The organism is Neobacillus cucumis, from assembly GCF_023715505.1.
The window spans coordinates 461,372-518,301 of record NZ_JAMBOH010000001.1 but is presented as its reverse complement, the minus strand read 5'-3'; the positions used below and the strand labels follow the sequence as shown (position 1 = coordinate 518,301).

62 protein-coding genes, 3 pseudogenes and 1 riboswitch are annotated in these 56,930 nt (G+C 37.2%); of the genes and pseudogenes, 50 read left to right on the top strand and 15 right to left on the bottom strand.

The window, feature by feature from the left end; genetic code table 11:
- Positions 1 to 260 precede the first annotated feature (260 nt).
- From M3226_RS02750 to M3226_RS02665, 18 genes are all read left to right on the top strand, one after another.
- On the top strand, positions 261 to 593 hold the full coding sequence (locus tag M3226_RS02750; protein WP_251562309.1) for a hypothetical protein: 333 nt from the start codon (positions 261 to 263) through the stop codon (positions 591 to 593).
- A 110-nt stretch (positions 594 to 703) separates the two neighbouring features.
- Positions 704 to 1,102 carry a hypothetical protein gene (locus M3226_RS02745; RefSeq protein ID WP_251562307.1) on the top strand — a complete coding sequence of 133 codons (399 nt, stop codon included), beginning with the start codon at positions 704 to 706 and terminating at the stop codon, positions 1,100 to 1,102.
- Positions 1,103 to 1,279: 177 nt separating this feature from the next.
- On the top strand, positions 1,280 to 1,798 hold the full coding sequence (locus M3226_RS02740; RefSeq protein ID WP_251562306.1) for an SMI1/KNR4 family protein: 519 nt from the start codon (positions 1,280 to 1,282) through the stop codon (positions 1,796 to 1,798).
- A gap of 157 nt (positions 1,799 to 1,955) precedes the next feature.
- Complete coding sequence (locus M3226_RS02735) at positions 1,956 to 2,381, top strand: MarR family winged helix-turn-helix transcriptional regulator (protein WP_251562304.1); 426 nt, start codon at positions 1,956 to 1,958, stop codon at positions 2,379 to 2,381.
- A 124-nt stretch (positions 2,382 to 2,505) separates the two neighbouring features.
- Positions 2,506 to 3,054, top strand: coding sequence for an NADPH-dependent FMN reductase (locus M3226_RS02730; RefSeq protein WP_251562302.1), 549 nt, complete (start codon positions 2,506 to 2,508; stop codon positions 3,052 to 3,054).
- A 194-nt stretch (positions 3,055 to 3,248) separates the two neighbouring features.
- Complete coding sequence (locus M3226_RS02725) at positions 3,249 to 4,709, top strand: DHA2 family efflux MFS transporter permease subunit (RefSeq protein ID WP_374110531.1); 1,461 nt, start codon at positions 3,249 to 3,251, stop codon at positions 4,707 to 4,709.
- Positions 4,710 to 5,057: 348 nt separating this feature from the next.
- Positions 5,058 to 5,699: a hypothetical protein gene (locus M3226_RS02720; protein WP_251562298.1), complete on the top strand. Its 642-nt coding sequence runs from the start codon at positions 5,058 to 5,060 to the stop codon at positions 5,697 to 5,699.
- Positions 5,700 to 5,836: 137 nt separating this feature from the next.
- Entirely contained in the window at positions 5,837 to 6,238 is a 402-nt protein-coding gene (locus M3226_RS02715; RefSeq protein WP_251562296.1) for a hypothetical protein, read from the top strand.
- A 165-nt stretch (positions 6,239 to 6,403) separates the two neighbouring features.
- A complete protein-coding gene (locus M3226_RS02710) occupies positions 6,404 to 6,793 on the top strand; it encodes a hypothetical protein (protein WP_251562294.1) in 390 nt (129 codons plus the stop codon).
- A gap of 172 nt (positions 6,794 to 6,965) precedes the next feature.
- On the top strand, positions 6,966 to 7,448 hold the full coding sequence (locus M3226_RS02705) for a hypothetical protein (protein ID WP_251562292.1): 483 nt from the start codon (positions 6,966 to 6,968) through the stop codon (positions 7,446 to 7,448).
- Between the two features lie 283 nt (positions 7,449 to 7,731).
- Entirely contained in the window at positions 7,732 to 8,382 is a 651-nt protein-coding gene (locus M3226_RS02700) for a hypothetical protein (RefSeq protein WP_251562290.1), read from the top strand.
- A gap of 209 nt (positions 8,383 to 8,591) precedes the next feature.
- Positions 8,592 to 9,149, top strand: coding sequence for a recombinase family protein (locus M3226_RS02695; RefSeq protein ID WP_251562371.1), 558 nt, complete (start codon positions 8,592 to 8,594; stop codon positions 9,147 to 9,149).
- Positions 9,150 to 9,417: 268 nt separating this feature from the next.
- Positions 9,418 to 9,786 (top strand): hypothetical protein, encoded by a 369-nt coding sequence (locus tag M3226_RS02690; protein WP_251562288.1) that lies wholly within the window; start codon positions 9,418 to 9,420, stop codon positions 9,784 to 9,786.
- A gap of 105 nt (positions 9,787 to 9,891) precedes the next feature.
- On the top strand, positions 9,892 to 10,326 hold the full coding sequence (locus tag M3226_RS02685) for a hypothetical protein (RefSeq protein ID WP_251562286.1): 435 nt from the start codon (positions 9,892 to 9,894) through the stop codon (positions 10,324 to 10,326).
- Between the two features lie 243 nt (positions 10,327 to 10,569).
- Positions 10,570 to 11,238: a J domain-containing protein gene (locus tag M3226_RS02680; protein WP_251562284.1), complete on the top strand. Its 669-nt coding sequence runs from the start codon at positions 10,570 to 10,572 to the stop codon at positions 11,236 to 11,238.
- 39 nt (positions 11,239 to 11,277) lie between these two features.
- Positions 11,278 to 11,532 carry a hypothetical protein gene (locus M3226_RS02675; RefSeq protein WP_251562282.1) on the top strand — a complete coding sequence of 85 codons (255 nt, stop codon included), beginning with the start codon at positions 11,278 to 11,280 and terminating at the stop codon, positions 11,530 to 11,532.
- The gene (locus M3226_RS02670; protein WP_251562280.1) at positions 11,516 to 12,496 is read left to right on the top strand and encodes a hypothetical protein; all 981 of its coding nucleotides are present in this window, start codon (positions 11,516 to 11,518) and stop codon (positions 12,494 to 12,496) included. Before M3226_RS02675 ends, M3226_RS02670 begins: the two co-directional genes overlap by 17 nt.
- A gap of 170 nt (positions 12,497 to 12,666) precedes the next feature.
- Positions 12,667 to 13,809 carry a GTPase gene (locus tag M3226_RS02665; protein ID WP_251562278.1) on the top strand — a complete coding sequence of 381 codons (1,143 nt, stop codon included), beginning with the start codon at positions 12,667 to 12,669 and terminating at the stop codon, positions 13,807 to 13,809.
- 124 nt (positions 13,810 to 13,933) lie between these two features.
- On the opposite strand, the gene M3226_RS02660 is transcribed toward M3226_RS02665, so the two are convergent.
- The 6 genes from M3226_RS02660 to M3226_RS02635 form a co-directional block, all read right to left on the bottom strand.
- Positions 13,934 to 14,329, bottom strand: coding sequence for an ATP-dependent DNA ligase (locus M3226_RS02660; RefSeq protein WP_251562277.1), 396 nt, complete (start codon positions 14,327 to 14,329; stop codon positions 13,934 to 13,936).
- Between the two features lie 247 nt (positions 14,330 to 14,576).
- Positions 14,577 to 15,218 carry a hypothetical protein gene (locus tag M3226_RS02655; RefSeq protein WP_251562275.1) on the bottom strand — a complete coding sequence of 214 codons (642 nt, stop codon included), beginning with the start codon at positions 15,216 to 15,218 and terminating at the stop codon, positions 14,577 to 14,579.
- 83 nt (positions 15,219 to 15,301) lie between these two features.
- On the bottom strand, positions 15,302 to 15,484 hold the full coding sequence (locus M3226_RS02650) for a hypothetical protein (protein WP_251562273.1): 183 nt from the start codon (positions 15,482 to 15,484) through the stop codon (positions 15,302 to 15,304).
- Positions 15,485 to 15,694, bottom strand: a complete 210-nt coding sequence (locus tag M3226_RS02645; protein WP_251562271.1) for a hypothetical protein — start codon at positions 15,692 to 15,694, stop codon at positions 15,485 to 15,487.
- Positions 15,695 to 15,915: 221 nt separating this feature from the next.
- Positions 15,916 to 16,917 carry a DNA/RNA non-specific endonuclease gene (locus tag M3226_RS02640; RefSeq protein WP_251562269.1) on the bottom strand — a complete coding sequence of 334 codons (1,002 nt, stop codon included), beginning with the start codon at positions 16,915 to 16,917 and terminating at the stop codon, positions 15,916 to 15,918.
- A 221-nt stretch (positions 16,918 to 17,138) separates the two neighbouring features.
- A complete protein-coding gene (locus tag M3226_RS02635; RefSeq protein ID WP_251562267.1) occupies positions 17,139 to 17,876 on the bottom strand; it encodes a DUF4230 domain-containing protein in 738 nt (245 codons plus the stop codon).
- Between the two features lie 271 nt (positions 17,877 to 18,147).
- On the opposite strand from M3226_RS02635, the gene M3226_RS02630 reads away from it, so the two are divergent.
- The gene (locus M3226_RS02630) at positions 18,148 to 18,453 is read left to right on the top strand and encodes a hypothetical protein (protein WP_251562265.1); all 306 of its coding nucleotides are present in this window, start codon (positions 18,148 to 18,150) and stop codon (positions 18,451 to 18,453) included.
- Positions 18,454 to 18,559: 106 nt separating this feature from the next.
- Positions 18,560 to 18,898, top strand: coding sequence for a YolD-like family protein (locus tag M3226_RS02625; protein ID WP_251562263.1), 339 nt, complete (start codon positions 18,560 to 18,562; stop codon positions 18,896 to 18,898).
- 420 nt (positions 18,899 to 19,318) lie between these two features.
- Here the strand turns inward: M3226_RS02625 and M3226_RS02620 are convergent, their stop codons facing one another.
- Positions 19,319 to 19,525, bottom strand: a complete 207-nt coding sequence (locus M3226_RS02620) for a helix-turn-helix domain-containing protein (RefSeq protein WP_251562261.1) — start codon at positions 19,523 to 19,525, stop codon at positions 19,319 to 19,321.
- Between the two features lie 163 nt (positions 19,526 to 19,688).
- Between M3226_RS02620 and M3226_RS02615 the strand changes: the two genes are divergently transcribed.
- Together M3226_RS02615 and M3226_RS02610 are read left to right on the top strand one after the other, a co-directional pair.
- A complete protein-coding gene (locus tag M3226_RS02615) occupies positions 19,689 to 19,922 on the top strand; it encodes a hypothetical protein (RefSeq protein ID WP_251562259.1) in 234 nt (77 codons plus the stop codon).
- Between the two features lie 84 nt (positions 19,923 to 20,006).
- A complete protein-coding gene (locus M3226_RS02610; RefSeq protein WP_251562257.1) occupies positions 20,007 to 20,282 on the top strand; it encodes a hypothetical protein in 276 nt (91 codons plus the stop codon).
- A 625-nt stretch (positions 20,283 to 20,907) separates the two neighbouring features.
- Here the strand turns inward: M3226_RS02610 and M3226_RS02605 are convergent.
- Positions 20,908 to 21,507: a restriction endonuclease gene (locus M3226_RS02605; protein WP_251562255.1), complete on the bottom strand. Its 600-nt coding sequence runs from the start codon at positions 21,505 to 21,507 to the stop codon at positions 20,908 to 20,910.
- Between the two features lie 251 nt (positions 21,508 to 21,758).
- On the opposite strand from M3226_RS02605, the gene M3226_RS02600 reads away from it, so the two are divergent.
- The 14 genes and pseudogenes from M3226_RS02600 to M3226_RS02535 all read left to right on the top strand — a co-directional run bounded on the left by M3226_RS02600 (position 21,759) and on the right by M3226_RS02535 (position 35,279).
- Complete coding sequence (locus M3226_RS02600; RefSeq protein WP_251562252.1) at positions 21,759 to 25,550, top strand: ATP-binding protein; 3,792 nt, start codon at positions 21,759 to 21,761, stop codon at positions 25,548 to 25,550.
- A gap of 679 nt (positions 25,551 to 26,229) precedes the next feature.
- Complete coding sequence (locus M3226_RS02595; RefSeq protein ID WP_251562251.1) at positions 26,230 to 26,802, top strand: recombinase family protein; 573 nt, start codon at positions 26,230 to 26,232, stop codon at positions 26,800 to 26,802.
- Between the two features lie 1,259 nt (positions 26,803 to 28,061).
- Complete coding sequence (locus M3226_RS02590) at positions 28,062 to 29,036, top strand: trypsin-like serine peptidase (protein ID WP_251562249.1); 975 nt, start codon at positions 28,062 to 28,064, stop codon at positions 29,034 to 29,036.
- Between the two features lie 20 nt (positions 29,037 to 29,056).
- Positions 29,057 to 29,260 carry a hypothetical protein gene (locus tag M3226_RS02585; RefSeq protein ID WP_251562247.1) on the top strand — a complete coding sequence of 68 codons (204 nt, stop codon included), beginning with the start codon at positions 29,057 to 29,059 and terminating at the stop codon, positions 29,258 to 29,260.
- Positions 29,261 to 29,357: 97 nt separating this feature from the next.
- The gene (locus tag M3226_RS02580) at positions 29,358 to 29,570 is read left to right on the top strand and encodes a hypothetical protein (RefSeq protein ID WP_251562246.1); all 213 of its coding nucleotides are present in this window, start codon (positions 29,358 to 29,360) and stop codon (positions 29,568 to 29,570) included.
- 395 nt (positions 29,571 to 29,965) lie between these two features.
- A pseudogene (locus M3226_RS02575) lies at positions 29,966 to 30,175 on the top strand (recombinase family protein); the annotation flags it as partial.
- 267 nt (positions 30,176 to 30,442) lie between these two features.
- Positions 30,443 to 31,273 (top strand): hypothetical protein, encoded by an 831-nt coding sequence (locus M3226_RS02570; protein WP_251562244.1) that lies wholly within the window; start codon positions 30,443 to 30,445, stop codon positions 31,271 to 31,273.
- A gap of 71 nt (positions 31,274 to 31,344) precedes the next feature.
- Positions 31,345 to 31,551: a helix-turn-helix domain-containing protein gene (locus M3226_RS02565; RefSeq protein ID WP_251562242.1), complete on the top strand. Its 207-nt coding sequence runs from the start codon at positions 31,345 to 31,347 to the stop codon at positions 31,549 to 31,551.
- Between the two features lie 68 nt (positions 31,552 to 31,619).
- Entirely contained in the window at positions 31,620 to 31,940 is a 321-nt protein-coding gene (locus M3226_RS02560) for a hypothetical protein (protein ID WP_251562240.1), read from the top strand.
- Positions 31,922 to 33,031, top strand: coding sequence for a hypothetical protein (locus M3226_RS02555; protein ID WP_251562238.1), 1,110 nt, complete (start codon positions 31,922 to 31,924; stop codon positions 33,029 to 33,031). The genes M3226_RS02560 and M3226_RS02555 overlap by 19 nt, the downstream gene beginning before the upstream one ends.
- Complete coding sequence (locus tag M3226_RS02550) at positions 32,992 to 34,491, top strand: DNA primase family protein (RefSeq protein ID WP_251562236.1); 1,500 nt, start codon at positions 32,992 to 32,994, stop codon at positions 34,489 to 34,491. Before M3226_RS02555 ends, M3226_RS02550 begins: the two co-directional genes overlap by 40 nt.
- On the top strand, positions 34,488 to 34,907 hold the full coding sequence (locus M3226_RS02545) for a hypothetical protein (RefSeq protein WP_251562233.1): 420 nt from the start codon (positions 34,488 to 34,490) through the stop codon (positions 34,905 to 34,907). The genes M3226_RS02550 and M3226_RS02545 overlap by 4 nt, the downstream gene beginning before the upstream one ends.
- Positions 34,885 to 35,142: a hypothetical protein gene (locus M3226_RS02540; RefSeq protein WP_251562231.1), complete on the top strand. Its 258-nt coding sequence runs from the start codon at positions 34,885 to 34,887 to the stop codon at positions 35,140 to 35,142. The genes M3226_RS02545 and M3226_RS02540 overlap by 23 nt, the downstream gene beginning before the upstream one ends.
- The gene (locus tag M3226_RS02535) at positions 35,142 to 35,279 is read left to right on the top strand and encodes a hypothetical protein (protein ID WP_251562229.1); all 138 of its coding nucleotides are present in this window, start codon (positions 35,142 to 35,144) and stop codon (positions 35,277 to 35,279) included. The genes M3226_RS02540 and M3226_RS02535 overlap by 1 nt, the downstream gene beginning before the upstream one ends.
- A gap of 13 nt (positions 35,280 to 35,292) precedes the next feature.
- Here the strand turns inward: M3226_RS02535 and M3226_RS02530 are convergent, their stop codons facing one another.
- From M3226_RS02530 to M3226_RS02515, 4 genes are all read right to left on the bottom strand, one after another.
- On the bottom strand, positions 35,293 to 36,687 hold the full coding sequence (locus tag M3226_RS02530) for a recombinase family protein (protein WP_251562226.1): 1,395 nt from the start codon (positions 36,685 to 36,687) through the stop codon (positions 35,293 to 35,295).
- A 46-nt stretch (positions 36,688 to 36,733) separates the two neighbouring features.
- Positions 36,734 to 37,213, bottom strand: a complete 480-nt coding sequence (locus tag M3226_RS02525; protein WP_308211923.1) for an ATPase, T2SS/T4P/T4SS family — start codon at positions 37,211 to 37,213, stop codon at positions 36,734 to 36,736.
- 166 nt (positions 37,214 to 37,379) lie between these two features.
- Positions 37,380 to 38,171 carry a YqhG family protein gene (locus M3226_RS02520; protein ID WP_251562224.1) on the bottom strand — a complete coding sequence of 264 codons (792 nt, stop codon included), beginning with the start codon at positions 38,169 to 38,171 and terminating at the stop codon, positions 37,380 to 37,382.
- Positions 38,149 to 39,837 carry a DEAD/DEAH box helicase gene (locus M3226_RS02515; RefSeq protein ID WP_251562369.1) on the bottom strand — a complete coding sequence of 563 codons (1,689 nt, stop codon included), beginning with the start codon at positions 39,835 to 39,837 and terminating at the stop codon, positions 38,149 to 38,151. The genes M3226_RS02520 and M3226_RS02515 overlap by 23 nt, the downstream gene beginning before the upstream one ends.
- Positions 39,838 to 40,050: 213 nt before the next feature.
- A riboswitch (glycine riboswitch) is annotated at positions 40,051 to 40,140 on the top strand.
- 227 nt (positions 40,141 to 40,367) lie between these two features.
- Between M3226_RS02515 and gcvT the strand changes: the two genes are divergently transcribed.
- Genes gcvT through gcvPB form a run of 3 tightly spaced genes read left to right on the top strand, consistent with a single transcriptional unit; the run spans position 40,368 to position 44,291 of the window.
- Positions 40,368 to 41,474 carry a glycine cleavage system aminomethyltransferase GcvT gene (gene gcvT, locus M3226_RS02510; protein ID WP_251562223.1) on the top strand — a complete coding sequence of 369 codons (1,107 nt, stop codon included), beginning with the start codon at positions 40,368 to 40,370 and terminating at the stop codon, positions 41,472 to 41,474.
- A gap of 17 nt (positions 41,475 to 41,491) precedes the next feature.
- On the top strand, positions 41,492 to 42,838 hold the full coding sequence (gene gcvPA / locus M3226_RS02505) for an aminomethyl-transferring glycine dehydrogenase subunit GcvPA (protein ID WP_251562221.1): 1,347 nt from the start codon (positions 41,492 to 41,494) through the stop codon (positions 42,836 to 42,838).
- On the top strand, positions 42,831 to 44,291 hold the full coding sequence (gene gcvPB, locus M3226_RS02500; RefSeq protein ID WP_251562219.1) for an aminomethyl-transferring glycine dehydrogenase subunit GcvPB: 1,461 nt from the start codon (positions 42,831 to 42,833) through the stop codon (positions 44,289 to 44,291). Before gcvPA ends, gcvPB begins: the two co-directional genes overlap by 8 nt.
- Positions 44,292 to 44,379: 88 nt before the next feature.
- Here gcvPB and M3226_RS02495 read toward each other — a convergent pair whose 3' ends face one another.
- A complete protein-coding gene (locus tag M3226_RS02495) occupies positions 44,380 to 44,763 on the bottom strand; it encodes a rhodanese-like domain-containing protein (protein WP_144563124.1) in 384 nt (127 codons plus the stop codon).
- Positions 44,764 to 44,954: 191 nt separating this feature from the next.
- Between M3226_RS02495 and M3226_RS02490 the strand changes: the two genes are divergently transcribed.
- The 8 genes and pseudogenes from M3226_RS02490 to M3226_RS02460 all read left to right on the top strand — a co-directional run bounded on the left by M3226_RS02490 (position 44,955) and on the right by M3226_RS02460 (position 52,698).
- Positions 44,955 to 45,791 (top strand): lipoate--protein ligase family protein, encoded by an 837-nt coding sequence (locus tag M3226_RS02490; protein WP_251562217.1) that lies wholly within the window; start codon positions 44,955 to 44,957, stop codon positions 45,789 to 45,791.
- A 328-nt stretch (positions 45,792 to 46,119) separates the two neighbouring features.
- Positions 46,120 to 46,938, top strand: a pseudogene (locus tag M3226_RS02485) (ribonucleotide reductase N-terminal alpha domain-containing protein); the annotation flags it as partial.
- Positions 46,939 to 47,015: 77 nt separating this feature from the next.
- Positions 47,016 to 47,408: a hypothetical protein gene (locus M3226_RS02480; RefSeq protein WP_251562215.1), complete on the top strand. Its 393-nt coding sequence runs from the start codon at positions 47,016 to 47,018 to the stop codon at positions 47,406 to 47,408.
- Between the two features lie 169 nt (positions 47,409 to 47,577).
- Positions 47,578 to 47,769: an HNH endonuclease gene (locus tag M3226_RS32655; protein ID WP_374110528.1), complete on the top strand. Its 192-nt coding sequence runs from the start codon at positions 47,578 to 47,580 to the stop codon at positions 47,767 to 47,769.
- A gap of 280 nt (positions 47,770 to 48,049) precedes the next feature.
- Positions 48,050 to 49,789: pseudogene (locus M3226_RS02475) on the top strand (vitamin B12-dependent ribonucleotide reductase); the annotation flags it as partial.
- A gap of 163 nt (positions 49,790 to 49,952) precedes the next feature.
- Entirely contained in the window at positions 49,953 to 50,405 is a 453-nt protein-coding gene (locus tag M3226_RS02470) for a C40 family peptidase (protein WP_251562213.1), read from the top strand.
- 302 nt (positions 50,406 to 50,707) lie between these two features.
- Positions 50,708 to 51,733, top strand: coding sequence for a spore photoproduct lyase (gene splB / locus M3226_RS02465; protein ID WP_251562211.1), 1,026 nt, complete (start codon positions 50,708 to 50,710; stop codon positions 51,731 to 51,733).
- Positions 51,734 to 51,813: 80 nt separating this feature from the next.
- The gene (locus M3226_RS02460) at positions 51,814 to 52,698 is read left to right on the top strand and encodes a patatin-like phospholipase family protein (RefSeq protein ID WP_251562210.1); all 885 of its coding nucleotides are present in this window, start codon (positions 51,814 to 51,816) and stop codon (positions 52,696 to 52,698) included.
- A gap of 97 nt (positions 52,699 to 52,795) precedes the next feature.
- Here the strand turns inward: M3226_RS02460 and M3226_RS02455 are convergent, their stop codons facing one another.
- Both M3226_RS02455 and M3226_RS02450 read right to left on the bottom strand, forming a co-directional pair.
- Positions 52,796 to 53,188 carry an SA1362 family protein gene (locus tag M3226_RS02455; protein ID WP_308211922.1) on the bottom strand — a complete coding sequence of 131 codons (393 nt, stop codon included), beginning with the start codon at positions 53,186 to 53,188 and terminating at the stop codon, positions 52,796 to 52,798.
- Between the two features lie 57 nt (positions 53,189 to 53,245).
- Positions 53,246 to 54,190 carry a DUF1385 domain-containing protein gene (locus M3226_RS02450; protein ID WP_251562206.1) on the bottom strand — a complete coding sequence of 315 codons (945 nt, stop codon included), beginning with the start codon at positions 54,188 to 54,190 and terminating at the stop codon, positions 53,246 to 53,248.
- A gap of 240 nt (positions 54,191 to 54,430) precedes the next feature.
- Between M3226_RS02450 and M3226_RS02445 the strand changes: the two genes are divergently transcribed.
- From M3226_RS02445 to efp, 3 genes are all read left to right on the top strand, one after another.
- Positions 54,431 to 54,928 (top strand): YqhR family membrane protein, encoded by a 498-nt coding sequence (locus tag M3226_RS02445; RefSeq protein ID WP_251562204.1) that lies wholly within the window; start codon positions 54,431 to 54,433, stop codon positions 54,926 to 54,928.
- A 78-nt stretch (positions 54,929 to 55,006) separates the two neighbouring features.
- The gene (locus M3226_RS02440; protein WP_251562202.1) at positions 55,007 to 56,068 is read left to right on the top strand and encodes a M24 family metallopeptidase; all 1,062 of its coding nucleotides are present in this window, start codon (positions 55,007 to 55,009) and stop codon (positions 56,066 to 56,068) included.
- A 20-nt stretch (positions 56,069 to 56,088) separates the two neighbouring features.
- Positions 56,089 to 56,646, top strand: coding sequence for an elongation factor P (gene efp, locus M3226_RS02435; RefSeq protein WP_098530045.1), 558 nt, complete (start codon positions 56,089 to 56,091; stop codon positions 56,644 to 56,646).
- The last annotated feature ends 284 nt before the right edge of the window (positions 56,647 to 56,930 follow it).

Below are 56,930 nucleotides of genomic sequence, written 5' to 3'. Positions count from 1 at the left end.
GTAACATGGAACTTATAATTTACCAATGTATAGATAGATGGAACGCGGAATGATGGGAAACTATCACGTTCCGTGTGGAGCAGGGGAAAAGCTGGAGATAACTTCAAATGCTTACCTATTGCGAACAATAGTTAAAGATTGGGGTTGCTGCTGCAGCTCCTTTTCTTCTTCGACTAACGGAGCAGTTTAGTGGAAGAAGGAGTAATAAGTTCGTGCAGCGAATACATTTTTATGACTTTAATATTAGGGGTTAAAGAACAATGAAAACAGTTAAAGAGCTAAAAGGATATGCAATAGGCGATGATTTCAAATTTCAAATCGTTCAAGTTGTTATTAGCCAAAGTAAGGAAATTGCTGCCTTCTGGTTAAGAGATATAGCAGGCTATACTAACGCTGAAATGGAGAAATTCAAGATTTCAGCGTTTCCTCTGGATAAGAAAGTTTTTATTAGGGACTTCGGAGAAACAACGGCAAATGAACTTATGAAGCAAATTCCTAAATACCCTGCTGTGGTGTTCTGGAAGGAAAAAGGGAATGATTATTACGAGAATTGGTTATCCCACTTTGAGCCAGATAAGCCTTCTGATGGATAATTCTTCTTCAACTAAAGGGCAGTTTACTTCAAGAAGGGTTTCATTCATAAAAACTCGAATACTAAAAAACAAGCGTTTAAGCTAAGTCAAAGATATTAGGGATGATAATAATGACACGTAATCGAGAGCTACCGCAGTTTGAAATCCTGAAGATTTCAAAAGATGATATTGGAAGATATGCCAAGATTAAAGCCATATATCTAGACGGAAAAATAACGATACGATGGGGACTGGATTCTTTAACTTATGTAAATTTAAAAAGTGTATTTTCAGCTCGTGTATTTGACAGAATGCCAAATTTAAACTATGAGTATAAACTTTTGAATTTTTATAGCTCTTCACGTAATCCCGATGAAACAAGGGATTACTCAGGATTTATTGAGTGTATCCTTGGCAAGCAAACAAAACAAATTGAATTTAAATGCTCAGAAACATTTGCAGGGAATATTGAGTGGATGTCAAGAGTAAAAAGGTGCGAAGAATTAAATCATTTAAAGTGGAAGGATTGAGACAGTAAACTTAGAAACTGGAACTTTGTGAAGGAATATACTTACACTAACGGGTAGCTTTAACTAAAGTTGATGATCGCTGCGGCGGTCTTTTTTCTTGTTGAGCTAACGGAGCAGTTTAGTTGAAGAAGGAAATCGGTTTATAATTAAATTATCCATTAACTAGGAGGGGACAATTTGTTACCGATAAGACCTAATAATAAAAAACTTCATAATAAAAAATTATCTGATTTTGAAGATGTGATTGGCTATAAATTACCACAAGAATATATTGATTTTTTAACAGAATACAATGGTGGAGACCCTGAAAACACTATAATTGAACTTCCAAACAGCGAAATTCTTTCAATTGCAATCACTGATTTATTTGGAATAGGTATAGAGAAAATTAATGATTTAAAAACGAATTTCAAGATTTACAAAGAAATAATACCAAAAGGTTACATACCAATTGCTAGAACAGAAGGCGGTAATTTGGTCTGTTTAGCTGGTGACAACGGGCATTTGTTCTTTTGGGACCACGAAATTGATGATATTGAAAATAAGGACCTCCTACCTATCGCTAATAATTTTGAGGATTTCCTTGAAATGATTAAATCGGTTACTGGCGAAGATTTGGAAGACTACGAAGTAGAGGAAGTATGGGTTGACCCAGATTTTTTAGCCGAAATGAAAAAAAACGGCTTATTGAAGTAACGGGTGCGATTGTTCAATAAGAGCAGTCTCTTTTCTTGTTCTGCTAACGGGGCAGTTTAGCTGAAGAAGAGCAATCAATGTAATAATGTTGACAACTAAAAAACAACCATGATATATTTAGCCCACTAAATATTTTTTGGCTAGAGGAGGTTCATCTATGAAGGTTAGTGTTGACTGTGATATTCGTATGTCCTTGGATAAAGTTTCTTCCCAGATGCGTCGGAATTATAGTGAGAGTCTTAGAGAACTTAATCTTTATGTAGGCCAAGATAATTTACTCGCGCGTTTGTGGTTGGGTGATGGAATAACACAAATGCAGCTATGTGAACATTTAAAATGCGAACCGCCTACGGTAACAAATATGGTTAAATCGCTAGAGCAGAATGGTTTCATATACCGTAAACGTGATGAAGAAGATGCAAGGGTTATGCGAATTTATCTAACGGACAAAGGCAAAGAATTAGAAGAACCCGTTGAATTTAAATGGAAACAGCAGCAAAAAAAATTACTACAGTCAATTTCAGCCGAAGAACGCTTAATATTAAGGGATTTAATAAAGCGAATGGAGAAAAACTTATTCTAAGTTTTCTCTCAAAAAAATGTTTAGTATACTAAATATATAGTTAGCACCCTAAATATATATTTAGAAGCCCAGAGTCTCTGAAGTGAAGTAATTTTAATTAATATTTATTGAAGGAGAGATTCGTATGGAAACAAAGGTTAGTATCGTAGCCCTATCAGGAAGTAGTCGGAAACAATCATCCACTCTAAAAGCGCTTAAAGGCCTAAAAAAATTCATGCCCGACAATGTTGAATATGAAATATACAATGGTATTGAAAAACTTCCGCATTTTAATCGTGAATTAGATAATGATAACCCCCCGGTAGAGGTGCAAGTATATAGAGAATTGCTTTCACGAGCAGATGGAGTCATTATATGTACACCCGAATATATAAAGGGTATACCTGGTGTCTTGAAAAATGCTTTAGAATGGTTGGTGTCGTCTGCTGAGCTTTATTCGAAACCAGTAGCGGTCATTACAGCTTCATGTGATGGGGAAAATGCTCATCAAGCAATACAACTCAATTTAAGTATGCTAAACGCGAATGTATTCGATGGTGGAGCATTATTAATTTCCGGAGCGAACAATAAATTGAACGAAGACGGGGAATTTGTAAAAAATGAAGTTAATTCCTCACTAAAGTTATTAATATCTAAATTGCTTGAAGAAGTCTATAAGAAGGGTTCTTCTTGAGAATCGGTGTTTTAGATAAATAAAAAGGACAATGAATTTCTACACTTATTAAGAATTTGGAGAAGGGTGACGCAGAAATATCTTAACTGGGTAATCACCAGCAGATTAGTTAGCAAGCTAAGCATTATTTAGTTTTCTTCGATCTACTCCAAACGTGATAGGATTTGCTAAAAAATAAACGGTTAATACTTAAATTGTTAATACAAGGGGATATAGAAATGAAGAAGCAATACAATACGCGTGCCATCTTGGCATCGCTGCTTATCTGCGGTTTTGTCGGCATGTTTAGCGAGACCGCTCTAAATATAGCAATGACTAATTTAATGGAAGTGTTCCAAATTTCAGCCGCAACCGCACAGTGGTTAACCACCGGTTTCTTGCTGACTCTTGGCATTTTAATGCCGATGAGCGGCCTACTGCTGCAGAGGTTTACAACTAGACAGATGTTCACAGGTTCACTCACAAGCTTAATTCTGGGTACACTTATTGCGGCGCTCGCGTTTAATTTTGAAATGTTGATGGTCGCTCGAGTTTTACAGGCTGTAGGCATGGGGTTATTGTTGCCGCTCATGTTTAATACGATTCTTGTCATATACCCGCCGGAAAAGCGGGGAGCGGCGATGGGCTTCGTTGGACTTGTTATCATGTTTGCGCCAGCAACCGGCCCGACCATTGCCGGTCTATTAATCGAGTATTTAACATGGCATTATATCTTCTGGTTCTCTCTGCCGTTCCTGGTTATTGGATTGTTGGTAGGGCTGAAGTATCTGGAAAATGTTACCGATGTCACGAAGCCCCGGATAGATTTACTGTCTGTCGTATTGTCAACGATCGGCTTTGGAGGAGTTGTCTTCGGCTTCAGTAAGGCAGGCGAAGGATCTGAAGGCTGGGGTAGCGCAGTTGTGATCACTTCCATCATTGTTGGGCTCGTCGCGCTGGTTCTGTTCATACTGCGGCAGAACGTGATGCGAGATCCGATGATGAATCTGAGCGTTTTCAAGTACCCAATGTTCGTCGTTGGGCTGCTCCTGATACTGTCGTGTATGTTGATTATGATGTCGAGCATGATTATCCTGCCGATGTTTCTGCAGACGGGTGCAGGTCTGTCTGTTTTCACTGCGGGACTCATGCTTTTGCCGGGCAGCGCGCTGAACGGTATCCTCTCCCCGCGTATGGGTAGCTTGTTCGATAAATATGGCCCGAAATGGCTTGTTATTCCCGGACTCGTGATCGTTTCAGTCATGTTATGGTTCTTTACTACCCTTTCGCCTGCTTCTTCAGTGGCTTTAATCGTGGCTTTGCATATTGGGCTCATGATTGGGGTAGGCATGATATGGATGCCTGCTCAAACGAACGGGCTAAATCAATTGCCGCCGGAGTTATACCCTCACGGCACGGCAGTCATGAACACCCTTCAGCAGGTCATAGGCGCGATTGGAACAGCGGTCGCAATCAGTATTCTTACGGGCAGTATGGAGAAATACTTGCACGGCTCCTCCGCTCCGGCCCAACAGGCCGAAATGGCAAACGCGATGACGGCTGGATCACAAAACGTGTTCCTGTTTGCGATGATTATAGCACTGATTGGCGTAGTCATAGCGTTCTTCATCCGCCGGGTCGTAGTAAGCCACGAAGCGGTGCATTCGCCACATTAATGTTTTGTCAGCGCATCCCTTGTCGGTATCTATTAAGAACGTTCATATTAATAGAATGAAAAATGGGGTGTCGGTTGGAATTTTATGAGCTGGTGTCATCGGATATTGTGAAGAATTACCTTAAACAAACGGGGGCATTAATCTAAGAAGGATTAATGCTCTTTTTTTGTTTAGCTAAAGGGCAGCATTCCTATAACAAAGAAAAGTTTGTGAAACAAAGTACTTAAGCTAACGGGTGCGATACTTCAATAACGGAGGTCGCTTTTTTTCTTGTTAATTTAACAGTTCAGTTTAATAAGAAATCGATTTATAATATATGGTAACAAAGGGTTCAGAGGTGGAATAAGAATGATTGGCTCTCCTGAAATAAATAAATTGATTAGAAAAATTTTATCTCCAACATTAAAAGATAATGGATTTGATAAAGTTAATACTCGAAATAATTGGGGTTGGAAGGACCACTGTATTTGGGTATTGGACATAACTGCTGTTGGAAAGTATTTTTCAGATGTAACAGGGTGGTCCCCTATGTCTGTGTATGTAGAATTAGGGATATATTATTGCTTTGTTCCACCTAAAGACGGTGAACTAAAAATTGGTACTAAAGCTGAATTACTACCCAAACCCCATCAATGCCAGTTACAAAAACAGTTATACTGTAGCCTTGACCAATCTAATTACACCTATCACTTTGACAATCCTGCTGAACAAAAGCGAAATGATATTTGGTGGATAGAACCAGATGGAGCAAATATCGAGAAAGTTATAAACAATATAAAACAATCTTTCCTGAGTGATGGATTAGTGTGGCTAATGAAATATACAGATTTGGTGACAGCGTTTAAAGAAATTGAAAGTGAGCACGACTCTTTTAATAAATTCTACAAGGCAAGGTATTTTGCAGAACATTTAAATGATAATTTTAAGTTTGAAGAGTACAGTCATTTATTAGAAAAAGAGCAAAAAAGAATTGAGGGCTTGTTCAGCTAACTGGGTGCAAGAGTTTAAGATCGCAGCTGCCTTTTTTGGCGGCTTTTCTTATTGAAGTAATTGGCAGTTTTCTTGAAGAAGGGAAACCTTAAATGAGATATAATTAATTTACAATTTATAAGATAAGGGGATTTAGATTGGGTAGAATAAAAGCATTTTTAAAGAAGGATTCTGACATTTTAAGAAATACTATTTTATTACTTTTTGGTTTAATTTTTGGTATCAGTAAACTGATTTATGACCACCGAGTAAGTGCCATATTTATAGGTTTGTTTTGTGTTATTGTTTCAATATTCACTTTCCTAGACATTATAAAAGAATTTAAACTGACAAATAGTGTGAACGTGGAAACAACAAAAGTTGAAGAAGATGATAAAGGAAAAAGATTAAAAAAAATCATTTTAATTGTAATCAGTTTATTATTTACCTGGATATTTGGACTGTATTTTTTATTTTATAAAAATGACGAAGCAATGGTGGTAATGATACCAATATTTAGCTATTTAATTTTACGAGATTCTTTTAAAAAAAGAACATAAACATAATGGGTTATGATGATTCGTTCTTTAACTATAGGGTGCTTATGTTAAAGACGGGATGGCTGCGGCTATCCCCTTTCTTATTGTGCTAACTGGCAGTTTAGTTGAATAAAAGTTATTCTACTACAGATATGGTAAAATTAAGGTGATTAGGGAGGGGATGGAATGAAGAAATTATTAGGAGTTTTTTTCTGTCTATTGGTTGTTATCCTTGTGGCTTGTCAGCAAACAAAAGAACCACTAAATTTTATTGGGGAAAATGAGAATTGGATAGCAAAATTAGATTTAGAAACTCAGAATGGTGAAAGTGAAATTAAAAATTTCGATTTAAAGTATAAAGGAAAAGATAGTAAGGATGTAAAAAATCTTGAATTTAAAATTAAAGCACCAAATTATTCTTGGGGTATGGGGAGTATTGAATTACAAAAGAATGGTTCATTCAAAGAAAATGAAATCCACCATATTAAAGAATCAACCACAAGTTCAGATGTTATGGATATTGAAGTCAAATGGAACGGAAAAGTAGAAAATTTTATACTTGAAAATAACAACTAATAACTACTCTTTAATGTGCTTTTCTTCTTCAATTAACGGGTGCTTTAACGAAACAAAGAGTCGTTGCTGTGGCTATTTTTCTTGTTTCACTAACGAAGTAGATTAGTTCAAGAAAAAAAGAAAATTAAAACCTCTAATATGTTAAAATATAGAAAAAATGTACAAAAGAGGGGTGAAGACCATTTTACCAAGAAAAATAATATCTGCTTCAATTTCTGGGACTTTTTTTGCAATTATTTTAGGATTAACACTACCCAATCCTGCTGGTGATTTAAATCTAAGTTCAATCAAAAGTTATTTAGTGACAACCAGTACGATTATCCCAATTTATATGATGTATAGTTTTCCAGCAATCTTAATTTATGGTGTATTAACATCAATTATCAGTGATAAGCTCGGAGATTTTATATCAATCAAGGTTAAAGAAAAAAAGGCAGAACTTTTTGTTTCTGGAGCCTCACATATCATTTTTGGACTGATATTGTTCTGGTTTAGTCTTGGAGCATCTATAATATTTTTTATTACCGATAGAATTTTGAGGAGTCGTTATAAAAAGTACAAGTGGTTGGGAGCAATTAAAAGTTTAGCAATTCCTGCTTTAACGTGGCTATTATTTATGGGAATTGTTTGGGGGAATGATATGTTCTTTAGTTAAAGGACGGGTTTCTTTTAGTCTTTTTTCTAATTCCATAAGAAGTTTGTGAAACATTGTACTTAAACTATAGGGTGCGTTATTTATCTTAAGGAGTCCACTTAGGAACCGGTCAGACATAAATTTTTAGTTAAAGCCACTTCCCAGCGTCAAAGGAGAGAATCGTGGCGGTTTTCCGTCTACCGCAGTAAAGACGTCTTGTCGATATTTGTCTACAAGAATTATCTGCAAAATCACCTTTTCTCGCTACAATAAAGCATGTACGAGAAAAGGAGGTGCAAGCAATATGAAATTTGAGACAAAATATTTAATAAGATGGGGGATTCCTGGTTGGGTATTTCTACTAACAGTGGGGATATTTTTAATTGTTTCTAAGGATATAGACGCGTTTAAGTTGATAAATAAAGACCCAGTAAAATCTTTAAGTGCGATAATTACCTTAGCAAGTATAGGTGTACCTGTTGGATATCTATTTCATCAGCTTTATTTCGGTTATTCTTGGGTAGCTTCAAAAAGAAAAGGAATATACAAAATAACCGGCAATATTACGGGATACATTAGGAAATTTCCTAATGATGATGAAAAAGAATATTTATATTTAGAGTATCTTTGGCAAAGTGAACTTAGTTTAATGAATCAAAATAAGCGTGATTACTTAGCAGAAAGATACCGTCATCTTCTCTCAACAACACATAGTTTAGGAGTATTATTTTTTAGTGTGTTGACATCCTTTATTATTTCTTTATTTATAATCAAGTCAATATCATTAGGGGCACTAGATATCGTACTGGTAGTCTCAATAGAAGTGGTGATATTAGGGTTTATATGGTTGAACTATTATTATTATTCAAGTACCGCAATGAATTTTTTGGGTCTTTTCCTTAATGAATTCATTAATCAACCAGAAAGAAATCAACAGAGAATTACAAATGATTAAGCATCCTTTAGAGGGTGCTTTTTATTACGCCAATAGGAAGTTCTGAATTGAGAATTGGATCACTTATTAATAGTAGGAAATCGACTTATATATATATCGGTGTCATAACTTAAAAGTTTTGACTCCAAAAATTGGAAGTGATAAAATCAGGGTATCAACTGGTGTCATAACTTATGGTCAAAAATAGAGTTGCAAAGTGGGGGATTTTTGTGAAGTATGGATACGCCAGGGTTTCAACCATTGGACAAGATTTAGATGCACAAATTCAGGTATTAAAAAGTGAGGGATGCAGCCAAATCTTTTCCGAAAAAATGACTGGAACAAAAAAGGAGCGGCCGCATTTTCAAGAGGTTCTTTCACGCTTAAAAGAAGGTGACACGCTTGTTGTGACCAAATTGGATCGTTTTGCCCGTTCAGCAGTCGACGCTATCCAAATCATAAGGAATCTGTTTGAACATGGTGTCAAAGTACATGTTTTAAATATGGGATTGGTAGAAAATACTCCAACAGGAAAACTGATTTTAACCATAATGAGTGGGTTTGCAGAGTTTGAAAGAGATATGATTGTGGAGCGCACACAGGAAGGTAAGGCTATAGCAAAGCAGCGCGGGGATTTTAGAGAGGGACGTCCGAAAAAATTCAAAAAGGCTCAAATTGAGCATGCTTTGGTGTTACTGGAAACAAACTCTTACAAACAAGTCGAAGATATTACTGGAATAAGTAAAAGCACGCTTATTAGGGCAAAAAAAGCTAATATTAGTCAATAAATTAAGAAAGCAGAAAAAGGGCGGCCGCTGTGGCTGTCTTTTTATTTATAAGAGATTTTCCATTTATAAAACTGGAATTAACTAATAATGCAGGAATAAAGTACTATTAAGTTGAATTATTCCATTACACTCGGTTTGCAGATTATTGTAATTAAAAGGAGTGAACTCTATGACCATATATGTGTTAAACAAGTTGAAAGAAGACCCAGATTACATTAATGGTATTTCCAAACATGTGGACGGTTTTATCTGATGGACTTATACAAAGATGATTACAAATTTCCTTTTGTATGGAAAGGAGATTGATATTGGTCTAAATTCAGAGCGTAGGTATAATAACGACGAGTACCATATGGATTTGGGGGATATTCGGGCATTATCCCGAATTGTCCGAGACAAGATTGGATTGCGGAAAGAGGGAGAAACGGCTACTTCATATGGTGAAAGGACCTTAACCGGACTTGCTCAACTTTTGACTGAACCTGATTTTTTTCTGTACATAGACCACCAAGATAAGGAAGGCAACGTGACCCGAGAGCGCCTTGTTTGGGTGGGGCCAAAAAATTACAGACATATCACTTCAAATAATCAGAAATATCTCAAACAAAGAGCGTTGATAGGGGAACAGCGGCAATAGGGGGAACGCTGGCGTCTTTTATAAAACCAACCTTATACACCTATAAGGGAAATTCTAGGAGGACCTATTTCTTTAAACAACATTAACAATAAGGTGGAGGAGTTTATGGAAAGAATTGAATTTGTACAAACATTAAAAGGCGAAATTCATGGAAGTCCAGGTTGTTATACCAAAACGACAGAGAAAAAGGGAGAAGGATTTAGCCCTTATAACTTACACAACATTAAATGGGGACAAGTAGATGTTGAAGAATCGAGAATGAGAATTGTGTTAGACTTGTTTCCGGGAAGATACAGTGTAGAGAATTTGGAGGAGTATCTGGGATTAAAACTGAAAGAAAAAAGAAAAAGAATTACGGGTTTTCATTTTGATCAGACTGAACAAATTAAGCCACCTAATCATGATGCAGTAGTGATCTCACTCTATCCAGACTTTTTTCAATCTGGAAACTACTCCATAACTAAAATCTTGGATTTTGTAAAAAAAGCCGTAAAAGAATCCTCTTTTAAAACAAATTATCCATCAAAGACTAGAAAATAAGAATGATAAGGGCATGGATTGTTCCTCAGGTCCGAAATGGTTTTCTTTTTATTTAAGAAGGATTTTAAATATTAATAAAGCATCTTCCATTACTTATTTAAAAGGAATGGGAACTTATACAACAAGAAATACAAAATATTGTTCAACTGACATAACTGTATAAAAGCAAATAAAGTCAGTCATCCAAGGGGTTGGGGGCGGTTTAAAGCCTGCTTTAAAGATTATTCAGAGGGGAGAAAAAACATGGAAGATTATTATAAGGCACTCGGCGTATCCCTCCATGCAGGGAAAGAGGAAATCCGTGAAGCTTATAAAGAAAAGGCAAAAATCTACAATCCAGACAATGAAGACACAAGGAAACAATTCATCCTCATTAACCACGCTTATGAGATATTGACGGATGATCAAAAAAGAATCAAATATGACCAAGAATACATCCTCAGCAAACAGCAGGATGTAACTGGTGTAAAGCGGAGGAAGGGGGCGACGTTTTCTTATCTACTGAACGGTGCATTGGTATTCGCCTTAATCGGCGTCTGGTACAGTAACCAGAACCATAATAGTGTCCTAGAAAAGCGGTATGGGAAACTTGAACAGGTCTACAAAGATTTAAAAAGTACCTTAAGTGATGTCCAGGATGAAAACATTACACTTACTCAAAAAAATTCCGACCTTCAATCCCAGCTCGACAAAATGCCTGTAGTGGCTGCCAGCACCAGTGAAGAAACTGGTGCGGATGGAATAGACATTGGCGTCTCTCAAGAGGATGTGAGAAGAATCATGGGAACCCCAAGCTCGGTGACTAAGCTCGGCAGTACCGAAATCTGGAATTATGGCCTATCTTCCGTAACGTTTAGCAATAGTAAAGTGGACGGCTGGAGAAATTTTGATAACAACCTAAAACTTAAATAAACAGAGGAAGATTAGTTTTGGATAAAGAGAAGGATTATAGTGCAGAAAACAATGAAAAAAGATATGGATAGGGATTCGGAAGAACTGGTAATTAAATGGAAACTATTACTTGGCTATTTAGAAAACAATCAGAAAGACCCTGATATTGTGTTGGAAACCTTTATGAAACTTGAAGATGTTGTTCATATTTGGAGTAAGAAAGATATAGAACCTTCAATGGATCGTACTGACATAGTTGAATTACAGTATTTTTATAAATTACTAGGAGGGAGTAGTAATGACTCAATATTATAAACTAGTTGCTATAAATGAACGAGATCAACGATGGATGTTTAATGAATTTTTAAATGGCCGACTTCATTTTGGTTGGGGCTGGCCAGGCTCAAACTTAAACGTAATTAAGAATAAAAGCAGAAATGAAATGAGCAAAAGTGAAAGAATCATATGGCGTTATACACAATTTCTTGTAAATCGCCTTCAAACAGGTGACATTCTAATTGTTCAATTTGGGCAGCCTTTGCGACAGTTTTTAATTGCTGAGGTAACTGATGGGTATGATTATGAAACGGATGAAAAAGAGGATTTTAATCATTTTATTCATTGCAGGCCCATTACTACAGAATTTATATCCATTGAATCTAAATACATATCAAAGTCCATGAGACATGCCTTAACCAAAAGAGGACATTATTATCAGATATATCCCCAAGAAGCAATTCAAAATATTAACAACCTCATCATAGAAAAAATATGGATTCAAGATGATTTTAATGAAAAACTTACAGACGAAATAGCCCTTTCTGAAACTAAATCAGCAATTATTAAAACAACCATTGAGATGATATCGAAAAAATGGCCTGCAAAGAACTTTGAATACTTTATAGCTGATTTAATTAATAGCACTCCAGGAATGGAAGCGGTCGTTCGTGATTCTGGTAAAGGGTGGGACCTACTAATTCGTATTACTGATCCATTATCAAACGAAATATTACTAGAAGATATTCCTTTACAATGTAAAAATTACGCAGGTAAAGTAAGTGATCGACGTCCAATTGCTGATTTAAGGAAATGTATATACAATTCAAAAAAAAATGTGGCATATCTTTTCATTATGGGTGAACTTGGAGAAGATTATCTAAAACAAATAGCAGAATTAGAGGAAGAACTTTCTGAAGAAATTGGCAGGGAGGTTAAGTTAATAGTAGTTCAACAAGAACGAATAGCAGAAATGTATTTAAATTCTTTGAAACTAAGTTAGTTAAATGGCTTATCTTAGTGCTTTTTGGAAAGTTAGTACAGGTTAAGGCTCCATTGCTCCCTTATGTTAAACCCAAAGCTGAAAAAATATAAAGGAAATTTAAAATCTGTACCGAATTTTAACTATTATGGTATATTGAGGAATTTAATTAAAAAGTGGAGGTATGTACTATGGCAACAAAAACGGGGGTAAATTTTAATTTCAAAGATATATTTGATAAGCAGGTAAATGAAATAAATAAACATCGTCCCAATATTCTAGTAGTAGGTAAAACGGGAGTTGGGAAAAGTACGCTTATTAATTCGATTTTTTCTGGAAACATAGCAGAGACGGGTGTTGGAACGCCTGTTTCACAAAATCTAATTAAGTACGAAAAAGAAGGTGTGCCGATTTCGATATGGGATACTCGTGGATTAGAATTAGGCGAAAAGGCACAAAAGGAGACAAAAAGTGAAATAATAAAAGAAATTAAGGAGCTTAAAAAAAGTGATGATATATCTAAAAGGATTAATGCATGTTGGTATTGTATAAATACGCTTAGTAATCGTATTGAGACAGAGGAGATTGAATGGATAAAGGAAATTGCAGAGGAAATGCCAGTTATCATTGTATTAACTCAAACAATTAATAAAAAGGACAATACACTTTTCAATAAAATTAAATCTTACAATGTCCCTTATAAACAAATAGTAAAAGTTCTGGCCGAAACATATATTATTGAAGATGACGATAATGATGGAAATTTTATATATAAAAAACCTTTTGGACTCCAGGAATTATCTGAAATAACCTTTCAACTTCTTCCAGAGCAATTAAGAAATGCTTATACTGCAGCTCAAAAAGTTGACTTACAAAAAAAAATTAATGTTGCGTGGGCTACTGCAAGTTCTCTAATAGCAGGATCAGCAGCATCTGCATTTTTGCCCACAGGAGCAGATTTGGCAGCAGTTGCAGCAGCTCAAGCTACGATGTTAGCGAGTATTACCGTTATTTTCGGGCTTGATTTTGGTAAAAACTTCTTTCTCTCTGTAGTTGCTGGAATCATTGGTAGAGCAGGTGCAACAGCGGGATTAGCTTACTTTTTTGGTGGACTAGCTAAAGCTTCAGGTATTGGTTACGTTGCTGGAGGAGCAATTGAGGCAACTGTTAATACTGCAATATCAACTTCTCTTGCTGTAGCTTATATAAACACATGTAAAAAAATCATTAGTGGTCAACTTGAAAATAAAACAGATGAAGAGATAGTTGAATTAATAAAAGAAGAATTTATTAAACAGCGTAAAGAAAAAAAACCTAAACCTGAAGGACTATAACAATTCTTGAACGATGGCATATGGATTGGCTATCTTTCGTATCATTATTCCACTCTTATATTCTATGAGTTTTTGTATTATTACTTATTTGGACCACCAAGCCCTCCATACTATAGGAAGGGCTTTAGTTATTTATTGAAATGAAAGAAGGGAGCCGTAGCAGTCCAACCTTTGTTACATTTCTATATTTTACATAACAAGTAAGTGGTTCAATAAAGACAAACTTATCATTCTCCCCCTTCTTTTTCATCTCATAAATTTTCTTTCTCACATCTTTAGGAACACCTAGTTCCATAATACCCGCATAGTTCCCATCCTCGTAGGATAAGAGCCAGCCAAAATCATCTTTTTTGTACCCGTTAACGACCACATTTGCATATTGGTAGTTAATCATCTTAATCCAGGAGTATGACCGTTTCCCTACTTCGTAAGTGCTATCCTTTTTCTTCAGTACAATTCCTTCAAGATCCTGCTCCTTAATTAGATTAAAAAGGGTGATGCCATTGCCGTCAATACTCATTACCTTTGAACGAAGGGAGAATTAACTGGAATGACCGCATTTAGAATTTCCTTGCGTTGATGGAGGGAGGTGGGTTACTTTTTATCCTTTATGGTACAACACGTCAAATACCACAAAGGAAACAGGTTCCTGATTAGCGAGCAGCTTCACTTATTAGAATTAAACACTGAAAACCTGCTCATTTTTGCGTAATAAACTTTTTTCGTACCTTAACAAAAAAGCTCCCCTCTGTTTAGGGAGCTTTTGATTATTCCGGTAATTGTACTTGTAATGATTTTATTTTTTCAGCTAATTCTGAGTCCCGTTGATTAAATTCATTTGTATAAGATTGCAAGGATCCACTTGGAGATTCAGCCAATTTTTCAAAGCTTGAGGCTGTCGCATACAAATCAACTAACTCCTGATAAAGCTGTTCATATTTAGATGGTGGATTTTTAAGTTTATTCATATAACCTTCAAATACAACCATTTCTGACAATAGCTTTAAATTATCTCCAGATTGTTCATAAACACTATTTTGGTCTTTAATCGCTTGGTTAAATGAGCCATAGGAGTGCTTCGTGCCATCGCTAGTTGTATATCGGTCATTGAAGATAGCAGAATACCAAACGTCATGATATTGATCTGCCATCTTTTCTGAATGTGTGCCAACAACAATGGCTGCCGCTAAAGCCAGGCCCATATTTTTTTCATAATTTTTAATCGCCTTTTTCTTTGCCTCGGCTGCAGCTTCTTCAGCCTTGACGGTCTGAACATGCTTCCAAAATAAGCCTCCTCCTATAGAGGCTACTAAAAGCACTACGACCAATCCAAGCCAAACCTTCTTCTTTTTTCTAGGTCTACTTTCCTCTAACACGGCGGTTTCTTCTGTCTGTAATTCTTCCGACATGTATATATTCCCCCTTTACTTCCTTATTTTAGCATACAGTTATATCTTTTGACTCTGTTTCTTTTATCAAATCCTTGGCTCTTTTACAATCCGTTTGCTATCAGTCTGTTAGCCATTGTCGATGCCGTGCCATCAATGCTCATTACTTTTGATAGAATAGGTGTATTAACTGGTATGACCGCATTGAGAATTTCCATGCGTTGATGGAGTGGGAGGTGGGTTACTTTCTCGAAATCTGGCTTACCAGTTGCATCTGTGATCACCACTTACCCATCTAGAACAGTCCCTTTTGGGATGTCCAAATTAAGCAGCTCTGGAAAACGAGTCGTAACATCCGTCTTATGGCGGGTGTAGAGCTTTTTCTCTTCTATATTTGAAAAAATGAGTCGGAACCCATCCATTTTTGGTTCTGAAACATAATCGTTACTATCTAATGGTTTATCTATCTTATGGAGTAGCATCGGGCTTATAAACATTGTTATCACCTCTAACCTATGATACTACGGAAGTGGTTTACAATAATTAGGGGGTTGCTGGAAGGTTTACTATTGTGCATTTTGCAATTAAAAATTTCTATTAATGGTAGTATCTTTATGAAAGTAAAAAGAGCCGAAATACGCAAGTAGTGTATAAAAACTTGCATATTCTAGGCTCTTTCTTATTGATTTAAAGCTACCCGTAGTGTAAGTATATTTCTTTACTCACCTACTAGTCCATCACCATCTCGATCGTCCATATATTTATAGAGCCATGAATCGCGTGTAATTGGCATTTTAAAGCCAGCAGCTTTGGCTTCAGCGATCGTAACACTTCCATTATGATTGGTATCCACCTTACTAACATTTTCATTACTACTTACCGTTTCGTTTGCTGGTACATTGTCTGTTTTCGGTGGCGTACTGCTTGTGGCTGTCGTTTCACCTAAATTTTTGTTCACTTCATCTGGGTTTACATTGTCAAATTCATCTGTAATGCTTCTACCCTGAATTTTGTATGTGAATTTATAATGATTAGGAATTTGCGTCTGAGTATTTGGATATTGAATCACTGCTACGAAATCTGTACAACCTCCTGCATCTCGAATCACTTTTTCCATATAAGCTTGATCGCCGTGCCTATTGAGAATGCTGTCCTGAGGTGTAATGTTATATGCGTTTGATACTCCCCCAAGTGAGTCAGCAATCACATGCCCTTTATCCAAGGTTGGACTCTCTGTACCAGGAACATTTGCTTCATCAGAGTAATATCTACCTGATGACAAAACATGATCAGTATTCGGATTTTGGAGTGTTATATTTTTTGCCTCAACACGAATTAGCTGCCCGTATTCATTTGTAAAAGCCCAATATTCCCTGTCGCCAAACCCGATATCAACTCTTACATTTGGCTCTCTATATCCTGACATATCTCCGCCATCTACTGCAATTAGTTTATATTTACTGTAGTCAAAGTCACCATTAACACTTGTTATCGTTGGTGTGGCAGGAACGCTTGGACTAACTGCGCTTTCACTAGTCGTTTTTTCGACTTCATCGTCAGGTGTGTTTTTTTTGCTTTCAACAGTGGCTGCTTTCTTTTTGCTTACTTCTTGAGTTTTATTTATTTTGATTTTTTCCTCTTTGCTAGTTGTTTCATTTGATGTACAAGCTGCAAGGAAAACTAATAAAAACACCATAAATAGGTAGGTTAATTTCTTCATAAATTGTCCCCTTTTTGTAAATATCTGTAGAAACACCAATACTATTATACTACCAAAATACTTCAAAAAACGAATAAATTTATATTCCCCATATGATAATCCTTAATGTTAGTAACCTAGTTATCGTAAAACTCCTTATTCCATTAAACTGCCACGTTAGCACACAAAAAAAAAGACCGCCGCAGCAATCAATCTTGAACTCTTGCCAAAGCTGCAACCGATTATTTGAAAGTAACAGTTACGGTATAATTTAGATTTTTAAAAAAATCTTGTAGGGCTAGGCGGGCATTATCTTCAGCAGTTTTTAAAAGACCAAACTGAATGGCTTCCTTTTTTATTTTTCGTTTAGCAAGATTTGCTAGTTGGGACCCATCATCCCAGTTGGTGACACTACTACGAAATATACCTTCACTTGAATAGGGTTGAATTTTCTTTAAGTCGATAGATGGAGCCTGGACAATTGTGGCATGTGGCAAAGTGATATGAATCGCCTTCTTGTCCGTATCCAAGGTGATGTCCTTTTTAGTCAAATTTTTCAAGTCAACACCTGCAGTCACATCTCCAGGAACGACAAAAAATAACGTCCTTTTTGACCCAGGAATATCCCATGGGATGCTATTGCCAAATAATTTATTATCTTCTTTAGATACAATAGTTTTGATATGTGCTTGTGCCGTTGTCAATGTAGCTAATTTTTGAATGCTCTCAACTACTGATGAACTTTTTAATGTTTCTCCTTTTTGTAAGTAAACAGTCCCTGCATATAAAATGACTAGACTAACGATAACCCCTATTACAATTCCCCAAATCCAAGATCTAAACAATTGTAATTTTTGATGCCGATGAACAGCTCTAGCTGGTTGTACTGCTAAAGTGGCAGCTGTTTCCTTTTGAGTTTGTTTCAGCTGATTCATAATATAATCTAGATCACTTTTGGATATTTTGCCATCATCTCTCATAAGTTTCTCCCCCATACTCAACCTTCATTTTAGTAAAATGAGATTCTGTACCCACACGAACTAACAATTTTTCAATAAATCTATTATACTTTAATTCGACATTTTTTGTTGTATCTATTCGAGTTTTTTCCAATCATTCACAATGAGCAAATATATGTCTATTACTAAAATTTGCTCCTAACAACTATTGGAATAAACAAATATTCACAATATCGTCAAAAGGTTTTTATTTCAATAAATAGAATCTTCTTCTTATGAGAGGAGATGTTCTATGACAAAGTTGATCACCGTAAGGAGAGCAAAAGAAGAAGTAGAAAGGCTTCAGGAGTATATAGATTTAGCGGAACTATATGAGGCAGAAACATTAGATAAACTGATTATTAAAGAATATGCCTTCAGTAACAGTATAGCTGAAGTAGTCCGTGTATTATATCGCCGCGGCATTCAACTGGAAAACGAAGCTGTTAGTAAGGAGTATGTAAAGAATGTTATAAAAAGTAAGGCAAAGGATGAACTCCATCGTATTTTACAAACGGGGTATTTTATAAAAACGAGACACTCTAGAAGCTTGAAGTAATCTCAGTGATTAAGAGTAGTGCATTATTTACGCCATTTTTGGCGTTTTTTATTTCTGTATTTTAGAACGTTTGTTCGTATATAATATTAGAAAAGGAGATGATTATATGGCGATACGTGATCGCGGTATGATTAAATGGCAAGCGGCATTTCAGTTGCCAGAATTGGTGAAGACACAGCGTGATTTTTGGCGAGATACAGAACGAGAAAGGAAGCCAATCATTGACGAGCATGAAACAGAAGAGTTCGATTTATGCATTATGTACGCATTGGAACATAACCATTCGGTAAAGCTGACGATATGGGTGGATGGCTTTACGAAGGAAATGACAGGGCGAATACACTTCGTCGATCCCCTAACGCATGAGCTGCGGATTGAAGTTAAAGAAGGAGAGTTTGAGCGAGTGAATTTCGATTGTGTGGTGGGAGTGAAGGTCGTTAGTTGACACCGACAAAAAATATCCGGCTCAGTACCGGATACATTAAGGGATTTGGTCTACTTCATTAATTTACCCAATTCAGATGAACTAGGGCATTAACAAATCGTAATGATTGTGTAAATTTTGGATTTGAATGTATTGTTAGGCTGACGGCAGGGCTTTACTACTATTAGAAAAAGGATTAGGAAGCCGCTTCAATCACAGTATCTAACCGTTAGTGTTCCCTGCACTAGCGGTTATTCTTGTTGGTTTTCAAAAACAATATTATCTTTTTTTGTTTCGACTGTGAAAACAACCCTGAATTTGAAGATCATAGTGGTCATACCTGTCATACCGCCTAAATCTTCGCAGGCAATACTCCGCCCATGGACGTAACTCGCAGTAGCTTAAGCTAGAGAGTTTGCGTGTACAGGGCGGTCATACCGTTCATTCTTTATCTTTTATTTTTTCGTAAAAATCGTCAAATTTACAGTTAAGCAGCTCCGCCAGCAATAAGCCGGTTTCGGCGGGAATGAATAACTCGAATTTTTCGTATTTCCGTAGCTGGCGCGGAGATACCTTTATTTTTTCGGCTATGTAATCTTTTCTTAGTCCGCTTTCTTTTATTAGTGCCTCGATGTTACATTTCCACATTATCATCACCTATAAAAATAATACCGCAAATTAGCTTCAATTCCTCCTTGAATCTTTAGGGTTGAAATTTAACCTTAGAAATTCATATAAACATACCTTGTTTATTCATAATTAAGTATTACCATTCATACCATAGAGTAATCAACCGAAAGGAGGGGTGTAAATGAGTAAAAATAAGGTCATCAAATCCGTATCATTCAACGTAAACAATGAAGAAGATAGGCTGTATCTAGAACGCATCGAGAACGTCAATTTCTCCGGTTACGTTAAGAGGCTGATCGAGAAGGATATGCGGCAGCGAAAGGTGATTAAATCCGAAAGAACACCTGTTCAAGCACCAGCTGCTCATACTGCAATAGTAACGAAAGGGACTCCGTTAATACTGAAAACGGAGTAGCCTCTTCTCTCGCAGGCACTTCGTAACAGTGTAACACGGTTGACAGTGTCAATTGTCATGACGATTGGAAAGGGGATTTGCGATTTGATAGAAGGGAAAGGCTTAGGGGGAAAGAAAGTTCATAGGGTGAACGTGTCGCTAACAAATAAGCAAGCGTATAAGTTAAATCGATTGGCAGCTGCGTGCAATATGAAACCAACAACACTGGCGGCACTACTTATCGAAAAGGGACTTAATGATGCATTGCTGGTCTCGGAGTTACAGAAGGAATTTTGCACGGAAAGGGCTTACCGAGTAGTGGTCGTCCATAATAAAGGTGAACTTAACTACGTTTTGAGTGGAAGGGAGGACGGTTATTGAGTTTTTTTAGCTATATTTTGGGTGGTATAACCGTGATTTTGGTGTATGTGTTTTATTCTATAGGGAAGGAGGATGAACAAGAGGAATTGGCCTTAGAAGAGAATAGCATAGTTGTTAATGAATCCGCCGGCCGATATGTGACGTTAAGCTGTCAAACATGCAGGAAGTTGAAACGACACAAAGAAGTCGAAACTAACTTGTTTCAGTGTACGAAGTGCAAACGGCACATAGATATACGATAGTCCTAATAAATAATCAATAATATTGGGGGGATTTCTATTAAAAGTGAAGAGTATAATAAATATACAAAACCTAAGCTGATTGAGTTAATTGAAAACTTAAAAGAGCAAATTGATTATTTCGAAGAAAGAGAAGATTATTTCGAGGAACAATTCGAGCGATTAAAGGTAGAAAATGAACGTCATAGTAGGAGCATCCATGATTATGAACAAAGAGCAAAAGTAGACCATTTATACAGTCAATTTCCACAATTGACGCCATTTTGGATGAAAAAGGATTGACTATTAATTAGTCTTTACTATAGGGGACATTGCAATAAATGGCTAAATATAATGGGATTAATAGGAACGGGTAAAGCCCCTCTCGAATAGGAGAAGGGCTATTTTTACACATATTCAGGCAATAATTTTTTAATTTCTTGTTCTACATTTACCAATCCACTTAACCATAATTCAACAAGCCTTACTCCGTCAATTAATTCAATGCCTAATCCTTCAGCATATTGTTTTGCAGCAGGAGTAAACGAACTTGTTGTGATTACATATCCACCTTTTGCTCCCATTTTAACCATATTTGAGTGAATTAGTGCTATTGGATCAAATGGAACATCGTTAAGATAACACTTTACTTGCCCCAAAAATAATCCTTCTTCAGTTGTATGTTCAAAATCCACTCCGAAGTCGCCTGAAGAAGGAGAAACCCATGTTGATCCACCTTTGGCTTTTTCAATTACCTCAGCAACGAAATGTTCGAACATAAATGGATCCTGCTTAATGTAAGTTGATGAATAGTTAGGAGGATTGTCTCCGGTTTCTGTTTTAAATCGCAAGTATAATCCCATAGCTAGGGTTCTTTTCATTTCTTCACTTGTATTAATGTGTTGAGCCAACAAAGATGCCTCATAGTTATTTTTTCTTTTAATTAATTGGAAATGTACGAAAGCACCAGCTAAAATCAAAGCTAATATTACTTCAAATATTATCATTTTATCGCCTCCTTTATCTTTATTGGCGAAAGTACAATGAAATATTCAAAATAATTTAACGAGATAAAATATTATAACCTGACGATTTATTATGGGCTGAAAAATGAGTAATTATCATTGTTCTAGCAGGTACTTACTTTAATTTTACTAAAGATTGTATGATAAAATAATTAATAGATTTAAAGTTTGAAAAAGTAAATAACTACCATTAACAATTTATTAAATTAAAATTAAAAGGGGCTTATGGAGTTATGTTTGAGATTACAGGAGATGATATTAGTCTGCTTAGTGATATAGATTTAAGATCACTAATTGGCCTTCTTTGTGAAGCGGAACTACGTAATATGGGCTTTCCATCTGCGGGTGTTACTTGGGGAGGTCATCAAAATGCACCTGATGGAGGGATTGATGTCCGCGTTGAACTTACAACTGCCTTACATCGGGACAGTTTTATACCTAGGTCGAAAACTGGTTTCCAAGTAAAAAAACCTGACATGCCACGATCTTCAATAATCGATGAAATGCGACCACATGGTGTTCTAAGACAAGTTATTAAGGATTTAATTGATTCAGATGGAGCCTACATTATAGTTAGTAGCCAAGGTTCAACTGCTGATTCTGCCCTAAATGCTCGCAAAGTTGCTATGCGGGAAGCAGTGCTAGAATATCCAAACTCTTCTGATCTTAAGGTTGATTTTTATGATCGTGATAGAGTTGCGGGTTGGGTTCGTAGTCATCCATCACTTGTTCTTTGGGTAAGAAATAAGATAGGTCGATCACTTCAGGGATGGCGACCATATGGAAATTGGGCTGGTTCTCCCGAAGGAGATCAGGAAGAGTATTGGTTAGATGGGCAAATTCGGCTTAAAAACAGTTCCAATCTTCGGTTAGAGGGTCTATCTGCAATTGATGGCATAAATGAAATTCGATCAATTCTTGTTCGTCCTAGGTCTTCCGTTCGTTTAGTAGGTCTATCAGGTGTAGGAAAAACTAGGTTTGTACAAGCACTGTTCGACGAGCGAATTGGTGAGAGAGCATTAAATAAGTCACAAGTTTTTTATTCTGATATTAGTGACAGTCCTAGCCCAGATCCACGTAATTTTGCTGAGCAAATACTTGCTCAAGGGAGACCAGCAACTATAGTTGTTGATAATTGTCCTCCTGAATTGCATAAGCGTTTAACTTCCATATGCTCCATAGCGGGTAGCTTAGTAAGTTTAATTACCGTTGAATATGATGTTAGAGATGATCAACCTGAAGAAACTGAAGTGTACCGGTTAGAACCTGCTTCTATTGATATAATTGAAAAAATAATCTTTAACCGATTTTCTTATGTAAGTCAAGTAGATAGACGGACGATTGCTGAATTTTCTGGGGGAAATGCCCGTATTGCGATAGCTCTAGCCAATACAATCCGACGAGGGGAGAATTTGGCTAATTTAAGAGATCAAGAACTGTTTAATAGATTATTCCAACAGAGGAATGAGCCAAATCAATCCTTGTTACGAGTTGCTGAAGTCTGTTCTCTTGTATATTCATTTAATTTCAATACGGCAGAAGATGAGCTGAAACTTATAGGATCTTTAATTGGTATGAGTGTGCAGGATGTATATGAAAATGTAAGCGAGTTGAAGCGGCGCGAGCTTGTTCAGCAAAGAGGTATATGGAGAGCAGTTTTACCCCACGCTGTAGCGAATAGACTTGCAAAAAGGGCTCTTGAAAATATACCACTTGTTAGTATATTGGATGCATTTGAAAATTCATCCCCTAGATTATTAAAGTCATTTTCTAGACGTTTGAGTTATCTACATGAATGTGGGGTTGCGGTAGAGGTATCTAGAATGTGGCTTGCTGAAGATGGTTTGTTGGGAAATGTTAGTGAATTAAATGATACTGGTATTGCTTTGCTTAAAAACATTGCCCCGATAAATCCAGATTTAACACTTAAAGCTATTGAACAAGTATGGAATAGTGAAGATAATAGGAGGTTTTTTTCTCGTAAAAATGTTCACTACCACGAAATAACTACACTGCTTAGGGCACTTGCCTATGACAAAGACTTATTCGCAAGATCTACTTTTCTACTTTGTCAATTTGCATTGTCAGAGAGCCCTAAGGAAAATTACAATTCCATTAGGAAATTGCTACAATCATTATTTTATATATACCTTTCAGGCACACACGCGACACCCGAACAAAGACTTTATGTAATTTCAATGTTAATAGACTCAAATTTCCAAGACCAAGTTGAGCTAGGTGTTAATTTGTTAAGTGCCGCATTGGAATCGTGGCATTTTGTTAGCCACCACGAATTTGAATTTGGTGCACACTCTAGAGACTACGGATTTTCACCGAGTAGTAAAGAAGAGGTTCACCACTGGTATAAATTGTTTATTGATTATACTATATCACTTACGGTTTCTGAATTATCAGTAGCTCCTAAAACAAAAGCTCTATTGGCAGAGAAATTCAGAGGGCTATGGATAAAGGCAGGAATGTATAATGAGCTTGAAATTGCAGCAAACGAAATAGCTAGTAAAAGTGCTTGGAGGGAAGGTTGGCTAGCGGTTAAAACCACAAAAAGGTTTGATGGTGAAGGTATGAGTCAAGAATCACTTTCTCGTTTAAATAAAATTGACAATATGCTCAAACCTAAGACTTTAATTGAACAGGCAAAACTGTTTGCACTCGCAAATAATGGAGGTGTTTTAGATGTTGAAGATGCTCTGTATGAACAGGAGGAAACAGAGGGTGATATCTATTATCGAATAGAAAAGGTTACTCGGTCTTTAGGAAGAAAAGTAGGTTCAAGTAGCGAATTATACAGGGAATTATTCCCAGAACTCTTAAACAGTAATGGTGCTAATATATTTAGATTCGGACAAGGACTAGCTGAAGGATGTAACCAACCTGAAAAAATGTGGAAATATTTTCAGCAGCAATTATCCCTTATTGATGAGCAAAAACGTAATTATCAACTACTACGGGGATTTTTAAATACTATCTCTCAGAGAGAGAGGGAACTTTCAGCGAAGCTTCTAGATGAGGCTGTTACAGATGAGGTATTATCTGCAGTATATCCAGAGCTACAAACGAGTGTGGAAATTAATGTTCAAGATGTAGAGAGGCTTAAGGCGTCACTAAAATTAGGGATAGCTCCTATATGGAGATATGGTAGTTTAGCCTACGGACAATCCCATAAAAGTATAAAGGACGACGATTTCTCGGAATTACTTAAATTAATTTCTACAAAACCTGAAGGTGTCCTTATAGCAGTTGATATTTTGCAAATGAGACTTCATGGTCTTGAAAGGGAGACTCCTTTAAGTGACACGATTGTTTCTTTAGGGCAGGAATTACTTTTAATTTATCCATTTTTAGGAAAAGATTTCAGAGCTGACAGAAGGAATTATGAGGTAGCTAATATTATACGTGTGTGTTTTACTAAAGAATCTGCAAAAGGCGCTGCAAGGGCTCTTTGTGATAAAATAACAATTGCTTTTGAGGAATTCGATATTTTCCCTGGAGAGTACAGTGAGGTAATAATGGCACTTGCTTCAGTGCAGCCATTAGCCTTTCTAGATTCTTTTTTAGGAAAGACCGAGATTAATTATAAGATAAACGAGATATTTTCAGACAGAGTCAACCCATTGGCTGAAATTAGTGATGACTTGATAATAAAGTGGTGTGAGCATGCCCCAGAAACGAGATATCCAAAAGTGGCATCGGCAATTGTCCCATTTATTAATGGTGAGAATGGCAAGGAATGGACGCCACTTGCACTAAATATTATTACGAATTGTTATGAACCAATTATAGTATTGAATCAATTTAAGTCAACTTTTAGGCCGAATAATTGGAGTGGTTCCCTTGCAGAGCAAATGCAACCTTGCTTAAGGTTGATCTCAGATTTAAAAGAGCATCACAATAATTGTGTAGCTGATTGGGCAAATCGGGAGGAAAGAATCTTTGCAGAGGAAATCCAACTTGCACGAGAATGGCATCTGCAGTGGGAAAGTGAAAGAAATGAGAGTTTTGAATAGTTTTAAAATAACAAATAAAAAAACTGTGCAAATTTGATGAAAAAATAAAGATGTTCTTGTTGATCGTGGAATAATGATGGTAAGGTACTGGTGACAAACATGTTGATGTCACCAGTACGATCTGTTTTATTTCATACAATAGGCTTTTTACAAGGCAGTATACGTCTGTCCACTTGAATAATTTTGTTAAATCTTCCCCCAAAGCCCCCCCAACTATTTGGGGGATAATACATTATTCTATAAAGCAGCAAGAAATAAAAAACCCCAGAAGTTGAGTAATATCAACGATTCTAGGGTTTTCTTTGTGCATTTTACAACTCGTATCAATTAACGAGAGTAGAACTCAACTAGCTGACCTAATTTTGTTTTTGCAGAACCAATAATACTACCCCAATTTATAAATTTGTCCGCATGATTGTTCGCAACAAATTTTTATCTCATTCGCCATAATTTAATCCATGTGTGCATTAAAACTTCTATAGGAAGCCGTTCTTTATTTTGATTTCATAAAAAGTGCAACAGCAAATCTTTCCTTTTTGGAGTGTCTAAAAGTTGTAAGTTTTGGACAGAGCGATAAAATTAAGATTTTTAATCTTTTATTATATGTATTAATTGTCTAAAAGTTAGTATATAATTAATGTGCAGGAAGTTATTTATCTTTTAGACAGGAGTGAGAACAATGGGTGAACTGGTTGGATACGCAAGGGTAAGTACCATGGACCAGGATTATTCCCTCCAAGTTGAACAACTAAAAAAGTATGGTTGCACAAATATTTTCTACGAAAAGAAAAGTGGCAAGAATACTGGGCGGCCGGAACTTAAAAAAGCATTAGAATATTTAAGAAAAGGTGACAAGCTCGTTGTCTACAAAATTGACAGGTTGGCTAGATCAACGAGAGATTTACATAATATCGTTCATGACTTGAAGGAAAATGATATCGGTATTGTTTTCATAAAAGAACAGATTGATTTTTCAACTGCTGCTGGGAAGCTAATGTTTACCATGCTGGGGGCTATCGCGGAATTTGAAAGGGATTTAATCAATGAACGGACAAAAGAAGGCAGAGAGAGGGCAAGAGAACAAGGTAAACATTTAGGAAGGAAAGGCCATGACACGAAGGAGATTAAAAGAGCATTAAAGCTTTTTGCCGAACGTGAAAAGAATGGATTAAGCGTAAATGACATTTCAAAACAAACTGGAGTACCACGGTCAACTATTTATGCTAAGGCAAAGGGAGAGGCAGAGGATTAATTTTAAGTTTCATGTTACTGAGTTTAAAAGTGAGATAATCGTGTAACTAGACAACAACAGAAGGATTTGCTATGGAGTGCAACGAATAGAAGGGAAGGGAGACGAAGAAAATACAAGAAATAAATTGAACACTCCTTGAAGTTGCTGGATCATTCTAATAATAAATGAAGGAAACAACACGAATAAGAAAAACTAAGTAGATAAGGACAGAAAAACGCTAAGCGACAATTTCTTGAATAAAGCTGTAAATTGTTAGAAAAGTCAATGTAAAACCCTATCACAAATATTGTGAAGGGTCTTTTTAATGTTTTATTTTTATTTTGTTTATTACCAAGGTACAGGTTCTGGTTCACTAAGATAGTGTGGACTAGGTGTACCGCAGAATACTTTACATTCCCATGGATACCCTCCTTGTTTAATGCAATCATTATAACATTTTTGATATGGTGTCAGTGCCATTGTTGCCATTATTGGTCCTGGACCGATGACTGGTCCTGTAGGTCCAGGTAGATGTACAGGGGCAGATGGACCTAATGAAGGAACACAATGAAGGGTTGTAGTACAATGAATTTGGTGCCAAATCCAAAGCAATGTGTCACGGGATAACAGTACATAGTTTAATACTCTCCTTTTAGCTCTGCATTTTAATTCAAGTTAAACTATGCTTATTTACTGTTAACTGCTTGGGTAGAAGTCCAATATTCCAACCTTTTCCAAGGAGGTCTAGTCTTATTTGTTAATTATTTTGTAAAAAGGAAAAGCTCAGAGTTATTGACCTATAGATATTTTTATTGGTTGTTTTTTCTGGATAAAAGTCAATATTAGAAACAAATGTTTACTAAAATATATCTGAGGTATCTTGCCATATTTCATTATGCTGACAAATAAAGAATTATTAAAAAAATCCCCCAACCAGGGGGCTCTGACCCTCCTCTTTTGACCTAGGTATAAACACATATTTTTTTTTGCCCTTAAATTAATTTTCAGAGTCGAATTTATTTGTCCATCTTCTATAATTATGGAAAATATAAGCCAAAAGTCAACAATAGGAAACGGGGCAAACATATAGAAACTAATAAGTGTTTAGAAAGTAGTCATAAAACCAATTGAGCATTTTTCACTCTCCATAAATGGAGGTTATTGCTAATTTGTCTTTTTAAGAATAATTATGAAGGGGCAATAAGTTATTTGACATAACACTTTGTAGTTATAGGGATAAATATAAATTCTATGGAACAAAATTAGTATGGAGGTGTTAAATGAGTATCTATACAATCTTACAAGACCCCAAATTTAAACAGGATGTATTAGATCAACTGGGGAGAAAGGAATTTCAAGTACGATATGGTTATGGACCAAAAGATATTGACCAATTATTAAAAAATTTGTCGGAATCCAATGAAATAGCGAGTGGTATAACAAGCCCCGCAAATGGTATGGAATCTATAGTTAGGTCAGTTGGACGGCCGGTTATAAAAATTATCCATAATACATTTATGCCACCAATATCTTCTGAGTGGAGTAAAAAACTAACTGACAACCGAAAAAATATTGAGGATGCTATTTTGGCTGTAGGTCGTATTGAAGTGCGTGATCTTCCAGGAATGGATTGGTTGGGAACAGGGTGGATGGTAAAAGAAAATATTGTCATTACTAATCGTCATGTAGCACTTGAATTTGCCAAAGGAAGCGGAAGTGAATTTGTCTTTAGAAAAAATTATAGGAATGTACAGATTCAAGCTCGAATTGACTTTCGTGAAGAATACGGACTGCCCGATCAACTTGAGTTCAATATAGAAAAAGTACTTTATATTGAAGAGGATGATGATACAAAACCTGATATAGCATTTCTTCAGGTTTCTTCTAATTCAAATCCAAATAGCACTTTGCCAAGGCCAATCAACTTATCAGAAGAAAGTTTATTAACTACAAGAGATGTTGTTGTAATTGGGTATCCTTCTAGAGACAGCAGGGTTGGAGATTTAGATGAGATGGATAGGTTATTTGAATCCATTTACGACGTTAAAAGATTATCCCCAGGACAAGCTTTTCCATCTGATAAGGATTGGATTATAAATCATGATTGTACAACATTAGGTGGAAATTCAGGTTCGGTTATTCTAGATATTGAAACTGGAAAAGCATTGGGTATACACTCTGGGGGACATTACATGGATAAAAATTATGGAGTATCTTCAAAAAAGATAATTGAAATATTAAATTCTATTTCATAGAGCAAAGGTGGTAAATAACTGTGGATGAAAATAAAAGTTCTAGAGTAATTTCTGTAGTTATCGAGGGAAATAAAGAAGAACTTGATAAGTTAAATGTTGAGGCTATTGCTGAACGGATTCACCGTGTTGTTCACGGTGAAAAAGTGGAGGCCTTAGTTGGTACTGAAATAGAAACTAAATCAACGTGTGGTATCGTTGGTGAAGGAGGGTGTATTTGCCGATAATGTTTCCTAAAAAGACAAATTAACTAAGAATTCTGTATAAAAAGCAAGATATAAGAAAAAATAAATGTGTTTTTAAAAAAAAAGGAGGTATTAAACTATGAGCGCAAATAAAAATACCATAGTAATTTCTGTTGTTATCGAGGCGGATAATGAAGACATGAAAAAGTTAAATGTTGAGGCTATTACTGAGAGGATACACCGTGCTATTCATGGTGAAAAAGTAGAGGCTATCACCAATACTGACAATGAATTTAAAACATGTGACGGTATTAATGTCAGAGACTTTGTCTGTATTGGTAGATCTTCATAATCAAATGTGCCTCTAAGAAAATTTATTGTAAATTTTTTTAGCTGTTTATAAAAAAAATATATCCTTTAGCCAAGTGACTCCTGTCAAGTAGAAAGTAATAAGAAAGCACATTTAGGCAGCCTGAGTACTATATTGATATGGGCTCAGGTGCCTATTTTATTTAGTAAATGTTGATTGTTATAGTAATAGATATATTTATAACAACGTTTGCTTTCGATATTAACTAGGTGAAGTTTTATGGCAAAACTTTATCGTGGAAAAGAGAGATGGCAGTTCGCGTTTTGGAGTGCTGAAGTTAAATAAAATGCTGCGAAATCTTTTGAGCGAACAAGAGCAAATTATAAAGCAAATAATTGATGAATACGAGAAGAAGAGTTTGACCAACGTATCTGTGGGCGAACCTTCAAAGCTTAAAGGAATACTGGCTAGATACTTCAACGGCACAAGGCAAACTTATGTTTACTATGTTTGCAGGATTAGCACAATTTGAACGAGATCTTATTTCTGAGAGAACAAAAGAAGGGTTGGAAGCAGCGAAGTTAAAAGGTAAATTTGGCGGGCGCCCGTCAACACCTGAAGAAAAGATTGAATACGCTTTTTACCTTCACGAATGACCCTTTATAGGAAAACTAAGGAACAAGGACAAACCTAAAAGTTATCTCAACAGAAAAGTTAATTAATAAAAGAGTAAGCACAGTGGTATTTATCCACTGTTTTTTTTGTTTTTAACGGTTATTGAAGGCTACTCAGTGGGGAAAGGCAACAATATTGGGCGAGATAATTCCAATTGATAAAGCTTAAATATTTTGAAACTTAACTAATTTGTCCAAAATGCATAACAGAAAGAGAAAAATTCTACTTAGGAGAAAAAAGTGATCAATATTAAAGAACATGAACTACTTTATAAACGAATAAAAGATATGAATAGACTTAGTTTTGGTGAATTTGCGCTGCCTGGCGAGGACCGGCTGATAGCACGGTACAAATTTATTATTGCGATTAGAGAAAATGCACCAGAAGTATTAACAGATTTAAAGGCTTATATTGAAAAATATGAAATGCTTGTACCTCACCTAGAATTATCTAGTAAGAGAAAACAATGGTTTACACTTGAGGATTTAAAAAATATTACGCAAACATCTCAATTGGCTACTGAATTTATGAATAGCTTAGTTCTATGGTCGATAAAATGGAATCTTAAAGAGGAATGGATTCTCTCAACTGCATTCCATATAATTACCTCCTGGAATATTAATCCAGAATTAATAAACGATTTGATTATCCACCCAGCAGAGTTAGAGGAATACTTTAATAGAAGAAAAAAAGAGTTGAAAAAAATTGCAAATCACCAATCCTTTTCGAAATTACAATTTAAACCATTTAATCCTGCTGCAGAAATAAAAAAGGAATATGTTGGCAGAATTAATGATGATATTTATATATTAGAAGAAATTTTTATTGAAAACGGTTGGGTGAGATCAAAAGGAAAAAGGGACAGTGGTGGTAGCATACAAAAGCACTTTGACTGGATAGTAAGATACCAAATTCATCATGAAAGTTATAAAATAATTGCACAAGCATATATTGACAGTGATCCTAATGGGGAGATTGATATATCCGCTGCAGGGATAAAGAAAGCAATACAAAGAGTAGCAAAGGATATTGGAATAAGCCTTCGAGAAGGTAATAAAAAAGGGACATAAGAAAATTTTCTTATGTCCTTTTTTTGTGTTTAAGGACTTGTATCATTTGAGTTGTAAGGAGGTGATGAAAGGTGAGAAGAAATTTAATAACAGTTCCAGAGGCGGCTCCAATTTTAGGCATTTCAGTTGAGCGGACTTATACTTTGGCGCGAGAAGGTATTTTACCTGTAGTTCGATTGGGGAGGCAAATAAGATTGGACCCAGTGCAACTAGATAATTGGATAGCTAGAGGAGGCAAGGCGCTGCCTGGTGGATGGAAACACGAATTAAATTGTTAATACTCTTTTACACTTATTAACTTACTCCATCCAACCTACAGTTAATTAAAACTAAGGAGAAAAGAAAATTGACTAATTTTATTGGAATGAAACAAAAGAATTACCTAGAAAAAATTTATAGTGATTGGGTTCAATTGGTGCCAGATGGAATAAAGAAAATCATTATTTTATTTGATGAAAAATTTGCTGGTTTTTCTGTTTATTCGATAGATGAACATGAACAGTTAGGCATGGCGGGCAAATTTCAATATCTAGATGATTGCTGGCTTTATGCAAAAACAGTCATAGAGGCTGCTGGTTTGACAGAAAGGGATATAGATTTTAGCTATTCGATACCGTTTCTTACTGAAACAAGTAAGGAGAATAAAGTATGGATAAAGCAAAAGTAGGACAAGTTCAAGCAAATGCGTTTTTAGATGCTTTATTTGGAAATGTCCAACAAGGATTTATAACCCTATGGACCTCTGTGGATAAGAAAACCCGTTGGTATAGAGTTAATGATCTAAAAAATATTAACCAAAACGCTATAAATTTAGGGGAAAATTGTAACGTATACTTTGGCGTCGGAGTTCGCCGAAATAAACTTGGAGAATATAAAAGAGGTAAAAATGAGGATGTGCTTTTTTTACCCGGTGTTTGGGTAGAAATTGATTTGAATGGTGGAGTTCATGCGGCGGATAAGCTTCCTTCTGAAGAGGATGCACAGGTAATTTTAAATACTTTCCCTTTAAAACCATCCATTATAATTCACAGTGGCGGTGGTCTTCATTGTTATTGGTTGTTTCAGGAACCATTCCGTATACAGAGCGATCAGGAAATGCATGTTGTAGGGAGATTGCTTGAGAATTTTCAAAGAGTATTTATTCAATTAGCTAAATTGAAGGGTTTCCACATAGACAATACCTCTGATTTAGCAAGGGTCTTACGTGTACCAGGAACCTTCAACTTAAAATCAAGGAATAACCCTAAGCCTGTCACCATCCAATTATTTGAACCTAACAGACGTTATTCTATATTCGAAATAAACAAAGTCATACAAATGCTAGTACCATCATTAACAATAGAACAAAAGGCTAAGGCACAGAAAAAAATATATAGTGGGGAAGCTATTGCTGTTACAAACCCAAATCGAATTATACAAGAATGCCGGTTTATAGGAAGTTATCTTAATCATAAAGAAACAGCTAATTACAATAACTGGCTTGCTGCTTTATCGATTGCAGCATACTGTGAGAACGGTCATGACCTAGTTCATGAATGGTCAAAAGGTCATCCCGATTATGTAGAACGGGTAGTTGTACGTAAATATATTGAAATTCGAAGGAATATGAAGCCAAGGACGTGCCGCAGCTTAAGTCAAGAATTTGATGGGTGTGGTGGCTGCATTCATCTTAACAAGATAAATAGTCCCATAGTTTTAGGAATGGAGAGGAAATTACATTGTCATCAGGGCAAATCAACTTCAGAAAAACAGATATAGGTAATGCAGAAAGGTTGACCCACCGTCACGGAAAAGATCTTAGATATGTTAATTCCTTCTGTAAATGGTACATATGGGATGGAAGGCGATGGTGTGAGGATAAAAAGGATAGAATTTACCAACTTGCTAAGGATACAGTAAGGGCTATTTATAAAGAGGCATCTAATGCTGATTCAGATACAAGGTCATACCTGGCAAAACATGCGATTCGTTCGGAATCTCGGGCAAGAGTAGAAGCAATGGTTTCTTTGGCTAAATCAGAGGTACCACTACTTCCTGATGACATTGATAAAGACATATGGTTGTTCAATTGCAAGAATGGCGTTATCGACCTAAAAACCGGGAAGTTAGGACCGCATAAAAGAGAGTACATGCTTACCAAATTATCGCATATTACCTACGATCTTAATGCGGAATGTCCTACATGGAAACGGTTTTTAAACGATATTTTTCAGGATGAAAAAGGGAAAGTGAAGCAGGATACAATTGACTTCCTTCAAAAGGCAGTAGGTTACGCACTTACTGGTAATACCCGAGAACAGGTTTTATTCTTCTTATATGGGACAGGTCGTAATGGCAAAAGTACCTTTATGAACGTTATAAAGGAAATTTTGGGTGACTATGGAAAGCAGACAAATGCTGAGACCTTCACAATTAAAAAATCTGACCGTGTAAATAATGACATTGCAGCTTTAAAAGGAGCTAGGCTTGTTGCTGCAACAGAGAGTGAAAAGGGTGCTCGACTGGCTGAAAGTCTTGTAAAACAATTAACCGGCGGAGAGCCAGTACAAGCACGTTTTTTACATCAGGAATTTTTTGAATACATTCCGCAATTTAAAATCTTTTTTACAACTAATCACAAACCAATAATTACTGGTGCTGATGAGGGTATCTGGAGAAGAATTCGGCTAATACCATTCACTATAACTATCCCTGAAGATAAGTTAGATAAGGAATTACCAGCAAAGCTAAAGCATGAAATGCCAGGTATCCTGAGGTGGATGGTGGAAGGATGTTTGAAATGGCAGGAGGAAGGCTTAGACGTACCTCAAGAAGTGCAAGAAGCTACTAAAAGTTATAAGGATGAAATGGATACAATTGGGAGTTTTCTTCAGGAATGTTGCGTCATCCATGAGAATGCTAAAACAAAAGGTGCTGATCTTTATAAAACATATTCTAATTGGTGCTCCGAGGAGGGCGAGTATGAACTTACGAAAAATAAGTTTAACCGAAAGCTAGAAGAACGAGGTTTTAAAAAGAAAAGCAGCACAGGGGGTTATCAATATTTTTATGGAATAGGGATCAAGGATTCGTCTTTCAATAGTTGTAAAGGTGTCTATAGTGGTCAGAAAAACAATAATTCTGAGATTAATGTAGATACAATAGAAAAAGCAGATAATTCACAACTAAAGTCAACTTTACAACCTTCTAAAAAAGAGGGGGTGCCGTTATTAATATGATAACTTCGTACCTCAGAACAGCAGAAAATGCAGGATGTATAATAACTGCAGCAGGTGACAATTTAGTGCTTCATGATCCTAGTGTTCTTAAAAATGAACATATTGAAACTTTAAAAAGATACAAGCAGGCAATCTTAGTGAATTTAAGGCGACAGGAGGAAGCAACTAAAAATGGATGGATTGTGTATTCATATGGAGAAGGGTTTGAAAAGCAAGTAAGTACTAATTCCTTGGTATTTCTGTTTCAAGAGAAGGAAGGGTCCTTTACAGTATGGAGAGGAACTTGGAGAGGTGACTCCTTCCCAAAAACTGAAAAAGTAATAATCGCCAATGTTGAGTTTGATGAAGCCTTTAAACGGGCAAATAACTACGCAAATTGGTTTAAGGAAGCATTTGGAAAAGGCGGTAGGAGATGAATTGCGAATTTCTTATGACACTCAGATAAAAGTAGAAGAAATGCCTGACAGCCAAACTAACAAGCTATTGGAAATACATAAAATTTCAAATTTAGCTTATGTAATGGCTATGAAGTGCGGTATAGGTAAAAAGAATTTCTTGAATTTGAACGAAAGGAAAGCCGTCTGGATTGGTGAAGACACGGATGCCGAACCATCTTTTATTTTCAGTATCAAGAAAGGTGGCGATCGTTGATGAAGAAAATTAAAGTATATGTCGTGAACGTCCCGTCTCCAAAAGCCATCCAAAATCTTGCCGTAGAAGTTCTTGCCCAATCGCTGAATGCGACAATCAAGGAGCAAACTAAAGAGACCTCGAGCTGTGTCGCTTGAGGTCTTCTTTTTTTTAATTATATACCACTCTAAGTGTCGGCGTGTCTGATCCCTTCGGATAGGTCCATATAATACCGCTAATGAGTAAATGTAATCTTCGATTAACATCTTCGTTGCTCAACCCTGAACCATTCAAAAATGCCCAATTTCCGAACAGTTCTTCTATTACCTTCAAGTGTTCTTCAAGAGACCGCCGCTTTTCTGCAGGATTTTCATTAGCTATTGATTCCTGTTCAGCTTTAAGTATCTCTAGTTCTTCAGTTCTCTTTGCCTTCCTCTGTTTATACTCGGGTAAGGTCATTTCGTCTTCTTCCCATTGAATTTGTATCTTTTCAAGCGCACGTTCTGTCTTCTGTATCGCCTTTCTGATGCTCTCTAATTTGTACCTAGTTTTGTCCGTTCCTGTTTCCGTGTCGAGAAGCGCGATAGCTTCCAGAATCGTTTCCTTGTGCTTCAAAACCTCCTGCCGAATCAGTTCCAACACGATATTATAATAATACGTTCTGTTCCCGCAACGGCAAACCTTCACATAATATTTGTCAATGTGCGGATGATAATTTACACCTTGAACCTTGCCACAATTCCCGCAGTAAACCAGCCCAGAGGTTGGATAGATACGATTCTTTGAGCGCGGAGCTTTGAAAGAGTATGTGTTCACTATTCGGTTCGCTTTCTCCCAGATGGACGGCAACACAATCTGGTCATGAGCTTCGACTACACCGTGAAGTTCCCCTTTATAAACAGGATTGTTTATGATCCGTAAGATTGCGTTATAGTGCCATTTTGATCCTTCTCTAGTGAGTATGTGCAAGCGGTCGAGTTCACGAATTAGTGATGGAATGGTCATACCGTTTATTATGGATTCAAATATGAAAAGCACGTCAGCGGCACGGTCATTCGGTTTCAGCTTTTTATCCTTACCTTTGTCAAATCCAAGTGGCGGAATACCATCAACCCATTGTCCTTGTTGTTTGCAAAAGTTTTTTGCTCGACTCATGCGTTTATGAATCATTTTATATTCTTGGCTGGCAATCAGTGAATTGATTCCCACTAGCAAACTGTCATCATCACGCGAGAGATCATAAACTCGGTACGGCGTGATTATGAGAGTACCTGTATCATGTAGAATCCTTTTGATTTCACTTGAGTCGTATTCGTTCCGTGAAAGCCTGTCGATATCCATAACCACCACGGCTTGATATTCGCCTGCTTTGATTCGTTCCAATAGACGAACCATTTCGGGACGGTTTTCAATTGTTGATGATGATGCAATCTCTCTATATATATTGTAGGTATGTCCTTGTTGTTTGCAAAGGTGCACCAATGTATGTTCATGTACTTTTAAAACCTCATCGATTCCCAGATTCTCTTCATCTCTGGAACGTCTCAAGTATATTGCCACTTTCATTTGTTGCCACCTCTTGTTGTTGTTTCTTGATACATAAGAGATTATATCATTTGTTGTCCCCAAGTGCATATCCAGTAGGGCCTGTAAAAATGATTAATCCGTGTGCATGTTTGAGCAGGGCTAATAGCTTTCTGGTCATTGATGGGAATAATGAGAGCTGATGGAAGGGTATTTGCTCTTGTTGCGGTAAAAGCCGGATGACAAGGCTCTCTCTATTGTTTGAAGGGAGTGTGGAAAGCCTAAGGCCCATTAATTGTCCGTCTACTTCACAAAAAACGGCTCCGCTTTGAGGTCGTCTTCTTTCCCCAATGTCCATATTCGCGGTGAATTTAAAATGTGAGATTAATCTGTCGCATTCATCTTTTGGGAGGGACAATCTGGGAATGAGTTTGTTTGTTAAACGGATTTGAACAAGTGTGTCGTTCTTTCGAGGAATAATGTGAATATCTGTTGCTTGATTTCGGACGGCATCTTTAATAATTCGATTAGCTAGTATTTCAATTGAACTGACAATTGGTACCACCACCTTTTTAGTTTTTCATAATCATAATTCGACAGGGTTCACGCTTATCCTTCTTTAATTTTAATAAATATAAAAAAATTTTTTGTAATTTTTTAGTGACAGGCACCATGTGTATATTTCACATGGTGCCTGTCACTGTTGTATGCTTAAACACAGTAATAAAGTGTTTTTATATGGCTTTTTCGGTTAGGTAAAAGAGGCCGCCGTTGATAAAGGAAATGTTAATTTTCGGTTCATATTGTTCTTGCAGGGCCATTTTTTCGGTTTCATAGTTCACATTTTCATCTTCTTCGTCTTCATAGAAATGATTTAGTAACCGTAAGTCCTGCTCCCATCGTTTTCGTGCCTCGTCAGCCCAGGAATGGTCATCCTCTAAGATCACAGATCTTAAGTAGTTTTCAACCCTTATCATCCCGCTTTTCGGTTTAACTAATGGCGATAATGTAAAAGAATAGTCCGGTATCTTTGGTGTTAATGGGACTTTTTGTAACTTTTCGTGAAAATCTTCAACCATTTTTCCGTTTATCAGCTGTAAACCAATGGACTTAAAGATATCTCGTTTTCGGTCACATTGATATGAGATTTTTACATTCATACACAACCAGGGAAACAAGGCTGTTTGGCTTTGGATGTGCTGATGATTTTCATATAAGCGGATATAACTTGCTAACTTTTTGGTGGAATCGAATATTTGGTGAAGCCGGGGTGAACCAAAATGAATAATTTCTCCCTTCATATTTTCCGGTGCTTTTTTTTGATCAGTAATAAAAGTTAAGCACATAGGATTAGGGATGCCGCCCGTTTTTTCGAGATAGTGCCAGTAAAAGGGACGATTCATCAATTCTTTATCTAGCTCTACGGTTAACTGGACAATTAAATATCCAGGTTTATTCTCAATAATTGGGCAATCATTTGCTTGAAAATAAGTAAGAAGAAAATCATGAATTTCCTGCTGCTGCATGTGATTCACCCTCCTTCATTGATTGTGCAAATTCAATCATAGATGATAAATTCTCCATTTTAATTCGCATTTCACCCTCAGAACTAGACTGGCCAAAAATATCAATAAGATGGTCTTCAATATTACCAAATTCTAGTTTTGTCAGGATATCATCCAATTCACCGATGACTTTTTCAAAAAGGTGGATTTTTTCGTAAAGCAACTTCAAAATATGCTCTTCAACTGTACCCTTTATAGCAAAATTATAAATCATCACATCCTTTTCTTGCCCAAGACGATGAATCCGGCCAATCCGCTGTTCAAGCCGCATCGGATTCCATGGCAAATCAAAATTAATGATATGATTACAGAACTGCAGATTGATCCCCTCACCGCCGGCCTCAGTAGCAATAAGGACTTGTGCATGTTTTTGAAACAATTCCCGCATCCAGTCCTTTTTTCCACGTTTGAAACCTCCGCGAAAGGGGACAGAGCTGATTCCGTGCTGCTTCAAATACCATTGTAAATACATCTGGGTAGCACGATACTCTGTGAAAATAATCACCTTATCATTTACCTGTTTGATTAATTCAAGAGCTTTTTCCGCCTTTGAATTTTGCTGGACCGCTTCCACTTTCTTAATTAGATACTCGATCTGTCCTTCGAAAGCAGGGGTAGGGTCCTCTTTCTTTTTCAGCATATTTTTTAGTGTATAGAAAACTGCTTCACGGCTTGAGCAAGCCTCACGCTGTAAGGTCATGACGGAAAAAGCACTTGTTTGAACCCAATCACCTTCGCTTTTCAGCATTGAAATAGAATCATACAGATCCTTCTCAGCAGAAGAGAATTCGATTGGTATGGTTTCAACTTGTCTTTTTGTCCATTCAATACCAGTGTCAGCTCGGCGATTTCGAATCATGACCTTATTGACTAATTCTTTTAAATGCTCATCATCATTTAACGAACGGGCATCTCGTTTATATTTTTCATAGAAGGCCGTCTCACTGCCCAGATGCCCAGGCTTTAGGAGGGAAACGAGATTAAAGATTTCCTCAATTCGGTTTTGGATCGGTGTGGCGGTTAATAATAAACAAAATTTCTTTTTAAGATTTTGAACAAATTCGTAGTTTTTCGTTTTGTTATTTTTAAGTTTATGTGCCTCATCAATGATAATGAGATCGTAGTCCTGTTTGTTGATAATGTCCCGGTGAGGATTTCGTTTCGCGGTATCAATTGAAGAAACAACGACATCGCACTGTTCCCAGACATAGCTTTTCCTTTGGGTAACGGCAGGAATAAAAAATTTGCTGTTTAGCTCAATCGCCCACTGGGTAACCAAAGATGCAGGAACGAGTATTAATACCTTTTTTACTAAGCCGCGAATCATGTATTCTTTTAAAATTAGCCCAGCTTCAATTGTCTTTCCAAGCCCCACTTCATCGGCTAGAATGGCCTTACCATTCATGTTTTCAATCACCTGTTTCGCTGTTTCAAGCTGATGTGGGAGAGGTGTTAAATTTGGAAGATGATTTGGAGCTTGTAAGCCTTCAAACTCAGGGATGACCAAATGTTTTTCAACATCAATGGCTAATTTAAAAAGCTCCCAGTTCCCCCACGGACCATCGTTGTCAATTCTATGTAAAAAATCATCCTGCCACGAGGAATCAAATTCAATTTCAACCGACATCATTACAGCTCCTTTTCATACATTGTAATATCATCTGTTTGCAAATTATAAAGACCGTCTTCTGCCTATCGTTTTCTTATAAAAAAATAATTGCTCAATGTTGTAGTTTAATGGTAGGATGATAATAGCTTAGAATGTTTTAAATATTTTAATAAAGTAATTTATTTTTTAAGTATAATTAGTATTACCAAATTGAAAAATATTATAATGCGAATGATAGCAGGGGGAGAGACTACGAAGAGTAGCGCCGAAGGAGCAAGCAGAAAATGTGAATCTCTCAGGCAAAAGAACTCTTGTTTGACGCAGCTCTGGAGAGCGCTGCTAGTGTGGCAGCCACCAAAGGGGAAAACCGCTTAAGGGTAAACTTTCAGGTGCAAGGACAGAGACCTACTTAATTTATTTAGGGGGTTTTCTGTCCTTTTTTATGTTTTAAAAAAGTCTAATTGTTTCACAAAAGTTTAGGGAAATAACTTTTACACAAATGTTGTACCTATAAAACTGTGGATCGATCAAATGAGGGGGATTAATGGATGACTGAATTAAAACGTACTCCACTTTTTGCGGTGTATAAACAATACGGCGGTAAAACCGTCGATTTTGGAGGGTGGGAGCTGCCTGTCCAATTTTCCAGCATAAAGGAAGAACATGAAGCGGTCCGTACAAAAGCAGGTCTGTTTGATGTCTCCCATATGGGGGAAGTGGAAGTGAAAGGGAAAGACAGTTTACAATTTTTACAAAAAATGATGACCAATGATATTTCAAAAATTAAAAATGGCGATGCTCAATACACGGCAATGTGTTATGAAAATGGCGGAACGGTGGATGATCTGCTCGTATATAAAATGGAAGATTATCATTACTTACTGGTTGTTAATGCTTCCAATATAGAAAAGGACTTTAAATGGCTTCTGGATCACGTTGAGGGGGATGTTTCCCTTGATAACTTGTCTGAAAAGACAGCCCAGCTAGCTATTCAAGGTCCGCTTGCAGAAAAAGTTCTGCAAAAGCTTGCAGGAGAAACAGTCTTAAGTCAAATTGGCTTTTTCAAATTTCAGCAAAAAGTAATTCTAAACGGTAAGAAGGCATTAGTATCAAGAACCGGATATACCGGTGAAGACGGTTTTGAGGTTTACTGTGATGCAGCAGATGCGGTTGACCTTTGGAAGGCCATTTTAGAGGCAGGAACAGAGGAGGGAATACTTCCATGCGGATTAGGTGCACGTGATACCCTTCGTTTTGAATCTGTGCTGGCACTTTATGGGCAAGAGCTTTCGCCTGAGATCTCTCCCCTTGAAGCAGGAATTGCCTTTGCTGTGAAGTTAAATAAGGAAGCTGACTTCATTGGGAAGGAAGCATTAAGAAAACAGAAGGAAAATGGCTTACCAAGGAAATTAGTAGGAATTGAAATGATTGACCGTGGTATCCCTCGGCATGGATATACTGTTTATAAAGGAGAAGAGCTTATCGGAGAAGTGACTACCGGAACACAGTCGCCTTCTTTAAAGAGAAATATTGGTCTTGCACTTATTAAGACCGAATTTTCCGCGCTAGAAACAGTGGTAGAAGTGGAAATCCGTGGTAAACGATTAAAAGCAAATATAGTACCAACACCTTTTTATAAAAGAGAAAAGAAATAACGAGGGGAGTTAGATTTATGAAACATCGCTATTTACCCATGACTGAACAAGATAAGACGGCTATGCTCGAAACCATTGGTGTTTCTTCCATAGATGAACTGTTTGGCGATATCCCTGAAAAAGTAAGATTCAAGGGTGAGTACAAGATCAAAGAGGCTAAGTCTGAGACTTCACTAATGAAGGAACTGTTTAAGCTAGCTGACCAAAATGCTGACCTCAAACGTAATGTGTCTTTTTTAGGTGCAGGTGTTTATGATCATTATATGCCTGTTATTGTGGACCATGTTATTTCTCGTTCTGAATTTTATACGGCTTATACACCTTATCAACCCGAAATATCCCAAGGTGAACTTCAAGCAATTTTTGAATTTCAAACCATGATTTGTGAATTAACCGGTATGGATGTTGCCAACTCTTCCATGTATGACGGAGGCACCGCTCTTGCAGAAGCGGCGATGTTAAGTGCAGGACATACAAAACGGAAAAAGATTGTAGTTTCGAACGCTGTTCATCCTGAGTATCGGGAGGTCCTTAAAACCTATGCAAAAGGACAGAATCTTGAGGTAATTGAAGCTCCTATAAAAGAAGGTGTAACAGATGCTGAAGCTCTAAAGAGCTTAGTGAACGAAGACGTTGCAGCAGTAATCGTTCAATATCCAAACTTTTTTGGCCGAATTGAGCCTTTAAAAGAAGTTGAAGAAATTATTCATGCGTATAAAGGTCTGTTTGTTGTTAACAGCAATCCGTTGTCTTTAGGTGTATTAACGCCTCCTGGGAAGTTCGGTGCTGATATCGTTATCGGAGACGCCCAGCCATTTGGTATCCCAGCAGCATTTGGTGGCCCGCACTGCGGATATTTTGCGGTTACCAACAAATTAATGCGTAAAGTTCCGGGGCGCCTAGTTGGTCAGACTGTTGATGACCAAGGACGCCGTGGTTTTGTGTTAACACTCCAAGCTCGTGAACAGCATATCCGCCGTGAAAAGGCGACTTCTAATATCTGTTCAAACCAAGCACTTAATGCCCTTGCTGCATCAGTTGCCATGACTGCTTTAGGTAAAAAGGGCGTCCATGAGATGGCAGCAGCCAATTTACAGAAAGCACATTATGCTAAAACTGCTTTTAAAGCAGCTGGCATCGAGGTTGTATTTGATGGGTTCTCTTTTAATGAATTTGTTGTTAAATTAAATAAACCTGTTAAAGAAATCAATCAAACTTTGTTACAAAAAGGAATTATCGGCGGTTATGATTTAGGACGCGATTATTCAGAGCTATCTGATCATATGTTGATTGCGGTAACTGAACAAAGAACAAAGGATGAGATAGATACTTTTGTGAAAGAATTGGGGGATTTGCATGCATAACCAAGACCAAGCACTGATATTTGAACGTAGCACTCCCGGCCGAATCGGTTACAGCCTTCCGGAAATGGATGTACCAGAATTAGAAGTGAGCACTCTCCTGCCAGAGGGGTACCTGCGTGAAGTAGAGCCAGAACTCCCAGAGGTTTCCGAGCTTGATATCATGCGGCACTATACGGCACTTTCAAAAAGAAACCATGGCCTGGATTCGGGATTTTATCCACTTGGCTCATGTACAATGAAATATAATCCAAAAATTAATGAAAATGTTGCCCGGTTCAATGGTTTTGCACATGTTCATCCACTACAGGATGAAAGCTCTGTTCAAGGGGCGCTCGCGCTTTTATACGACCTTCAACAGCATTTAATTGAAATTACCGGCATGGACGAAGTCACCTTACAATCTGCGGCAGGAGCACATGGTGAATGGACAGGATTAATGCTTATCCGTTCTTACCATGAAGCAAATGGTGATACTAATAGGACCAAAGTAATCGTTCCGGATTCTGCTCATGGTACTAACCCAGCTTCAGCAACGATAGCTGGTTTTGAAACGATTACAGTTAAATCTACTAATCAAGGCCTTGTCGATCTGGATGATTTAAGACGGGTTGTAGGTGATGACACGGCTGCATTGATGTTAACTAATCCAAATACGCTCGGTTTATTTGAAGAGCAAATCCTCGAAATGGCCGATATTGTTCATAATGCAGGCGGCAAGCTTTATTATGACGGTGCCAATCTAAACGCGGTTCTCTCGAAGGCTAGACCTGGCGATATGGGTTTTGATGTTGTCCACTTAAATCTTCATAAAACTTTTACAGGTCCTCACGGCGGTGGCGGTCCTGGTTCCGGTCCTGTTGGGGTGAAAGCAGATTTAATTCCGTTTTTGCCAAAACCTATTATTACCAAGCGCGGAGATGAATTTATTTTAGACTATGATCGCCCTCAATCAATTGGGCGTGTAAAGCCGTTCTACGGGAATTTTGGCATCAACGTTAGGGCGTATACGTATATTCGTTCCATGGGACCTGATGGCTTAAAAGCGGTAACGGAGTATGCGGTCCTAAATGCCAACTATATGATGAGAAGACTGGCGGAATATTATGATTTACCGTTCGATAAACATTGTAAACATGAGTTTGTGCTAAGCGGTAAACGTCAGAAAAAATTAGGGGTACGGACGCTTGATATTGCCAAACGTCTGCTTGATTTTGGCTACCATCCACCAACCATTTACTTCCCGTTAAATGTCGAGGAATGTATTATGATTGAGCCGACAGAAACAGAATCAAAAGAAACGCTTGATTCCTTCATCAATACGATGATTCAAATTGCCAAAGAGGCGGAAGAAAATCCTGAAATTGTTCAGGAGGCACCACATACAACCGTTGTCGGGCGAATGGATGAAACTTTAGCAGCTCGTAAACCTGTATTAAAATTTCAAAAGGCTTAATAATGTAAAGGTCAGATCCATGGAATCTGGCCTTACCTATTTTAAAAATAAATAGGGCTCCGGAAGTAGATCCGGAACCCTTAGCCGATTATTTCTTTGTTTTTACTTTACCAGTCCATTTTTTAAATCCGCCTTCAAGCTGGGTTAAGTCCCTATAACCTCTACGGTGTAAAAATTGTGCTGCACGTGCACTGCGCATACCGCTTTGGCAATATAAATATACAGGCATATCTTGGCGGATTTCCTTCATGCGCATTTTCATTTGAGACATTGGGATATTGCGTGCTCCTAAAATATGGCCGCCCTCGAATTCGTTCGGTTCACGAACATCTATTAGTTGTGCCTTTCGGTATCCTGCACGGAATTCTTCTTCTGATACCGTTTTAACTATCCTCTTTTGATAAAAGTAGGTAAAAACGGAGTAGATAATAACGGCTAAAACAATAATCAATAACGAATAAAGTGAATTCAACTTCTATTGCTCCTTTCAAGCTTTACTGCACTAGTATTTATTATATAAGTCATTCCATTAAAGATAAAGATGAAAAGGAAAAACTTTTTTACGGTGCCTAATAAAATTATACCAGAAACATCTCATTTTGAATTCTTATCAGATTTTGGTAGACTAAAAATGAGTAATAATTATATAAATGAGGTTTTAATATGAAAAAAGAAACTTGGCGATTTATCGATTCTGGTAATGGTTCACCATCTTTTAATATGGCCTTGGATGAAGCTTTACTTGATTGGCATAGTGAAGGTAAGTTTCCTCCAGTTATTCGATTTTATGGGTGGAATCCGCCCACTTTGTCTGTAGGTTATTTCCAAAAGGTGGAGAAAGAAATTGATATGGATGCCGTTAAAGAGCATCAATTAGGGTTTGTTAGAAGACCAACAGGCGGTCGCGGTGTTCTCCATGAGCATGAACTTACATATAGTGTCATTGTTTCAGAAGATCATCCAGAGATGCCTAAAACGGTTACAGAAGCCTATCGTGTTATTTCTGAAGGAATTTTAAAAGGTTTCCACCATTTGGGACTTGAGGCTTATTTTGCGGTTCCAAAGACAGCGGAAGAAAGAGATGCATTAAAAAATCCCCGCTCAGCTGTCTGTTTTGATGCCCCGAGCTGGTATGAACTAGTTGTCGAAGGCAGGAAGGTGGCAGGAAGTGCACAAACTAGACAAAAGGGTGTGATCCTCCAACACGGTTCTATTCTTCTAGATTTGGATGAGGACAAGCTATTCAGTTTATTTAAATATCCTAATGATCGAGTGAAGGAACGGATGAAGAGAGCATTTAAGGATAAGGCAGTTGCTATTAATGCAATAAGTCCTCGCAGAATAACACTTGATGAAGCCAAAGAAGCTTTTTATAAGGGGTTTGCTGAAGGGTTAAATATTGAACTGGAACCATACCAATTAACGGATGAAGAGTTTGCTTATGTGGAGAAAATTGCAAAAGAGCGTTACGAGAGTGATGAATGGAATTTTAAAAGATGAGCTAAGGAGCGGCGCATGCCGCTTTTTCTTTTTTGATATTACTTTTTTTAAAAAGAGGCAAGCCTCGAAATTTGTTAAAATTACTTGTTATTTGACGAAATTCAGCTAAAATCTTTTGTTTACTTCTAATTCTAGTTTTTTTTGCGTTTGACAAAATGAATGTTATTTGCTGGTCATACAATATATAGTAGTGTCGAAAATATTTTCGGTACTATATGTTGATTTCTAGTGTGTAACTATGGTAACTTAAATTTATTAAGTCAACTAGATATAGCGATCCTACTAGAATCTAGCATAATATAGAGATTTATATAAAGGAGTTGTTCTCATGTCTGTAGTTTTTAGACAAAAAATGAATATTGATTTTGAAAGGTTGAATGAGGATATCCGCCTATTCCCCCAAGTACATCCGGTTACCCCAGATATGAAAATAACTCATAAAGGTGTTTCAAGATTGGTTATGCTTGATCGTTACACCTTTAAAGACACAGCAAAAATTACCCTAACAGCAGGCGACTTTGTTGTTTTAACCATTAAAGAGGATCCAAAATTTCCAGCACGTGGTCTAGGTACGATTTTGGAGATTGATTGGGAAAAGAAAAAAGCGAAAGTTATGGTTGAAGAGGAATTTAGGGGAGTGCTTGATGATCCTGAGGAAGCATCAACAGGAACAATCATCAGGTCACTTGATGTAATTGAGAAGCCATTAGAACTCTTCTATGAGCAGATTGCCAAAAGGAATGCTACAGGTCTTGCTGCGGTAGAAGAAACGGAAGAGAAACGCTTAGAATGGACAGAGAAGTTTTATCAAGAGTTGGTAAACCTGAACTTTATTCCTGCGGGCCGGGTTCTTTATGGTGCAGGGGCCAATACGGATGTAACGTATTTTAATTGTTATGTCATGCCGTTTGTACCGGATTCACGTGAAGGAATCTCAGATCATCGTAAGCAGGTCATGGAAATCATGAGCAGAGGCGGCGGTGTTGGAACAAATGGTTCAACGTTAAGACCACGCAATACGCTGGCTAGAGGTGTAAACGGTAAATCATCTGGGTCGGTTTCTTGGCTTGATGATATTGCTAAATTAACTCATCTTGTTGAACAAGGTGGATCAAGACGCGGTGCACAAATGATAATGTTAGCGGATTGAAAAAAGTGACAAAAAATGGGTTGTTTGGTATGATTTAACTAGAACGGATGTTCGTGGTTGAAGGAGGTTCAATCATGTTAAATCTAACTAAAGATTTACTTTATCAAAGGTATATAGTTGATAACCAAACTGTTCAGGAGATAGCAACGGATACGGGCTATACAAAATCAATCATAAAAGGGCGCTTAAGAAGATATGGAATTAGAAAAAATGCGTTAAAATTAGGAAGCAACCTATATGATGATAAAAATTGGTTATATGACCAATATATAGTACAGAAAAAAGGGTATACGGTAATTGCAAATGAGTTAAATGTCAGCTATACAACAATTTTGGATAGAATATTATATTTTGGGTGGGAACTACGAGGGCACAATGACATTGACAAAGGTGCTCCAAGAAGAGGTAAAAAGCATTCACAAAGATCCCTTCAAAAAATAAAAGATTCCAGGGTAAAAATAGGATAATATTTAATTGTAATAATTGTGGCATAGAACTAGAAAAAGTTTTTGCAGCTACAATTGTTACGTTGAATACCTTAAAAAGAATCGAGTTGAAACTGAGGATATTACAGATTCTGCTGAATATAAAGAATGGCGGAAGAAAGTATATATTCGGGACAACTTCAAATGTAAAATGCCTGGATATAATTCTAAATCTAAACAGATAGCTGCACATCATATCTACCCTAAAAAACTATATCCTGAGAAGCAGTTTGATGTATCGAATGGAATAACCCTTTGTAAGAAGTGCCATGAGAAGACCTATGGTAAAGAATCCATTTTTATAGATGCACTAGTCCGCGTCATTCAGAAGATGAATGACTAGAAAATCGGGTGAATTGCGGGGAAATCCTTAGAGACTTGCAAGCTACAACGTGACTGGAAACGGTGGGCGTGAAAGCTTTAAAAATTGCAAGTATTGGACAATCTGCAGCCAAGCGTCATTGGGCATAGTTAATGGCGAAGGTTCAACGACTAGAGAGTGAGTCCCAACAATAAACTCTCATTAGCGCCCGGCCCCTAACAGTGAATGCTGAGGGTGATGATATAGTCTAGACCGTCTGCAGACAAGCAGAGAAAATATCCTGAAAGGGACGGTATGAGCGTGGCATCCAGACATTATTGAATTTATTATTTCAAAAATGCAGAATCCTAGAATCCTACGATTCTTAATTGAAAATACAAACGATGAAACCATTAAAAAACATGCAAAGGATAAACTTAAGTTTACACCTTTAACGCCACAAGAAACTGCGATGTATCAAGGGATTGTAAATTATAAAACAATTCCCGGGTTTGGTGGTTTTGATGAAAATAGCATTGCTCATGCTGAGGAAAAGCTTCTAACTGGTGGAAATTATACCGTTCATAATTCTGAGTTCCTAACCGGTGCAAACATTTCCGTTTGTTTGACAAAGGAATTTATGGAAGCTGTAGAAAACGATGGTGATTATGAACTTCGATTCCCATATGTTGAACACTACAATCAAGAAGAAATGAACATTTACAATGAAGAATGGCACAAAGTCGGTGACGTGCGTGAGTGGGAAAAACTTGGATACAAAGTTCGTGTCTATAAAAAAATTAAGGCAAAAGAACTTTGGAATTTAATCAATATCTGCGCTACCTACTCTGCAGAACCAGGTATATTCTTTATCGATAATGCTAACGACATGACAAATGCCAAAGCATATGGACAACAAGTTGTAGCAACCAATCCGTGTGGAGAACAACCACTTGCACCATTTTCAGTATGTAACCTTGCAGCAGTAAACCTTGCTGAAATGGCAGATAAGGAATCTAAAACAGTTGATTTTGAAAAACTAAAACAAACTGTAGCAGTCGGTGTGCGTATGCAGGACAACGTTATTAACGCTACTCCATACTTCCTTGAAGAAAATAAAAAGCAAGCTCTTGGAGAGCGCCGTGTAGGTCTTGGAGTCATGGGATTACATGATTTGTTAATCTACTGTGAAACGGAGTATGGTTCACCAGAAGGTAATGAGCTAGTCGATAAAGTATTCGAAGCCATTGCAACAACTGCTTATAGAACATCTGTTGAATTAGCAACAGAGAAGGGGAGCTTCCCGTTCTTAACAGGTGAAACACCCGAAGAAACAAACCGCCTAAGACAGGCATTCATTAATACTGGTTTTATGAAAAAAATGCCTGAAGATATTCGTGAATCTATACTCGAAAAAGGAATTAGAAATTCACATTTGCTGACCGTGGCTCCAACTGGATCCACTGGGACCATGGTCGGAGTTTCGACAGGATTAGAGCCTTACTTCTCATTCTCTTACTTCCGCAGTGGACGTCTTGGCAAATTTATTGAAGTTAAGGCCGATATCGTACAAGAATATCTAGATCAACACCCAGAAGCAGACGCTAACAACCTGCCAAACTGGTTCGTTACAGCCATGGAGCTTGCACCAGAAGCCCATGCCGACGTTCAATGTGTCATCCAGCGTTGGATCGACAGCTCCATTAGTAAAACCGTTAACGCACCAAAAGGATACAGCGTAGAACAAGTAGAAAAAGTATACGAGCGCCTATATCGCGGCGGTGCGAAAGGCGGTACTGTCTATGTGGACGGTTCACGTGATTCACAAGTCTTAACGCTTAAAGCAGAAGAAAATACAAATGAACAATTATCCATGTTTGATGAAAAACCACATCAACATGTGGTCCTTGTAGACACAATCAGTGACCTTCGTTCAACAGACGTAACCATAGGTTCTGAGGTCGGTAATACATGCCCAGTCTGCCGCAAAGGAAAAGTCAAAGAAATCGGCGGCTGCAACACATGTACGAACTGTAATGCTCAATTAAAGTGTGGTTTATAATAACTATTAAGAGGATGGAATTGGCTTCCATTCTCTTTTTTTATTATTATCTATAAATTATTTTAAAATAACTTTGTGATCGTATTGTAATATAGCTGTGACGTGCCTGTTATCCTTTCCTTGTATAGTAAAGATATCAACTCACCCAAGGGGGAATAACAAAATGATAAAGAAAATAATTGCAGCATTTGTAATCACAGCTACAATAACTACCTCTTTATTTGCCACTTCGGGTGATAAAGCAGAAGCGGCATATTATCATACAAAAGCAATTTCAATAGCGAAAACAAACTTAGGTGTTCCATATAGATGGGGTGGAATAACTCCTGCAGGTTTTGACTGTTCTGGACTTGTAAAATATTCTTTTGGGAAGGCTGGAGTAGCATTGCCACGCACCGCAGCTGACATGTTCTATACAAAAGGATATCGCGTAAGTTCACCACAGGTTGGAGATTTAATGTTCTTTGCCCCTACTAAGGCAAGCAGACCAACACACGTAGCGATTTATATTGGTTCAGGTAAAATGATTATGGCATCTTCATCTAAGGGTGTCATTGTCACCTATACAAGCAACACATACTGGAAACCAAAATATATTGGTGCCAAACATATCTAAAAGCTAGTGAAAAAAGAGTATCGGTGACCCGATGCTCTTTTTTGTACTGAGAGGGTATAAATGTTATTGACGTTAAGAATTGTCTAGTTCCAGTGCCTAGCCCCTCGAGGATCTACAGATGAGCCGTCCAAAAGGTTAAAAAGCACCTTTCGGCTGGCTCGTCTCATGCCTGTCGGGGCTGATCAAGGTGCTTCCGCTTTTTCTTATCTAAAGATGGAAAAACTTCTCTCCATTATTATTTATTATCTTCCCTCACAACAACTCATACTACTAAAAAACAAGCAGAAAAGAGGGAGTCGGTAATGGAGCCTTTTATGCCACAGCTTGTCTATATCGAGCCCAAAGCATTAGAATATCCCCTTGGCAGGGAGCTAAAAGAAAAGTTCACTAAATTAGGTCTTGAGATTCGCGAAACCACTTCACATAATCAAGTCAGAGGAATTCCCGGAGATAATGAACTGCAACAATACCGAAATGCCAAATCGACCTTGGTAGTAGGAATCAGAAGAACTTTAAAATTCGATACCTCCAAACCATCTGCTGAGTATGCTATTCCGCTCGCAACCGGATGCATGGGTCACTGCCATTATTGTTACTTGCAGACCACCCTTGGAAGTAAGCCCTATATCAGGACTTATGTTAATTTAGATGAAATCTTTGAGCAGGCGCAGAAATACATGGATGAACGAAAACCCGAAATTACACGCTTTGAAGCGGCCTGTACATCCGACATTGTCGGATTAGATCATCTAACCCATTCCTTAAAGAAAGCAATTGAATTCTTTGGACAATCCGAATATGGTCAGCTTCGTTTTGTGACAAAATTTCATCACGTCGACCACCTTCTCGATGCTAAGCATAATGGGAAAACCAGATTCAGGTTTAGCGTCAATTCACGTTACGTCATTAAGAACTTTGAGCCCGGAACATCTTCCTTTGAAGAACGATTAAGGGCTGCCCGGAAAGTCGCTAATGCCGGATATCCATTGGGTTTTATCGTTGCCCCTATCTACATGCATGAAGACTGGAAGGAAGGATATCGAGAATTATTTGAGCGTCTAAGTGAGGAACTTACAGGTGTAGACATACCGGATCTTACTTTTGAATTAATTCAGCATCGTTTTACGAAACCCGCAAAAAATGTTATTGCCAAACGTTACCCAAAAACAAAGCTTGAAATGAATGAGGAAAAAAGAAAGTATAAATGGGGGAGGTACGGTATTGGTAAATATGTCTATCCAACCGAAGAGGCAAAGGACCTTGAAAGTACCATCAGAGAATATGTCCAAGAATTTTTCCCAAATGCGGTAGTCCAATATTTCACTTAAATTTTTTACTCGTCCGCCGTACTATATCCCAATCACACTGACTAAAGATGTAACAAGTTCATCTTTAGGAGTGGCTGCCCATGAATATAGACGGCGTTTTTTCTGGAGGGGGAATTAAAGGGTTCGCCCTCATAGGAGCCTATGAGGAACTAGAAAGCAGAGGATTTAAATTTGTTAGGGTCGCAGGAACAAGTGCGGGTTCAATTATTGCGGCCTTAGTGGCGGCGGGATATACCAGTAAAGAAATTTATGAATTGGTGGATGAATTTGATCTGCCTAAATTACTTGATTCTCGAAAAAGCATTATTCCTTTTTCAATTGCTAAATGGCTGCTGGTTTATTGGAAATTAGGACTTTATAAAGGAAATGAACTTGAAAGATGGTTGAAGGAGAAACTCGAAGCAAAAGGGTTGAGGACATTTTCGGATCTCCCTCCGGATACACTGAGATTAATTGCTTCAGATCTTACGAACGGACAAATGGTGGTATTGCCCGATGACTTAGAAAAATTCGGAATAAATCCTGGTTCTTTTTCAATTGCCAAAGCTATCAGAATGAGCTGCAGTATTCCGTATTTTTTTGAACCAGTTAAATTGCGGTCAATAGATGGAGTGAATGTTTTAGTGGATGGGGGAGTGTTAAGTAATTTTCCTATGTGGCTTTTTGATAAAGAAAATGTAAAAAAGGTCAGGCCTGTTCTTGGTATAAAGTTAAGTCCAAGCGAATATGAACATGAAAAACATCAAATTAAAAACGGTATTCAATTATTCGGGGCCTTATTTGAAACGATGAAAGACGCTCACGATCAAAGGTATATTTCAAAAAAACATGTCGAAAATATTATATTTATTAAAGCAGAGGGTGTTTCCTTAACTGAGTTTAGCCTTACAAATGAAAAGAAACAAAAGTTATTTGATATCGGACGGGAACATGCAAAGACGTTTTTGAACCGTTGGAGTTATTAAAGGTTAGATAGATATAGCTTGTTTCAGCCCCAAGGAAAAAATGAACTACTTTTTCCTTGGTCCAGGTGATTCCGCTTTCTAATAAAAAATCGAGTGTCTAAAAAGACGCTCGATTTTTCTTTTTACCCTTTTTGCCGTCGATAACGGTCAAATGAGCAGGTGATTTCTTTTTTGTCTTGGTGCTTTTCTTTAATGAAGTTAAAGTTCCTAGAGAGGAGGTCTTGGCAGTAGAATCTCCACCCTTTTGCTGTAATCGTTTTTTTGACTTTTTAGCTGCCTTAAGAAATGCCCGCTGCTCTTTTTTCTGAGGGCTCGAATTTGAAAACCTTCGAAAAAGGAAATAAATGACTAAACCGATCAATGCGATGACAGCTATTCCCTGAATGAAACCGGCAGGATTTGCTGTAAATGAACTAACAAGTCCTAGTAATGCAAGAATAATAAGTACCCCAACAATAATTGTTGATGTCCGATTTTTCAAGAAAGCCACCTCCCTAAGAGCATCTTAAGCATTTTTTTATTCTTTTAAACACACAGGTAAAAAGATTTAGACAATTTCTTCAGTTTTTGGATCAAACTCTGTTTCCTGCTCTCTCTTTAATAATTCTTGGAAAGAGAGAATGGCCACTTCTACTTGGTCATTACTTGGTTCTTTTGTCGTTAACAATTGAAGCCATAGTCCAGGCAAACCAAGATACTTTAATACTGGAATATCCCTTAATTTGTTGGTTACCTGTAAGACCTCAAAGGAAATCCCTAACACCACAGGTATTAAAAGAATACGGTCAACAACCCTCAACCATAGCGGTGTTGTTGGGACAAGTAAATACACAAAAACTCCGACAATGACCGTAAATAAAATGAAACTGCTGCCACAGCGATAGTGCAGCCGAGAGTGAGCCTGCACATTTTCAACTGATAATTCTACCCCTGCTTCAAAGGTGTTTATTACTTTATGCTCAGCACCATGATATTGAAACACTCTTTTTATAAGAGGAGTTAGTGAAACAAAATATATATATGATAGGAGCAGTACCAGCTTAAAGAAGCCTTCAACCAGTACTTGGGCAAAATCTGATGGGAAAATTGGCTTTGTTAGGACAGCTAAAAAAACTGGAATTAATGTAAAAGCAAATTTCCCAAATAAAAACGATATGACTCCTATAACGGCTACCCCTAAATACATCGTCAATTTTGAAACTTCTTTTTCCTTGATTGTATCATCATCTTTAGGATCTACATCAAATCTTTCGGTTGAAAAGTTCAAATGTTTTGAGCCATTCGCACTAGCTTCAACGATTGAAATGATACCACGCAGAAACGGAATCCTTTTTAAAATAGTTAAAAAAGGATTGGCTTTCCGTGGCAAGTGAAAGTATTCTACAGAACCATCTTTCCTGCGGATAGCGGTGACATAATGATGTTTCCCGCCAAACATTACACCTTCAACGACTGCTTGGCCGCCATATACGGGTTTTTGAGAATTAGACATGGTTTAAACACCAACCTATAACATAGTTGCACAATAGCAGAAATGATAAATCTGTATGTACTTAATTTTATTCTACTAGAAAAGTGAAAAAACCTCTAGGATGACATAATATTTCCATATAAAAACGCAGAAAAATTTTTTCTATGTAAGGATTGATTTTCTAAGGGCATAATAATCCTTGAAATTAGAAAGAATTACATAGAAAAGAGCAAGGTTAAAGTAAGAACGGAGGTAGTCATAATGTCAAATGAAAAGCATATGGATCAGTATCCAAAACCAATGTCTTTTTTAATGATGGTTTTTTGGACTGGTTTGTTTGGAGGTTTTTTTTGGGGTGTCATTGGGTACGTTGCTTATTTTTTTAATTTTACAGATGTTAGCCCCAATGTCATACTGGAACCATGGGCATTGGGTGATTGGAAATACAGCTGGCTTGGCAAAGTCATCTCCTTGATATTTTTGATGATTGTTTCAATTTTATCAGCATTCATTTATTATGTGGCCCTAAGAAAACTAAAGGGCATATGGTTTGGGATTGGATTTGGAATTGTACTATTTTTATTGGTATTTTATGTTCTTAATCCCATTTTCCCAGGAATTAAACCATTTACTGAGTTAGGCAGGGACACTGTTATAACTTCTATTTGTCTATATATATTATATGGAACTTTTATTGGATATTCGATTAATTATGAATATGAAATTACTAAAGTGCAAGACAAAGAGGCTTCAACCTAAGTTCTAATTAGTCTAATAATTAAAGGTTATGATAAAATATTTTTATCTACAACCATTATTAGGGAGAGTGGAGATACATTGGAAAAATTAGAGAAGTTACGATCAGCCTTTTCTGCAAATGGCATTGATGGAATGTTAATTACCAGCCCTTACAATCGCCGCTACATATCCAATTTTACAGGAACAGCAGGTGTAGTTTTAATTAGCGAAGACAAAGCACAGTTCATTACAGACTTCCGATATATTGAACAAGCATCCGAACAATGCCAAGGATTTGAGATTATAAAATATTCTGGTTCAGTTCCGGAAGAAGTTGCGCAGCAAGTTAAAAATTTAGGTATTAAAAAGCTTGGTTTTGAAGAGGAGTTCTTAACATATTCTTCCTTTAAAGTATATGACAAAGAAATAGAATCTGACCTAGTCCCGATTTCCGGTGTAATTGAAAAGTTACGCTTGATTAAGACAGACGCAGAGATTAAGATATTAAAGGTAGCAGCAGATATCGCTGATGCTGCCTTTAAACATATTTTGGATTTTATCAGCCCAGGTAAAACCGAATTAGAAGTATCAAATGAGCTTGAGTTTTTTATGAGAAAGGCTGGTGCTGCTTCCTCATCCTTTGATACCATCGTTGCTTCAGGTCATCGTTCTGCCCTGCCACACGGTGTTGCAAGTGATAAAGTAATCGAAGCAGGGGATATTGTAACAATGGACTATGGCTGCTATTACAATGGCTATGTTTCCGACATTACCCGGACAGTTGCCGTTGGTGAACCAGATCCCAAGCTGAAGGAAATTTACCAAATTGTCCTTGAAGCACAGCTGCGTGGGATGGCTGGATTTAAACCTGGTATTACAGGAAAAGAAGCAGATGCAATTACAAGAGACTACATAACAGAAAAGGGCTATGGTGAATACTTTGGTCACTCAACTGGTCACGGAATTGGACTTGAAATTCATGAAGGCCCTGGTTTATCAATGAGGTCTGATACTATTTTAGAGTCTGGCATGGTGGTTACTTGTGAACCCGGTATCTACATCCCAGGTCTTGGCGGCGTTCGAATTGAAGACGATACATTAATTACGGACACTCATAATGAAGCTCTAACCCACTCTACAAAGGATTTAATTATATTGTAAGATTTTAGGAGGATTTACACATGATATCTGTTAACGATTTTAAAACGGGATTAACCATTGAGGTCGATGGCGGCCTATGGCGCGTTCTAGACTTTCAACACGTAAAGCCAGGAAAAGGTGCTGCCTTTGTTCGTTCAAAGCTTCGTAACTTACGTAATGGAGCCATACAAGAAAAAACCTTCCGTGCAGGTGAAAAGGTAGAAAAAGCACAGATTGACAATCGTAAAATGCAATATCTTTATGCAAGCGGTGATTCTCACGTGTTCATGGATATGGAATCTTACGAACAAGTGGAACTTCCAGCAGCAAATATTGAATATGAATTAAAGTTCTTAAAAGAAAATATGGAAGTTCACATCATGATGTTCCAATATGAAACACTTGGTGTAGAATTGCCAAACACGGTGGAATTAGAAGTTACCGAAACAGAACCTGGCATTAAAGGGGATACAGCTTCTGGCGGTACAAAACCTGCTACACTTGAAACGGGTCTTATTGTTCAAGTGCCTTTCTTTATAAACCAAGGAGATAAGCTCATCATTAATACAACAGAAGCAAGTTATGTTTCTCGTGCATAAGCTATAATATAAAAACCTTAGACCGTAAAACGGATCTAAGGTTTTTTTTTTGAAAAGAAAATTATAAAATTTCCGCTTGTGGATAACTATTAAAAAATGGACTATCGACGTCCAGCTCCAGCGCCTTGCCCCTCGATGGTCTACAGCCACTCAGGGAATGAAGGCAAAGAACACCTTCCTTCCCTGAGCGTCTTATGCTTGTCGGGGCTGTTCAAGGCTCTTGCGCTTTTGTTCTGTGACGCCTTCTTGTTTATTAAAAAGCTTATTTATTTTATAAAACGTAA

What these genes read in the sequence shown, in the direction of transcription:
- M3226_RS02640 (WP_251562269.1), bottom strand. Translation starts at nt 16,917, where the DNA reads ATGAAGAAATTAACCTACCTATTTATGGTGTTTTTATTAGTTTTCCTT.
- M3226_RS02515 (WP_251562369.1), bottom strand. Translation starts at nt 39,837, where the DNA reads ATGTCGGTTGAAATTGAATTTGATTCCTCGTGGCAGGATGATTTTTTA.
- M3226_RS02590 (WP_251562249.1), top strand. Translation starts at nt 28,062, where the DNA reads ATGAGTATCTATACAATCTTACAAGACCCCAAATTTAAACAGGATGTA.
- M3226_RS02490 (WP_251562217.1), top strand. Translation starts at nt 44,955, where the DNA reads ATGAAAAAAGAAACTTGGCGATTTATCGATTCTGGTAATGGTTCACCA.
- M3226_RS02615 (WP_251562259.1), top strand. Translation starts at nt 19,689, where the DNA reads ATGAGTAAAAATAAGGTCATCAAATCCGTATCATTCAACGTAAACAAT.
- M3226_RS02645 (WP_251562271.1), bottom strand. Translation starts at nt 15,694, where the DNA reads ATGTTTATAAGCCCGATGCTACTCCATAAGATAGATAAACCATTAGAT.
- M3226_RS02700 (WP_251562290.1), top strand. Translation starts at nt 7,732, where the DNA reads ATGAAATTTGAGACAAAATATTTAATAAGATGGGGGATTCCTGGTTGG.
- M3226_RS02530 (WP_251562226.1), bottom strand. Translation starts at nt 36,687, where the DNA reads ATGAAAGTGGCAATATACTTGAGACGTTCCAGAGATGAAGAGAATCTG.
- M3226_RS02665 (WP_251562278.1), top strand. Translation starts at nt 12,667, where the DNA reads ATGGCAACAAAAACGGGGGTAAATTTTAATTTCAAAGATATATTTGAT.
- splB (WP_251562211.1), top strand. Translation starts at nt 50,708, where the DNA reads ATGGAGCCTTTTATGCCACAGCTTGTCTATATCGAGCCCAAAGCATTA.
- M3226_RS02750 (WP_251562309.1), top strand. Translation starts at nt 261, where the DNA reads ATGAAAACAGTTAAAGAGCTAAAAGGATATGCAATAGGCGATGATTTC.
- efp (WP_098530045.1), top strand. Translation starts at nt 56,089, where the DNA reads ATGATATCTGTTAACGATTTTAAAACGGGATTAACCATTGAGGTCGAT.
- M3226_RS02690 (WP_251562288.1), top strand. Translation starts at nt 9,418, where the DNA reads ATGATTACAAATTTCCTTTTGTATGGAAAGGAGATTGATATTGGTCTA.
- M3226_RS02655 (WP_251562275.1), bottom strand. Translation starts at nt 15,218, where the DNA reads ATGTCGGAAGAATTACAGACAGAAGAAACCGCCGTGTTAGAGGAAAGT.
- M3226_RS02605 (WP_251562255.1), bottom strand. Translation starts at nt 21,507, where the DNA reads ATGATAATATTTGAAGTAATATTAGCTTTGATTTTAGCTGGTGCTTTC.
- gcvT (WP_251562223.1), top strand. Translation starts at nt 40,368, where the DNA reads ATGACTGAATTAAAACGTACTCCACTTTTTGCGGTGTATAAACAATAC.
- M3226_RS02600 (WP_251562252.1), top strand. Translation starts at nt 21,759, where the DNA reads ATGTTTGAGATTACAGGAGATGATATTAGTCTGCTTAGTGATATAGAT.
- M3226_RS02470 (WP_251562213.1), top strand. Translation starts at nt 49,953, where the DNA reads ATGATAAAGAAAATAATTGCAGCATTTGTAATCACAGCTACAATAACT.
- M3226_RS02685 (WP_251562286.1), top strand. Translation starts at nt 9,892, where the DNA reads ATGGAAAGAATTGAATTTGTACAAACATTAAAAGGCGAAATTCATGGA.
- M3226_RS02445 (WP_251562204.1), top strand. Translation starts at nt 54,431, where the DNA reads ATGTCAAATGAAAAGCATATGGATCAGTATCCAAAACCAATGTCTTTT.
- M3226_RS02535 (WP_251562229.1), top strand. Translation starts at nt 35,142, where the DNA reads ATGAAGAAAATTAAAGTATATGTCGTGAACGTCCCGTCTCCAAAAGCC.
- M3226_RS02450 (WP_251562206.1), bottom strand. Translation starts at nt 54,190, where the DNA reads ATGTCTAATTCTCAAAAACCCGTATATGGCGGCCAAGCAGTCGTTGAA.
- M3226_RS02520 (WP_251562224.1), bottom strand. Translation starts at nt 38,171, where the DNA reads ATGCAGCAGCAGGAAATTCATGATTTTCTTCTTACTTATTTTCAAGCA.
- M3226_RS02555 (WP_251562238.1), top strand. Translation starts at nt 31,922, where the DNA reads ATGGATAAAGCAAAAGTAGGACAAGTTCAAGCAAATGCGTTTTTAGAT.
- M3226_RS02710 (WP_251562294.1), top strand. Translation starts at nt 6,404, where the DNA reads ATGAAGAAATTATTAGGAGTTTTTTTCTGTCTATTGGTTGTTATCCTT.
- M3226_RS02460 (WP_251562210.1), top strand. Translation starts at nt 51,814, where the DNA reads ATGAATATAGACGGCGTTTTTTCTGGAGGGGGAATTAAAGGGTTCGCC.
- M3226_RS02580 (WP_251562246.1), top strand. Translation starts at nt 29,358, where the DNA reads ATGAGCGCAAATAAAAATACCATAGTAATTTCTGTTGTTATCGAGGCG.
- M3226_RS02720 (WP_251562298.1), top strand. Translation starts at nt 5,058, where the DNA reads ATGATTGGCTCTCCTGAAATAAATAAATTGATTAGAAAAATTTTATCT.
- M3226_RS02545 (WP_251562233.1), top strand. Translation starts at nt 34,488, where the DNA reads ATGATAACTTCGTACCTCAGAACAGCAGAAAATGCAGGATGTATAATA.
- gcvPA (WP_251562221.1), top strand. Translation starts at nt 41,492, where the DNA reads ATGAAACATCGCTATTTACCCATGACTGAACAAGATAAGACGGCTATG.
- M3226_RS02620 (WP_251562261.1), bottom strand. Translation starts at nt 19,525, where the DNA reads ATGTGGAAATGTAACATCGAGGCACTAATAAAAGAAAGCGGACTAAGA.
- M3226_RS02660 (WP_251562277.1), bottom strand. Translation starts at nt 14,329, where the DNA reads ATGAGTATTGACGGCAATGGCATCACCCTTTTTAATCTAATTAAGGAG.
- M3226_RS02735 (WP_251562304.1), top strand. Translation starts at nt 1,956, where the DNA reads ATGAAGGTTAGTGTTGACTGTGATATTCGTATGTCCTTGGATAAAGTT.
- M3226_RS32655 (WP_374110528.1), top strand. Translation starts at nt 47,578, where the DNA reads ATGCCTGGATATAATTCTAAATCTAAACAGATAGCTGCACATCATATC.
- M3226_RS02680 (WP_251562284.1), top strand. Translation starts at nt 10,570, where the DNA reads ATGGAAGATTATTATAAGGCACTCGGCGTATCCCTCCATGCAGGGAAA.
- M3226_RS02670 (WP_251562280.1), top strand. Translation starts at nt 11,516, where the DNA reads ATGACTCAATATTATAAACTAGTTGCTATAAATGAACGAGATCAACGA.
- gcvPB (WP_251562219.1), top strand. Translation starts at nt 42,831, where the DNA reads ATGCATAACCAAGACCAAGCACTGATATTTGAACGTAGCACTCCCGGC.
- M3226_RS02630 (WP_251562265.1), top strand. Translation starts at nt 18,148, where the DNA reads ATGACAAAGTTGATCACCGTAAGGAGAGCAAAAGAAGAAGTAGAAAGG.
- M3226_RS02480 (WP_251562215.1), top strand. Translation starts at nt 47,016, where the DNA reads ATGTTAAATCTAACTAAAGATTTACTTTATCAAAGGTATATAGTTGAT.
- M3226_RS02730 (WP_251562302.1), top strand. Translation starts at nt 2,506, where the DNA reads ATGGAAACAAAGGTTAGTATCGTAGCCCTATCAGGAAGTAGTCGGAAA.
- M3226_RS02595 (WP_251562251.1), top strand. Translation starts at nt 26,230, where the DNA reads ATGGGTGAACTGGTTGGATACGCAAGGGTAAGTACCATGGACCAGGAT.
- M3226_RS02745 (WP_251562307.1), top strand. Translation starts at nt 704, where the DNA reads ATGACACGTAATCGAGAGCTACCGCAGTTTGAAATCCTGAAGATTTCA.
- M3226_RS02625 (WP_251562263.1), top strand. Translation starts at nt 18,560, where the DNA reads ATGGCGATACGTGATCGCGGTATGATTAAATGGCAAGCGGCATTTCAG.
- M3226_RS02635 (WP_251562267.1), bottom strand. Translation starts at nt 17,876, where the DNA reads ATGAGAGATGATGGCAAAATATCCAAAAGTGATCTAGATTATATTATG.